Annotated in this window: 52 protein-coding genes and 1 riboswitch (2 of these 53 cut by a window edge); of the genes, 25 read left to right on the top strand and 27 right to left on the bottom strand. The window is 66.6% G+C overall.

Going from position 1 to position 56173, the window contains the following annotated elements:
- On the bottom strand, positions 1–443 hold the 5' portion of the coding sequence (locus BBH56_RS05020) for a YqiA/YcfP family alpha/beta fold hydrolase (RefSeq protein WP_157809097.1). The gene continues 151 nt to the left of window position 1, outside the view; 443 of the gene's 594 nt are visible here — the first part of the coding sequence; the start codon lies at positions 441–443; its stop codon lies off the left edge, out of view.
- A gap of 50 nt (positions 444–493) precedes the next feature.
- Positions 494–584: riboswitch (glycine riboswitch) on the top strand.
- Between the two features lie 154 nt (positions 585–738).
- On the opposite strand from BBH56_RS05020, the gene BBH56_RS05015 reads away from it, so the two are divergent.
- A complete protein-coding gene (locus tag BBH56_RS05015) occupies positions 739–1995 on the top strand; it encodes a D-amino acid dehydrogenase (RefSeq protein ID WP_144348417.1) in 1257 nt (418 codons plus the stop codon).
- Here BBH56_RS05015 and BBH56_RS05010 read toward each other — a convergent pair.
- Positions 1967–2680, bottom strand: coding sequence for a glycosyltransferase (locus BBH56_RS05010; protein ID WP_144348416.1), 714 nt, complete (start codon positions 2678–2680; stop codon positions 1967–1969). The genes BBH56_RS05015 and BBH56_RS05010 overlap by 29 nt on opposite strands.
- Positions 2673–3578, bottom strand: a complete 906-nt coding sequence (locus BBH56_RS05005; RefSeq protein ID WP_144348415.1) for a LysR substrate-binding domain-containing protein — start codon at positions 3576–3578, stop codon at positions 2673–2675. Before BBH56_RS05005 ends, BBH56_RS05010 begins: the two co-directional genes overlap by 8 nt.
- Positions 3579–3706: 128 nt before the next feature.
- Here BBH56_RS05005 and BBH56_RS05000 point away from each other — a divergent pair, with 128 nt between their 5' ends.
- From BBH56_RS05000 to BBH56_RS04990, 3 genes are read left to right on the top strand one after another with little or no spacing between them, the layout of a single operon-like run.
- On the top strand, positions 3707–5200 hold the full coding sequence (locus BBH56_RS05000; RefSeq protein ID WP_144348414.1) for an aldehyde dehydrogenase family protein: 1494 nt from the start codon (positions 3707–3709) through the stop codon (positions 5198–5200).
- A complete protein-coding gene (locus tag BBH56_RS04995) occupies positions 5197–6348 on the top strand; it encodes an iron-containing alcohol dehydrogenase (RefSeq protein WP_144348413.1) in 1152 nt (383 codons plus the stop codon). The genes BBH56_RS05000 and BBH56_RS04995 overlap by 4 nt, the downstream gene beginning before the upstream one ends.
- Complete coding sequence (locus BBH56_RS04990) at positions 6345–7457, top strand: mandelate racemase/muconate lactonizing enzyme family protein (RefSeq protein ID WP_144348412.1); 1113 nt, start codon at positions 6345–6347, stop codon at positions 7455–7457. The genes BBH56_RS04995 and BBH56_RS04990 overlap by 4 nt, the downstream gene beginning before the upstream one ends.
- Here BBH56_RS04990 and BBH56_RS04985 read toward each other — a convergent pair.
- The 6 genes from BBH56_RS04985 to BBH56_RS04960 form a co-directional block, all read right to left on the bottom strand.
- Positions 7454–7810 (bottom strand): thiol-disulfide oxidoreductase DCC family protein, encoded by a 357-nt coding sequence (locus tag BBH56_RS04985; protein WP_144348411.1) that lies wholly within the window; start codon positions 7808–7810, stop codon positions 7454–7456. The genes BBH56_RS04990 and BBH56_RS04985 overlap by 4 nt on opposite strands.
- A 4-nt stretch (positions 7811–7814) precedes the next feature.
- Positions 7815–9722 carry an exodeoxyribonuclease V subunit alpha gene (recD, locus tag BBH56_RS04980; RefSeq protein ID WP_157809096.1) on the bottom strand — a complete coding sequence of 636 codons (1908 nt, stop codon included), beginning with the start codon at positions 9720–9722 and terminating at the stop codon, positions 7815–7817.
- Positions 9715–13425: an exodeoxyribonuclease V subunit beta gene (gene recB, locus BBH56_RS04975; protein ID WP_157809095.1), complete on the bottom strand. Its 3711-nt coding sequence runs from the start codon at positions 13423–13425 to the stop codon at positions 9715–9717. Before recB ends, recD begins: the two co-directional genes overlap by 8 nt.
- Positions 13422–16889, bottom strand: a complete 3468-nt coding sequence (recC, locus tag BBH56_RS04970) for an exodeoxyribonuclease V subunit gamma (protein ID WP_148122132.1) — start codon at positions 16887–16889, stop codon at positions 13422–13424. Before recC ends, recB begins: the two co-directional genes overlap by 4 nt.
- A gap of 153 nt (positions 16890–17042) precedes the next feature.
- Positions 17043–17591 (bottom strand): porin family protein, encoded by a 549-nt coding sequence (locus BBH56_RS04965; RefSeq protein ID WP_110882607.1) that lies wholly within the window; start codon positions 17589–17591, stop codon positions 17043–17045.
- 96 nt (positions 17592–17687) lie between these two features.
- Positions 17688–18680 carry an asparaginase gene (locus BBH56_RS04960; RefSeq protein ID WP_148122131.1) on the bottom strand — a complete coding sequence of 331 codons (993 nt, stop codon included), beginning with the start codon at positions 18678–18680 and terminating at the stop codon, positions 17688–17690.
- A gap of 179 nt (positions 18681–18859) precedes the next feature.
- Here BBH56_RS04960 and BBH56_RS04955 point away from each other — a divergent pair, with 179 nt between their 5' ends.
- The 14 genes from BBH56_RS04955 to BBH56_RS04890 all read left to right on the top strand — a co-directional run bounded on the left by BBH56_RS04955 (position 18860) and on the right by BBH56_RS04890 (position 31006).
- Positions 18860–19165, top strand: coding sequence for a hypothetical protein (locus BBH56_RS04955; RefSeq protein ID WP_144348404.1), 306 nt, complete (start codon positions 18860–18862; stop codon positions 19163–19165).
- Positions 19166–20005 carry an urease accessory protein UreD gene (locus tag BBH56_RS04950; protein ID WP_148122130.1) on the top strand — a complete coding sequence of 280 codons (840 nt, stop codon included), beginning with the start codon at positions 19166–19168 and terminating at the stop codon, positions 20003–20005.
- Between the two features lie 9 nt (positions 20006–20014).
- Positions 20015–20350, top strand: coding sequence for an urease subunit gamma (locus BBH56_RS04945; RefSeq protein WP_144348402.1), 336 nt, complete (start codon positions 20015–20017; stop codon positions 20348–20350).
- Complete coding sequence (locus BBH56_RS04940) at positions 20347–20655, top strand: urease subunit beta (RefSeq protein ID WP_144348401.1); 309 nt, start codon at positions 20347–20349, stop codon at positions 20653–20655. The genes BBH56_RS04945 and BBH56_RS04940 overlap by 4 nt, the downstream gene beginning before the upstream one ends.
- On the top strand, positions 20652–22355 hold the full coding sequence (ureC, locus tag BBH56_RS04935; protein ID WP_148122129.1) for an urease subunit alpha: 1704 nt from the start codon (positions 20652–20654) through the stop codon (positions 22353–22355). Before BBH56_RS04940 ends, ureC begins: the two co-directional genes overlap by 4 nt.
- Before the next feature lie 9 nt (positions 22356–22364).
- Positions 22365–22817 (top strand): urease accessory protein UreE, encoded by a 453-nt coding sequence (gene ureE / locus BBH56_RS04930; RefSeq protein ID WP_148122128.1) that lies wholly within the window; start codon positions 22365–22367, stop codon positions 22815–22817.
- Entirely contained in the window at positions 22753–23490 is a 738-nt protein-coding gene (locus tag BBH56_RS04925) for an urease accessory protein UreF (protein WP_404828026.1), read from the top strand. The genes ureE and BBH56_RS04925 overlap by 65 nt, the downstream gene beginning before the upstream one ends.
- A 29-nt stretch (positions 23491–23519) precedes the next feature.
- Positions 23520–24146 carry an urease accessory protein UreG gene (gene ureG / locus BBH56_RS04920; protein ID WP_016353337.1) on the top strand — a complete coding sequence of 209 codons (627 nt, stop codon included), beginning with the start codon at positions 23520–23522 and terminating at the stop codon, positions 24144–24146.
- A 163-nt stretch (positions 24147–24309) separates the two neighbouring features.
- On the top strand, positions 24310–25626 hold the full coding sequence (gene urtA / locus BBH56_RS04915) for an urea ABC transporter substrate-binding protein (RefSeq protein ID WP_186295119.1): 1317 nt from the start codon (positions 24310–24312) through the stop codon (positions 25624–25626).
- 52 nt (positions 25627–25678) lie between these two features.
- Positions 25679–27295 (top strand): urea ABC transporter permease subunit UrtB, encoded by a 1617-nt coding sequence (gene urtB / locus BBH56_RS04910; RefSeq protein ID WP_148122127.1) that lies wholly within the window; start codon positions 25679–25681, stop codon positions 27293–27295.
- 3 nt (positions 27296–27298) lie between these two features.
- Positions 27299–28429 carry an urea ABC transporter permease subunit UrtC gene (urtC, locus tag BBH56_RS04905; RefSeq protein ID WP_148122126.1) on the top strand — a complete coding sequence of 377 codons (1131 nt, stop codon included), beginning with the start codon at positions 27299–27301 and terminating at the stop codon, positions 28427–28429.
- Positions 28426–29262 carry an urea ABC transporter ATP-binding protein UrtD gene (gene urtD, locus BBH56_RS04900; RefSeq protein ID WP_110882618.1) on the top strand — a complete coding sequence of 279 codons (837 nt, stop codon included), beginning with the start codon at positions 28426–28428 and terminating at the stop codon, positions 29260–29262. Before urtC ends, urtD begins: the two co-directional genes overlap by 4 nt.
- Positions 29263–29265: 3 nt before the next feature.
- Positions 29266–29955, top strand: a complete 690-nt coding sequence (gene urtE, locus BBH56_RS04895; protein ID WP_148122125.1) for an urea ABC transporter ATP-binding subunit UrtE — start codon at positions 29266–29268, stop codon at positions 29953–29955.
- A gap of 52 nt (positions 29956–30007) precedes the next feature.
- Positions 30008–31006 (top strand): helix-turn-helix transcriptional regulator, encoded by a 999-nt coding sequence (locus BBH56_RS04890; RefSeq protein ID WP_144348395.1) that lies wholly within the window; start codon positions 30008–30010, stop codon positions 31004–31006.
- Here the strand turns inward: BBH56_RS04890 and BBH56_RS04885 are convergent.
- Genes BBH56_RS04885 through BBH56_RS04865 form a run of 5 tightly spaced genes read right to left on the bottom strand, consistent with a single transcriptional unit; the run spans position 30987 to position 38598 of the window.
- Complete coding sequence (locus tag BBH56_RS04885; RefSeq protein WP_148122124.1) at positions 30987–32768, bottom strand: ATP-binding protein; 1782 nt, start codon at positions 32766–32768, stop codon at positions 30987–30989. The two genes, BBH56_RS04890 and BBH56_RS04885, sit on opposite strands and share 20 nt — an antisense overlap.
- Positions 32769–32788: 20 nt before the next feature.
- A complete protein-coding gene (locus tag BBH56_RS04880; RefSeq protein WP_198515186.1) occupies positions 32789–33301 on the bottom strand; it encodes an oxidoreductase in 513 nt (170 codons plus the stop codon).
- Positions 33288–35414 carry a response regulator gene (locus tag BBH56_RS04875; protein WP_148122123.1) on the bottom strand — a complete coding sequence of 709 codons (2127 nt, stop codon included), beginning with the start codon at positions 35412–35414 and terminating at the stop codon, positions 33288–33290. Before BBH56_RS04875 ends, BBH56_RS04880 begins: the two co-directional genes overlap by 14 nt.
- Complete coding sequence (locus BBH56_RS04870) at positions 35411–36535, bottom strand: FIST signal transduction protein (RefSeq protein ID WP_148122122.1); 1125 nt, start codon at positions 36533–36535, stop codon at positions 35411–35413. Before BBH56_RS04870 ends, BBH56_RS04875 begins: the two co-directional genes overlap by 4 nt.
- On the bottom strand, positions 36535–38598 hold the full coding sequence (locus tag BBH56_RS04865; protein WP_148122121.1) for a putative bifunctional diguanylate cyclase/phosphodiesterase: 2064 nt from the start codon (positions 38596–38598) through the stop codon (positions 36535–36537). The genes BBH56_RS04870 and BBH56_RS04865 overlap by 1 nt, the downstream gene beginning before the upstream one ends.
- 95 nt (positions 38599–38693) lie before the next feature.
- Between BBH56_RS04865 and BBH56_RS04860 the strand changes: the two genes are divergently transcribed.
- Positions 38694–39032 carry an Hpt domain-containing protein gene (locus BBH56_RS04860; RefSeq protein WP_148122120.1) on the top strand — a complete coding sequence of 113 codons (339 nt, stop codon included), beginning with the start codon at positions 38694–38696 and terminating at the stop codon, positions 39030–39032.
- Here BBH56_RS04860 and BBH56_RS04855 read toward each other — a convergent pair.
- The gene (locus tag BBH56_RS04855) at positions 39007–39885 is read right to left on the bottom strand and encodes a YihY/virulence factor BrkB family protein (protein ID WP_144348389.1); all 879 of its coding nucleotides are present in this window, start codon (positions 39883–39885) and stop codon (positions 39007–39009) included. The two genes, BBH56_RS04860 and BBH56_RS04855, sit on opposite strands and share 26 nt — an antisense overlap.
- 44 nt (positions 39886–39929) lie before the next feature.
- Here BBH56_RS04855 and BBH56_RS04850 point away from each other — a divergent pair, with 44 nt between their 5' ends.
- Positions 39930–40382, top strand: a complete 453-nt coding sequence (locus BBH56_RS04850) for a DUF423 domain-containing protein (protein WP_144348388.1) — start codon at positions 39930–39932, stop codon at positions 40380–40382.
- A 50-nt stretch (positions 40383–40432) separates the two neighbouring features.
- Positions 40433–41317 carry a hypothetical protein gene (locus tag BBH56_RS04845; protein ID WP_157809094.1) on the top strand — a complete coding sequence of 295 codons (885 nt, stop codon included), beginning with the start codon at positions 40433–40435 and terminating at the stop codon, positions 41315–41317.
- A gap of 29 nt (positions 41318–41346) precedes the next feature.
- Here the strand turns inward: BBH56_RS04845 and BBH56_RS04840 are convergent, their stop codons facing one another.
- Together BBH56_RS04840 and ade are read right to left on the bottom strand one after the other, a co-directional pair.
- Positions 41347–41817, bottom strand: coding sequence for a hypothetical protein (locus BBH56_RS04840; protein WP_110882635.1), 471 nt, complete (start codon positions 41815–41817; stop codon positions 41347–41349).
- Positions 41818–41880: 63 nt separating this feature from the next.
- Positions 41881–43557, bottom strand: a complete 1677-nt coding sequence (ade, locus tag BBH56_RS04835; RefSeq protein ID WP_148122119.1) for an adenine deaminase — start codon at positions 43555–43557, stop codon at positions 41881–41883.
- 110 nt (positions 43558–43667) lie between these two features.
- On the opposite strand from ade, the gene fabI reads away from it, so the two are divergent.
- Together fabI and BBH56_RS04825 are read left to right on the top strand one after the other, a co-directional pair.
- Positions 43668–44456, top strand: coding sequence for an enoyl-ACP reductase FabI (gene fabI / locus BBH56_RS04830; RefSeq protein ID WP_148122118.1), 789 nt, complete (start codon positions 43668–43670; stop codon positions 44454–44456).
- The gene (locus BBH56_RS04825) at positions 44443–45870 is read left to right on the top strand and encodes a bifunctional enoyl-CoA hydratase/phosphate acetyltransferase (RefSeq protein WP_148122117.1); all 1428 of its coding nucleotides are present in this window, start codon (positions 44443–44445) and stop codon (positions 45868–45870) included. Before fabI ends, BBH56_RS04825 begins: the two co-directional genes overlap by 14 nt.
- Here the strand turns inward: BBH56_RS04825 and panD are convergent.
- Entirely contained in the window at positions 45867–46226 is a 360-nt protein-coding gene (gene panD / locus BBH56_RS04820) for an aspartate 1-decarboxylase (RefSeq protein WP_144348383.1), read from the bottom strand. The genes BBH56_RS04825 and panD overlap by 4 nt on opposite strands.
- A gap of 93 nt (positions 46227–46319) precedes the next feature.
- Between panD and BBH56_RS04815 the strand changes: the two genes are divergently transcribed.
- Positions 46320–48065, top strand: a complete 1746-nt coding sequence (locus BBH56_RS04815) for an ABC transporter transmembrane domain-containing protein (RefSeq protein WP_148122116.1) — start codon at positions 46320–46322, stop codon at positions 48063–48065.
- On the opposite strand, the gene BBH56_RS04810 is transcribed toward BBH56_RS04815, so the two are convergent.
- From BBH56_RS04810 to BBH56_RS04770, 9 genes are all read right to left on the bottom strand, one after another.
- Positions 48050–49186 carry a lycopene cyclase family protein gene (locus BBH56_RS04810; RefSeq protein WP_144348381.1) on the bottom strand — a complete coding sequence of 379 codons (1137 nt, stop codon included), beginning with the start codon at positions 49184–49186 and terminating at the stop codon, positions 48050–48052. The two genes, BBH56_RS04815 and BBH56_RS04810, sit on opposite strands and share 16 nt — an antisense overlap.
- Positions 49183–50016, bottom strand: coding sequence for a phytoene/squalene synthase family protein (locus BBH56_RS04805; RefSeq protein WP_144348380.1), 834 nt, complete (start codon positions 50014–50016; stop codon positions 49183–49185). The genes BBH56_RS04810 and BBH56_RS04805 overlap by 4 nt, the downstream gene beginning before the upstream one ends.
- Positions 50013–51485 (bottom strand): phytoene desaturase family protein, encoded by a 1473-nt coding sequence (gene crtI, locus BBH56_RS04800; RefSeq protein ID WP_144348379.1) that lies wholly within the window; start codon positions 51483–51485, stop codon positions 50013–50015. Before crtI ends, BBH56_RS04805 begins: the two co-directional genes overlap by 4 nt.
- Positions 51486–51491: 6 nt before the next feature.
- Positions 51492–52469 carry a polyprenyl synthetase family protein gene (locus BBH56_RS04795; protein ID WP_144348378.1) on the bottom strand — a complete coding sequence of 326 codons (978 nt, stop codon included), beginning with the start codon at positions 52467–52469 and terminating at the stop codon, positions 51492–51494.
- A 100-nt stretch (positions 52470–52569) separates the two neighbouring features.
- The gene (locus BBH56_RS04790) at positions 52570–53331 is read right to left on the bottom strand and encodes a bacteriorhodopsin-like (RefSeq protein ID WP_148122114.1); all 762 of its coding nucleotides are present in this window, start codon (positions 53329–53331) and stop codon (positions 52570–52572) included.
- Positions 53332–53484: 153 nt separating this feature from the next.
- Positions 53485–54216, bottom strand: coding sequence for an energy transducer TonB family protein (locus BBH56_RS04785; RefSeq protein ID WP_144348377.1), 732 nt, complete (start codon positions 54214–54216; stop codon positions 53485–53487).
- Positions 54213–54629 carry an ExbD/TolR family protein gene (locus tag BBH56_RS04780; RefSeq protein WP_144348376.1) on the bottom strand — a complete coding sequence of 139 codons (417 nt, stop codon included), beginning with the start codon at positions 54627–54629 and terminating at the stop codon, positions 54213–54215. Before BBH56_RS04780 ends, BBH56_RS04785 begins: the two co-directional genes overlap by 4 nt.
- Complete coding sequence (locus BBH56_RS04775) at positions 54626–55039, bottom strand: ExbD/TolR family protein (protein WP_144348375.1); 414 nt, start codon at positions 55037–55039, stop codon at positions 54626–54628. The genes BBH56_RS04780 and BBH56_RS04775 overlap by 4 nt, the downstream gene beginning before the upstream one ends.
- The gene (locus BBH56_RS04770; RefSeq protein WP_144348374.1) at positions 55039–55689 is read right to left on the bottom strand and encodes a MotA/TolQ/ExbB proton channel family protein; all 651 of its coding nucleotides are present in this window, start codon (positions 55687–55689) and stop codon (positions 55039–55041) included. The genes BBH56_RS04775 and BBH56_RS04770 overlap by 1 nt, the downstream gene beginning before the upstream one ends.
- A 76-nt stretch (positions 55690–55765) precedes the next feature.
- On the opposite strand from BBH56_RS04770, the gene BBH56_RS04765 reads away from it, so the two are divergent.
- Positions 55766–56173 carry the beginning of an ATP-binding cassette domain-containing protein gene (locus tag BBH56_RS04765; protein ID WP_148122113.1) on the top strand. Its footprint extends 1485 nt past the window's final position, so only the first 408 of its 1893 coding nucleotides appear in the window; its start codon is at positions 55766–55768; its stop codon lies off the right edge, out of view.

The following is a 56173-nucleotide window of genomic DNA, read 5'->3' as shown; positions in this document are numbered from 1 at the left end:
TCATCGCCGGTATCCAGCACGAGTAGGGGCGGAACCGGGTAATCCGCCGGGTCAGTGGACAGGGCGGTGTCCCGGTAGGAGTCGACGACCGCCGAGGTCAGCGTCTGCGGTGGCTGATCGGGCAGTTTGTAATTCTCAAGGGTCATGCCGCGGTAATGCGCCAGCGCCCAGTGCGGGTCGCAGCTTGGGTTGACCAGGATCGCGGGGCACGCCAGACGCTGACCCATGACGGCCGCAAAGTAGCCGCCCAGCGAGGTGCCGATGAACGCGGTGGTGTCGCCTTCGACGGACTGCGCGGCAATCGACTCGATGATGCTGGCGCGGGGGGCGAAACTGTCGTAGTTGATGCGATGAACGCCGAAGCGGGTGGCGAGTTCGCCGACTTTGGTATCGGTCTCGAGGGCTGCGGAGTTGAAGCCGTGCAGGTAGTTGAGCGTGATCATTGAGTCTCTCGGTGATTGCATTCGGGATTCAAAGACGGGAGACTTTGATTCTAGCGCAGGTGGGAGAGCCCGGCATTCGATGCCGGCGCCGAAGGAGCAACCGCCCCGGAATCTCTCAGGCAACCGGACCGTCTGCGTGCTGATCATTCCGAAAAGCAGTCGGCCGTAGGGTTCGACTCGCCGAAGGAGCAAGCGAAGCGCCGGGTCGCTTCGTCAATCTCTCAGGCACCAGGACGGAAGGGGCACGGATCGCCACAAGGCGATGGGTGCACACAACCTGACTGGGAGTACGACGATGAACCACATTGCAGTCATCGGCGGCGGAATCACCGGCATCACCACGGCCTATGCGCTCACCAACCGCGGCTTCGACGTCACGGTGTTTGAGCGTAACCGCTACGCGGGCATGGAAACCTCCTTCGCCAATGGCGGGCAGCTCTCGGCGTCCAATGCCGAGGTCTGGAATCACTGGCCGACCATCGTCAAGGGCCTGCGCTGGATGCTGCGCTCGGACGCGCCTCTGCTGGTCAACCCCAAACCCTCCTGGCACAAACTCAGCTGGTTCGCCGAGTTTGTCGCCGCGACCCGGCGCTACGCCCACAACACCACGGAAACCGCCCGGCTCGCCATCGAGGCGCGGGACTATCTGTTCGACTGGGGTCGCCGCGAGGGCATTGATTTTGATCTTGAGCGCCGCGGCATCCTGCATATCTACCGCCAGCAGGCCGACTTTGACCACGCCGCGCAGGTCACCCGCCTCCTCGCCGCCGGCGGGCTCGAGCGACGCGCCGTATCACCTGAGGAAATGCGCCAGCTTGAACCCAACCTCGCCGGCGACTATTACGCCGGCTTCTATACCGAAAGCGATTCCACCGGCGACATCCACAAGTTTACCCACGGACTGGCCCAGGTGCTCGAGGCCCGCGGGGTGTCGATGCGGTATGAGTGTGCCATCGAGGATCTCGGCACGGCCGGCTCCGGGGCCTGGGTGCAGACTGACGGCGGGCGCGAATCCTTCGACGGCGTGGTGGTCTGTGCGGGTGTCGCCAGTCGCCGGCTCGCGACCCGCCTGGGTGATCGCGTCAACGTCTACCCGGTCAAGGGCTATTCGATCACGGTCAATCTGGAGGATGCCGCGTCGCGGGAAGCGGCGCCGTGGATGAGCCTGCTCGACGACGAGACCAAGCTCGTCTCAAGCCGGCTGGGTGCCGACCGCTTCCGCGTTGCCGGCACGGCCGAGTTCAATGGTTATAACCGCAACATCCGCCAGGACCGGATCGAGCCGCTGCTGAAGTGGGTTGAGACCTGTTTTCCGGGGGTGAGTACCCGCCAGGCGGTGCCCTGGGCCGGCCTGCGGCCAATGATGCCGGACATGATGCCGCGGGTGGGAGCGGGCCGGCGCCCTGGTGTGTTCTACAACACCGGCCATGGCCATCTGGGCTGGACGTTATCCGCCATCACCGCCGAGCAGGTCGCCGAGACCGTCGAGGCGGCCGCGGCGCCGTCGGTCCCGGTATCCGGGGTCAGGGCCGCCGGTACCAGAACCAGCTGAGCCGCTTGAACCGTCCCGCCCATGGGAACAGGACAAAGGTGGCAAGCACCAGCGCATGCTGCCACGGCCGGAACCAGTCCATCTTGCGGGCCGAGCTGATCACGGGCGGGCAGTCGAGGATCATGAAACGCCGGCCGCGCGGGCGGCCGAGGCGGTCGAGCCGGCGCGAATAACCAATCTCGTCGCCGGCGTAGAGCTGCTCGCTGAATCCGCCGATGGCGGCGTGTGCCGCTGCGCGGGCAAAGACGAAGCAGCCGGCCGCGAGACGCAGGCGTCGCGACAGCCCGTTCCAGGCGGCCAGACCCAGCCGCTGGGGGGCGGACTCCAGGCGATCAAAGCCGATCGGCGCGCCGCCGCCCACGCAGCCCTCATCCATGGCCGCCCGCATTGCCTGCAGCGCCGCCGGCGTGACGCGTGTGTCGGCATCCACGAACAGTAACCAGTCGCTGGCGGCGGCCTCGGCACCGGCGTTCCGCACCCGGGCGATCCGGTGTTCGGGTTCATGCACCACCCGGGCACCCGCCCCGGCGGCGATCGCGGCCGTCGCGTCGGTGGAGGCATTGTCCACCACGATGATGTCCGCCTCGAGCCGGCACGCGCACAGGGAGTCCTGCAGGGTCTGCAGGGTGTCGGGCAGGTAGGCGGCCTCATTCCAGGCCGGGATGATGACCGACAGCTCAGGCATGGTGGGTCTCCAGCGTTGCGCGAAGCCAGCGCTCGAATGTCTCGAGCGCGCCGGTGGGGGAGGCCTCGGGCGGGCGTACCCACCAGTATGACCGGGTACCGGGCACGCGGGTTTCAAACAGCTGCACGAGACGCCCGGCGGCGAGGTCATCGGCCACCATGTGCCAGTCGGCGATGGCCGCCCCCAGGCCTGCGATGGCCGCCTCGATGGCGAGGTCGAGGGTATCGAACTCGAACCCCTTGCCGGCATCCACGCCGTCGATGCCGGCGGCATCCAGCCAGTGCTGCCAGGACAGGTACCGTCCCTCGCGCTTGAGGACATGCAGTAACGTCGCTTCGCCAAGCACGACCGTGCCGTCACGTCGGGTCAGCGCCTGCTGGACCCCCGGCGCTGCCACCGCCACATGCTCCTCCGAGAACAGGTGGCTGCTGTGCAGGTTGGGCCAGTCGCCGGTGCCAAAGCGGATGGCGGCATCCAGCTCATCGCGCTGGGACAGTCGATCCTTGGTCTCGGTGCGGATCGACAGGACCAGCGCGGGGTCCTGCGCCCGCAGGCGATGCAGCCGGGGCATCACCCAGCGGCTGGCGAGGGTGCTGGGGATGTTGAGCGCAAGCCGTCGGCGGTGACGGCCCGCCCGCAGATCGCTCACGGTCTGGCGCATCTGCTCGAGCGACGCCGCCACGGTTTCCATCAACCGCTCGCCGCTGGGTGTCAGGCCTGTCTGCCGCGGCCCGCGAATCACCAGTGTCTCGCCGAGTTCACGCTCGAGCTGCTTGAGCTGGCGCGATACGGCACCGGGCGTGACATGCAGCACGGCGGCCGCCCGGGTGATCGAGCGGCAGCGGGCCACCACCTCGAACGCCTTCAATGCATTCAGTGACGGCAGGTCAGTCGGCATGGATGGCCTTGTCGGATCGGACTTGAGTAAAACGCAATTTGAACCTGCAATTTTATCGATTGAGTCGGCATCAGACGCGCTGATACTACTGGCCGCGTTTACTTCAGCGCAAAGGATGGGCCGATATCATGACCGCTCCTGAAACCCCGACCGACTGGCGGGCCGCCGCCGCGGCCGTTGAGCTCCCCACCCAGGCGTTTGTGGACGGCCGCTACCGGGCGTCGCGTCACGGTGCGACGTTCAATGCCGAGAACCCCGCCACCGGTCAGGTCCTGACGCCGGTGGACGAGTGGACGGCGGCGGATGTCGATGATGCCGTGGATATTGCGGCCGCGCGCTTTGAGGCCGGCGTCTGGGCGGATCGCGATCCGGCCGAGCGCAAGGCGGTCATGCTGCGGTTTGCCGAGGGCATCCGCGCCAATGCCGAGCGCCTGGCGTTGCTCGAGACCCTCGAGACCGGCAAACCCATCAGCCAGACGCAGGCCGTCGATGTGCCGGCCTGCGCCGGGACCATCCAGTGGTACGGCGAGTGCCTCGACAAGCTGTATGACGAAATGGCGCCCGGCGGTAACGACGCGGTCATCGCCATCCGGCGTGAGCCCGTGGGCACAGTGGCCGCCATCGTGCCGTGGAACTATCCGCTGATCATCGCCAGCTGGAAGATCGGGCCAGCGCTCGCCGCGGGCAACAGCGTCATCCTCAAACCGGCCGAGGAGTCCACCCTGGCCAGTCTGCTGCTGGGCGAGATCGCGGCCGAGGCCGGGATTCCGGCAGGGGTGTTCCAGGTCCTGCCGGGCCGGGGACATGTCACCGGCGACGCGCTGGCCGGACACAACCAGGTCCAGGCCATCGCGTTTACCGGGTCGACCGAGATCGGCAAGCGGCTGCTGGTCCGCAGCGGCGAGTCGAACATGAAAAAGGTCGGGCTCGAGTGTGGTGGCAAGTCGGCGCAGATCGTCACCCGCGAGTGCGAGCAGCTGGATGCGGCCGCCGAGGCCATTGCCTGGAGCATCTGGTACAACCAGGGCGAAACCTGCCATGCCGGTTCGCGACTGATTGTTGACCGGCGGGTGGCCGATGCGTTGCTCGAGCGGGTTGAGGCCTTGATGGGGCAGTTTGAACCGGGCGATCCGCTGGATGATGCCACCGTCATGGGGGCGATGATTTCGACCGATCATCTGCACCGGGTACAGGGCTATCTCGACGCCGTGCGCCGTGGGGGAGGTCGTGTGATCGGCGGCGAGGTCATCGAGCGGATCGAGGGGGGTGCGTTCATGCGCCCGGCCATCCTCCGTGACATCGATCGGACCGGGCAGGCGGCGCGCGAGGAGATCTTCGGCCCGGTACTGGCCGTGATGGAGTGCGACGGTCTGGACGAGGCGGTGCGTATCGCCAACGATTCGGAGTATGGCCTGGCGGCGGCGGTCTGGACCGACCGCCTGAGCGATGCCCACCGGGCCGCCCGGCGGCTGCAGGCGGGCACCGTGTGGGTCAACTGCTATGACATGGCGTCGGTGGCGACACCGTTCGGCGGTTACAAGCAGTCGGGGATCGGTCGGGACCGTTCGCTGCATGCCTTCGATAAGTACACCGAGCTCAAGACCACCTGGGTGGCGGTATGAGTGGCCTCGAACTGCACGTGGATCGTCCGGCCACGCCGCGGATCGTTGCCGGGGCTGATGCCCTGCAGCGCCTGGGTGAGGTCCTGCCGGCGACCCCCGCGCCGATCCTGCTGATCGTTGATGCAGGGCTGGTCGCGGCGGGAATGGCGGAACGCCTCGAAGTCGCGCTGCCGCCGGGACGTCCGGTGACCCGGTGGATCTGCCCGGCGGGCGAGCCGACGCTTGCCAGCGTCAACGACGCCGTGGCCAGTGCCCGCCGCCTTGATCATGCGGTGATCGTGGGCCTGGGTGGGGGTAGCGCCCTTGATAGCGCCAAGCTGGTGGCAAGCCTCGCGGCCAGTGCATTGCCGGCGGAGGATTTTGTGCTGGGCCGTAACGTCCCGCCCGCGCGATGGCCTGCGGTGATGATTCCGACAACCTCCGGGACCGGCTCCGAGGTGACGCACACGGCGATCGTGAGTGATCAGGCCGGCCAGAAGCTCTGGGCATGGGCGCCGGATATGGCGCCCGATAGCGTGATCCTCGATCCGACGCTGACCACCAGTGTGCCCCCGGATATGATCGTTGGCACCGGGCTTGATGCGTTTGTGCACGCCCTTGAGGCCATGACCGGGCAGAGCCGGCAGGCCTTCACCGAGGCGTATGGTCTGGAGGCAACACGCCGGGCGCGCGGCGCGCTCGCCAGTTATCGGCACGATCCCCATGACCTGCACGCCGCCGCCGACATGCAGCTGGCTGCGACGCTGGCGGGGCTGGCCATTGATGGCGGCGGCACCGGCATGGCGCATGCCATCGGTCATGCCCTGGGCAGCCTCTACCACGTCCCCCACGGCATTGCCGTCACGCTGGGTCTGCGGGCCAGCCTTGCCTGGAGCATTGAGGCCGATCCCGGTCGCTACCAGCCCGCCGCAGCGGCATTCGGTCTACCCGGCGGGACGGCGGCCGATCTGGCCGAGGCCTTCGATGGCTGGCTCTCGGAACTGGCGTTCGACGCGGTGGCGGCGCGCTCACTGCCCGCGTCGATGAGCGCCGGGGCATTGCATGCCGAACTGGCCGCCGAGCCCAACCGGCCCATGATCCAGAATAACGCGCGGCCTGCCGCGGATGCGGACCTCGCCTGGCTGGCCCGACAGGTGGTGGCGGCATGAGTATCCGGGATATCCGCATCAGTCACCATGTGCTGCCGCTGGATCCGCCGTTCCCCGCCGCCTGGGATACCCGCCCGCGCCGTCGGTTCGGCGCTACCATCGTGCGCGTCGAGGACGACCAGGGCCGCGTCGGCATCGGATCAGGCGATCCGATGCACGGCCTGTCGGAGATGCTGGATCTGTTCATCGGCCAGGATCCATGCGCGCTCGAGCGGCATGCCGAGGTGCTGAGCAATATCGGTTTTCATGCCGGGCGGCCCTGGCCGCTGGATGTCGCGCTGTGGGATCTGGTCGGCCAGATCGAGGGCCGGTCCGCCTGGCGCATGGCCGGTGGTCGGGGTGGGACGATCGCCTGTTATGCCTCAAGCGGCGTGCATCGCACGCCCGACGCCATGGCCGACCAGGCGCGCCGGATGCTTGCCGAGGGTTTCCCGGCAATGAAAATCCGCTTTGGCCGATCCACGCTGGAGGCGGATTTCGCGGTGCTCGAAGCCGTACATCGCGCGGTGGGCGACGGGCTCACCTTGATGGTGGACTGCAACCAGGGCTGGCGTATGCCTTGGGACACCCAGCCGCCGTGGACGTATGCCCAGGCCCTGGAGGTGGCTCGGGAGCTGGAGCGCTACGGCGTGCACTGGATGGAAGAGCCGCTGCATCGCGGCGATTACGCCGGCATGACCCGCCTGCGCCGGGAGACGCGGCTGCTGATCGCCGGCGGCGAAATGACCCGCGAGTGGCACGAGTTCCAGACCCTGCTCGAGCGCGATTGTCTGGACGTCTATCAGCCCGATGCCGTGTGCTCGCTGGGGATGACGCATCTGCGCGCATTGGCCGAACAGGTCGCGGCCGCCGGATGCGTGTTCACCCCCCACACCTGGGGGAATGGGATCGGGCTGCTCGCCAATGCGCATCTGACGGCCGGCAGTGTTGGCACGGCGTTTATCGAGCTGCCCTACGACCCGCCCGAGTGGACACCCGAGCGCCGTGATTTTCCCCTGCTGACCCCGGTGCGGCCGGATGAGCAGGGCAGGCTCGATCTGGGTGACGCTCCGGGCCTGGGGATCACGCTGGACGAGGAGCGGCTGGCGCAGACACGGGTGGCGCCCTAGCGCGGTGGCTCGCAGCGCAGGCGGCGCAGGCGCCATGCCGCCCAGCGGTTATAGGCCCAATCGCCGCACTGGAAAAGCCCCGGCAGGGTGAGCACCCGAGCCAGCCAGCGGAAGCCCCCGCCGGCCACGCGCCAGTAGCCCAGCGAGGCGCGCAGGCCCACCTGCATGCGTCGGCCGTCATGAAAGTGCAGCTGAGCCATCATGTCCGCAAGTTGATAGCCGGCGGGTGGCTGGAATCCGCTCTGACTGATATCCACCAGGTCGATCCGGTGCCTCAGCCGCGGTCGCAGATGGTCGATCTCGCGGCGGCACATGCCGCAGCTGCCGTCGAAGTAGAGCGTGGGCCGTGTCATCCGCCTAGTGTGCCTGCGGATGGGCAATAACGGCACCCTTGCGGGCGCGGGTGACGGCTGTGTAGAGCAGTTCCGGGCGCGTTCGCCCGGGCCCACCCTCGGGCAGCACCACCAGCACCTGGTCAAATTCCGAGCCCTGGGATTTGTGCACCGTCATCGCGAATACGCTCTCGATGGCGTCAAGCCGGCTGGGCAGGACCAGCCGGATGGGGCCGTCGGGCCATTCAAAGACCACACGCAGCCGTGGGGTCTGTTCGCCGGGCAGACGGGTCATCAGGCAGATGCCGATATCGCCGTTCATCAGGCCCAGTTCGTAATCGTTGCGGGTGATCATCACCGGGCGGCCTTCAAACCAGCCGCTGGCCCGATCGATCAGTCCGTTCTGTTGCAGTGTCGCGGCAATGCGGGCATTGAGGCCCGTGACCCCGAGGGGGCCATGGCGGACCGTGGTCAGCACCTGGAAACGGCTGAAAGCCGCCAGCACCGTGCGGGCCCACTCCTCGGTGGCCTCGCGGTCATCACGGACGGGGCGCGTGGCCTGCAGCTCGGTGAGATAGGCCTGGTAGCCCTGGCAGGCCGCTGTCGCAATGCCCGCATCATCGCCACCGGTCAGCTTCAGACGCTGAATGTCGGCGGCATCGCTGTCGAGCAGGGCCTCTGCGTGGGCTGAATCGCCGCGTCGAACGGCCTCGGCCAGCGCCCCTATCCCGCTATCCACCCCGAATCGGTGGCTGTCGCGCAGGCGGACGATCTGCTGTTGCAGCGCGCTGCCCCCGGCCTGCCAGGTGGCGATATCGTCGCCACTGTTGGCCTTCACCCAGGCCACGGTCCCGGCGGTGTAGTGGGGCTGCTCGATGCCGGCGCAGAGCTCGCCGAGCACCGCGCCGGCCTCCACGGATGCCAGTTGGTCCTTGTCGCCGAGCAGTACCAGCCGCGTTTCGGGGCGCAGGGCATCAAGCAGTCGGGCGGTCAGTTCCTGGTCGATCATCGACGCCTCGTCCACCACCACCAGGTCGGCATGCAGGGGATTGTCGCGGTCATGCCGGAAGCGTCGGCTGCCAGGGCGCGGACCGAGGAGTCGATGCAGCGTGCTGACCGATCGCGGGATGGCGTCGCGCACGGCGGCTGGAAGCGGCAGGGCATCAACCTCGCCACTGATCGATTCGCCAAGCCGTGCGGCCGCCTTGCCGGTGGGCGCCGCCAGCCGGATGCGCAGCGGAGCTTCCGGGTGGGTGTCCATGCGCTCGGCCTGCAAAAGCCCCAGAAGCCGCAGCACCGTCCGGGTCTTGCCGGTGCCGGGGCCGCCGGTGATCAGGGTAAAGCGCGAACGCGTGGCGAGGGCGCAGGCAATGCGTTGCCAGTCCGGCTCGCGCCCGGTGCGCGGGAAAAGCCCGTCAAGGCGGTCCGTGAGTCCCGAAGGCGCCGGCAGTGATTCTGCAAGCCGGCTCGCAAGGGCGGTTTGGATGAGACGTTCGTTGGCCCAGTAACGGCGCAGGTACAGGGTGTTGCCCTGCAGTACCAGCGGCGTGGTGCCGTTCCGGGCGACGGCTGCATCGTCGGCGGTGACCGACTCGACGCTTCGCGCGTCGGTTAGATGCGCGCGCAGGGTATCGAGTGCCAGTCCTCCGAGCCATTCGACGGGTGTCGGTGTATGGCCGTCGGTCGCGGGGGGTTCGGGCCAGAGCATTGCCGGTGTCTGCATGAGCGTGTCGAGGGGCAGGCGGATATGCCCCGCACCCACCGTGTAACTGACCAGCGTGGCCAGTCCCAGGACGACCTCGTCGGTCTCCCCGCCGTTCTCGGCAAGCAGGGCGGCCAGCGCCAGATCGGTGGAACGGATCCAGCCACCATCGAGCCACTGATGGAGCTGCGCCGGCAGCTGCGGCGCTCGGAGGGTCGCGATCTCAGACATGCTCCGGGGCCTCGTTGAAAAGCGCATCCAGGGATTCCACAAGCGCCCGGTCAGGGCGTTCGGCATGTATCCCGCGGCTGCTCTGGTTGATGCCGCGCAGGAAAAAACATATCGCTCCGCCGACGTGGGTGTCGTAGTCGTAGCTGGAGCCGAGCCGCGCCCGCAGCAACCGATGGAGCGCCAGCAGGTAGAGCGCGTACTGCGCGTCGTAGCGTTTCTCGCGAACGATCTGCTCGAGCGCCCGGGAAGGCTGGGCGTCGCTGTTCGCCGGCAGGCGGTTGGACTTGTAGTCCATGACCCAGTACCGCCCCTCGTGGCAGAAGACCAGATCGATATAGCCCTTGATCATGCCGTTCAGTTCATTTTCGCCCAGGGCGGGGCGGCCGACGCCGGCCAGGGTATGACGGCGGATGATCGCGTCGATCTGACTCGCCCGGGCCCGTCCCACCGCCATCAGGAACTCGAGCTCGGCCACCAGCGCCCCGGCATCGAGAGTGCTGAGGCGGACCGGTGCCGCGCCCGGCAGGGGCAGGTCGGTGTCGGTCACGGCGGCCAGCCAGTCCCGAATGGCCGGTGCCCAGGGCTGCCAGCGCTGTCCGCGCAGACCACGCTCGACAATGGTACTGAAGGCGGGATCATCCGCGCCGGGAAACCGCCGACTGGCGAGTGCCTCGAGCTGCGCGTGGATGAGGGTGCCCGTGGCCGGTCCGGCCGGGATCATCGCGACGGAATCGGCCGCCGTCTGCGTCGGTGCGGCGGGCGTCGGCGCTGCATCGCGGCTTTCCTCGGCCAGGATGTCCGCCTGCGCTGTGCCGGGGATGGCGGCGCGCGGCCCGTCCTCGACCAGCGCGCTGTAGCTGGCGATCCACCATCGCGCCCGGCCCGGCGCCGGGCCGGTGTAGTGGCGCGCCACCGCCATGGCCGGCGCCGGGGCCAGCGCGGTGGTCGCCACCGGTGCGCCTGGCTGCGTCGGCTGGATACGCTCGCGGGTCAATGCCGGGCTCTGGCCGGCCAGTGCCTCGAGGCAGGGGCCCAGATCCATCGGGCGCATGTCATCGGAACAGCCAAGCAGGCGGCCGATGGCCGAGCGCTGCAGATGCACCGTCGCCGATCCCGTCTGGGCACTCCCGCGCACGGGGGCCATTCCCAGCCAGCAGGCGTGGATGGCTCGGGTGACAGCGACGTAGAGCAGGCGCATGTCTTCCGCCTGCTGGCGATCCCGGGCGGCATCCGTGTCGTCGCGCCCTGCGTCAAAGGCGATTTCGGGACCCTTCTCGGTGGTCCGCACCAAGGGCGGCTCGGCCCGGGCGCTGCGGTAGCTGCAGATGAATGGCAGGAACACCAGTGGGTATTCGAGGCCCTTGGATTTATGGATGGTCACCACTTTGATCAGGGCCGCGTCGCTTTCCAGACGCAGGATGCGGTCGTCGGCGGGCGTTTCGCCGCGATGCTGCATGGCTTCATCAAGCCAGCGGATCAGACCGCCCGCGCCATCGAGCGTGGCGGCGGCTTCCTGGAGTAGCTCGCTGATCTGCAACAGGTTGGTCAATGTCCGCTCGCCACCGCTCCGCGTCGCCAGGCGCGACGCCAGTGCGTGGTCGTGGATGAGCTGGCGCAGCGCGGGCAGGACGCCCTGACGCTGCCAGCGCTCGGCATAGTCCTGGAATTGCTCCAGCGCAGCCTCCCAGCGCGCGTCGTCGCTGAACAGTCCTTCCAGCGTTGCCCAGTCATAACCCATGCTGGCGGTCCCCAGGGCGGTGCGTACCCGGCGCTCGGATTCCGGCGTGGCCATTGCCTGCAGCCAGCGCAGCACATCTCCCGCCTCGGGGGTCTTGAGGACATTGTCACGATCCGACAGATAGACCGATGCCAGCCCCCGACGCCGCAGGGCCTCGCGGATCAAACCGGCCTCCTGGCCGCTGCGGACCAGAATGGCGATATCCGCCGGCCGGACGGCGCGGGATGTTTCCGCGTTTTCGAACCGGGCCTCGCCGGACGCGGCCCGGTCGAGGAGCTGGCGGATCTGCTCGGCACCGGCTTCAGCCATCTGCTGGCGGTAGACCGGCAGGGGGATGCTCTCGTCAGGCGCGTCCTGCGGCTCGAGCTGCCAGAGCGTCATGGCGGTCGCGGGCTGCTCGCCGATCCACAGCGCCTCGTTGCGGCCATTGGCCTCGACCCGGGCAAAATCGATGGCATCCGGATGGAAGGGCCCGGGCTGCATCGGAGACTGGCCGAACAGGGTATTGACCGCCTCCACCATGCCGGTGCTTGAGCGATAGTTGCGATCCAGGGTGTAGCGCTGGCCAGCGGGGATCCGTGCGGCTGCGCTCAGGTAGGTCGCCAGGTCCGCGCCGCGGAAGCCGTAGATGGCCTGCTTGGGGTCGCCGATCAGGATCAGGCTGGCGGATTCGTCCGCCGGGTAGATGGCCTGCAGGATCCGGTACTGCACCGGGTCGGTGTCCTGGAATTCGTCCACCAGCGCGACCGGAAACTGCCGGCGGATGGTTGCCGCCAGGCGCGTATCGGCGCCGGGTTGATCAAGCGCATCGCGCAGGCGCGTCAGCATGTCATTGAACCCGATGACGCCGCGTTGGTGCTGTGTGGCCTCGACCCGTCGGGCCACCCATCCCACGGCATGGGCGTAGAACGGCGCCGCCGCGCCGGCGAGCGCCGTCCGGGCGGACTGCAGGGCGTAGGCGGCGATTGCGATCGGGTGCTCGGCGAGCGCTTCCGGCAGCGTGCAGTCCTTGGCGGTGCCGGCATTCAGGGTGCTCAGACTGATCTGATCGAGCTCGATGCCCGGGTGTGGCTGAGCGGGGTTGGCCGCCCACTCCGCCAGGGCCGGTTTGAGGGTGTTCGCCCAGGTCCCGGCAGTGGGCCTGCGGTTGCCGCGCAGGCGGCGGCTGGCGCGGGCGTCGGCGAGGGCCTGCTCAAAGCCCTCGAGATCGCTCTTCACCGCCTGCCGAAGCGCGTCCGTCGCCTCCGCAGCGCGCCGGGCACTGGCCGCGATCGCCGCCATCGGGTCATCGCCGGACGGCTCCGGCAGGGAATCGCGCCGCTTCAGCAGCGCTTTGAGGTTGGTCGCGAAGCGCTCCACTGAGGGTCGCGGGTCGTTCGATTGACCGCTGAGCACAAAGCCCAGAGCGCCCAGCTGGACCTCATCGAGGGGGTAGACCGTTTCGCGCCAGTAGTCCTCGATGGCCTCGCGCGTGATCAGGTCGGTGTCCTCACTCAACTCCAGGGCAAAAGCAGTCCCGGCTTCGAAGGCATGCTGCTGGAGCATTCGATGGCAGAAACTGTGGATGGTGTAGATGGCTGCCTCGTCCATCCAGTCAGCCGCCGCGCGCAGGTGATCGGCATGCCGCTGACGGGCATCGGGGTCGGGGTAGGCGGTGAGCAGCGCGGCGAGAATCGTGTCGTCGGGCTGCGGATCGGCGGCACCGGCAAAGCATCGGGCGGCGGTGGCCAGCCGCGCGCGGATCCGGTCGCGCAGCTCCTTGGTCGCGTCGCGGGTGAAGGTCATCACCAGTATCTCGGGCGGCAGCATGGGCCGGCGCTGCGGGTTGGCCGGATCGTGTCCCAGCACCAGACGCAGATAGATCGCCGTCAGGGTGAACGTCTTGCCGGTGCCCGCGCTTGCCTCGATCAGGTGCTGCCCGTCGAGGGGCGCGGTGAGGACGTCGAGTGTCTGTGCTTCGGTCACGACCCATCCTCCCGGATCAGTGCATCGATAAGGGGTTGGTAGAGCCGGGTGGCCCAGGCAACCAAAAGGGGGCTGGCGTCGGTGGACGGCTCGAACAGCGCGTCGGCATCGGGAAAACACCGGCGCAATGCGCCGTTGCCCGCGAATGTCATCTCGCCGGGGTGACGAGTCGTGCCTTCGTAATGCGGCCGTGCCGTCCCGGCATTGATGGGCTTGTCGGGGGCCTGTCCAAGCAGGGCAAAGACGGTGCGTACCGGCAGCGGCAGGGGGCGTTCAAGCCCGGCTCGCCAGCCGCGCAGGATGTCATCGAGAGGCCCTGCGGCCGATCCGCAGGGCATTGCCGGCAGGGAATGGGTGGCATCGTGGGCGATGATGACGCTGCGGGCGTTGAATCCGGCGGCATTGAGCGCCAGGTGCTGCACCCAGTCGCTGAGCAGGCGCGGGTAGTGCGGGTGGCCAGCCTTGAGGGTGTCGCCGGCCTTGAGCACCAGACGCAGCCGCTCACCGTCGGCGAGTCGATACAGATCGGCGCTCCAGTCCTCGATGACAAAGGGCTGATCGTCGACATCGCGGCTCAGTCGCAGCTCCTGAGGCGGCTCCGGCGCTGGCCCCCTGGCTCGCCAGACCTGCCAGCGCCGGGCGGCCCGCAGCGCCTGGGCGATGGACTGATCAAGCGCGATCCGGCCCATGCCGGCCACCGGCAATTCACCGCTGCGCTGCAGCCGTGCCCCGGCGGCGGCGATGGCCGGGTCGGGGTCATCGGGCGGGTCTTGCCGCCGCAGGGGGGCCAGCAGGGCATCCTGAACGCTGTAACGGGCGAGACCGGCCAGCTCGAAAGGCTCGCTATCAGGCGTGGCATCGCGGGTCTCGTCAAAGCGCAGCTTGAGCCGCTCTCCGGCAAAATGCCCGGCGCTGTCGCTGAGGAACGTCGCCAGATCACGTAAGCCGAGGGCCTGCGGTGACGCCAGTAACGGCGGGCCGAGTGCCGGCGATTCGTCCATCGGCCGGGCGTCGTGCCGCCATTCGCTGGCGTAGGTGAAATATTCGCCCTGGCCGTCATAACGGGGGCTGAACGGCTGCAGGGGATGGTCGACGGTGAGATGCGGCGTCACCGCCGTGCTGTCGGTGTCAGGCTCATCGAGCCGCCACCCGCGGTCCAGGTGGTCACGCAGCTGGCTGACCAGTACCGAGGGGGGGAGCTCGCTGTCGTCGCGCGGATTGCGTCCGATCCAGCTGACATGCAGGTGGTCACGGGCGGCCAGCAGCGCCTCCAGAAACAAGTAGCGATCATCATCGCGTCCCGATCGATCGCCGGGTCGGTACTGACCACCGGCGGCCATCAGGTCAAAGTCTACGGGCGGCCGGGTGCGCGGGTATTCACCGTCATTCATGCCCAGCAGGCAGACCAGCCGGAACGGAATGCTGCGCATCGGCATCATGGTGCAGATATTGACGCGGCCGGCGAGAAACCGCTGGCTGGGGCCTTCGTCCTCGAGCACGGCAAGCCATGCATCGCGGGCGACCGTGAGGGGGATGGGATCATTGAAGGCCGCCTCGTCACAGGCATTCAGCCACTCGGTCATGGCATCAGCGAGCCGCGACTCCAGTGCCAGTTCTTCGCTGCCCTGCAGGCTCAGGCAGTCGTCGATCAGCGCGCTCAACCGGTCCGCCCAGTCGCGGGGACGGCCGGGTTCACGGAACGCCGCCGCGTGATGCTCAAGGGTGTCGAGCAGCGCGCGCAGAGGTCCCAGCAGTGCAGCATCCAGGCTGCCCACTTCCGGGTAGGGCTCGATGTCCTGCCAGGCGTCGCCGGCTCCCACGGCATATCCGAGCAGCATGCGCCGAAGCCCGAATCGCCAGCTGTTCTGCTCGAAACCCCGGGCGATGTCGAGGGACTCGCGGCGCTCGGCATCCAGTCCCCAGCGCACGCCGGCGTCGCGGCACCATTCGCGCAGGATGATCAGATCCTCCTCGCCGAGCCCGAAGCGCTGGCGGAACGCCGGTACCTCGAGCAGATCGAGAACCTCGCCAAGGGTGAGCCGCGCATTGGGCAGATCGGTGAGCCGTTCGATGGCCGTGGCCACGGGCGCTTCGCTGCGCGCGCGACGATCGCCGATGGTATAGGGGATATAGCGGTGGTCGTGGCGGTCGAGCCGTCCGAACACCGCCTCGACGGCCGGGGCGTAGGTGTCGATGTCGGGCACCATGACGATGATGTCCCGCGGCCGCAGCGGTCGTTCCGTCCGCGCGGCCTGCTCGAAGGCGTCGAGCAGCCGGTCATGGAGGACCTCCACCTCGCGCTGCCGGCTGTGGGCACGATGAAAGCGGATGGACGCGTCCCGGACGAGGGGGCGCTCCTCCCCGGGTGAGGGCAGGGGCGTCAGGTCGAAGATATCCTGCTGGATCTGCTCGAGCAGCGGATAGTCGGTGATCGACGCCGTCGCGGGGATCGGTGGCTCGAACGCGTCAATGGTCTGGAACCAGTCACGGTATCGCTCCGGCTGGTCGATTTCATTGAGCAGCGCGATGAAGTCGCGGCCCTGCTTGCCCCATGCCGCCAGCAGCGGCTGTCCCGGCGTACCGAAGTGGCGTTGATGGCGGCGCTGGTCCAGCTTGAGCAGGTCGCGGTCCTCGACCAGGTCGGCCCAGAAGTAGCCCGAGGGGTTCTGGACCAGCTGCAGGATCTGGCAATGCCGCGACAGGGCATGCAGGGCATCCAGGACCGGCCGCGGCATCGAGGTGACGCCGAATACGGTCAGGCGCCGTGGCAGCGCGGGCCATTCGCCCGGTTCGGCCGCGTCCAGCGCGGCGATCAGCTGCGCCTGGATGGCGGGCCGCGAGAGGGCTTCGGCGCCGGCGCCGATATCGGCATGGAGGGCCCGCCAGAGCTGCGCCTGCCATTGCAGGCTGGCATCCAGGGGTGTGGTCTGGCCGTGCCCGTCGCGCAGGATGTCGTCGCCGGCCAGCCAGTCGGCCAGCCAGTCCGGGCGATAGACCTGGTACTGGTCGTACAGATCGGCGAGGCGCCGGGCGAGCTGATGGCGCTTGCGCGGGTCGGGGTCATCGCCCAGGTAGTGATCCAGGGCGGCGAACGTCTGCGGGTGGGCCTCGAGCTGTTCGGGGATGAGCCGATAGATCCGCCACTGCAGGCGGGTCTTGTCAAACGGCGATGTCTCCGGGATCCGGCTGGCGCCGAGGACCAGGCGGCAGGCCTGCCAGAGGAACGACTGCGGCAGCACGAACCGCTGGGCCGCGGCGATGCCCGCGCCGCCCCCGGCACCGTCATTGGATGCCGCGAAGGCGTGACGCAGCCACTGCGCCATGCCATTGGACTGCACCAGAAAGGTCTCCGACTCGAGGGGTGCGGGCGGATGGGCCTGCAGGTGGCTGACGATCAGGTCGCGCAGCGTTTCGAGTCGGTTGGCATGAATGGCCGCCAACCCCGGCGTGAATGTCTCTGTCATGCAAACGCGTTCCCGACCGACTCGATGAAGGCCTCCAGTCTGCCGCCGGGCGGCGACATTGAGTGACGCAGGTATCGATCCATGGCGTGGCCGCTCCTTCCAGTCCCACCTCCCAGAGTGCCACGCCTGGACCGTCATGCTCACCTGGCGGTGCTAGAAACCATAGGTGGCGCCGGCGGTGATCGCGGTGGCCGTGTAGGCATCCTGATCGAGGTAGCTCGCCCACTCGACATACCCCGAAATCCGGTCGGTCAGGGCCGCCTCGCTGCCGATGCCCCAGGACAGCCCGGTGTCATTGGCCGTGTCACTGAAACCCCCCGCGCTGCCGGTGAACTCGGCCCGGCCATAGGTGAAGCCGGCCAGACCGTAGACCGATACTCCCCGGGTGATCGGCAGATGACCAACGGCATAGGCGCCAGCGAGCTGTTTGAGCGCGATTTCGACGTTGCCGCCGCTGTCGATAGCGGTGTCGTCGCTCGAGAGGCCCACACCCAGGCGAGCCTCAATGGCGATGTGATCGGTGACATGGTAGCCCAGCCGGCCGACGATGGCGGTGGGGTTGAGAGTCACGTCGGCATTTGTGTCATAGCTGACCCGGCCAAGGCCACCGCCGGCATAGGTGTCGCCGGCGTCGGCACCGAGCGCGGGTGTGGCGGATGCGGCGAGAAGCAGGGCGAGGGGAAGGGTTTTTGCGTGGGGCATGGGTCTTACTCCGCTGTTGTCGAGTCGCGGAGAGCCTAGCGACGCGGCGGACGCCGTATCGCGCAATGGTCCGCACAACGAAGAAGTCGGCGACGATTAGACGGTCGACCAGCCCGCCGCGGTCGCAAAGCGGGCGCGCCAGTCGGCGGCGCCCTCGGGCGTGGACAGCACCAGCATCAGCAAAAGGCGCGCCTGCCGGGCGCTGAGGGTGTCGGCGCCGACCGCACCGGCGGCGATGACCCGCTCCAGGCTGCCGGGATATTCGTAGACTTCGGCCACCGGCCCGGATCCGGTGCTCGAAGTGATCGCCACCGGGCAGCCCGCCGCATGGGCGCGCGCGATGGCCGGGACCCAGTCGGGCGGCACCTGGCCGCGGCCGAGGGCGTCGATGATCAATCCCTGCGCGCCATCACCCCGCAGTGCATCAATGGGACAGGCACTGCCGGCGGCGGCCGGCACGATATCCACCCGCGGCAGCGTCGGCCCGCGTGGGATCGGCGTCGGGATCCGGGCATTCAGGGGATACCGGAGGATCGTGCCGTCGATGTGACCGACCGGGCCATAACCCGGCGAACCGAATCCGGTCAGGCGATAGCTGCTGATCTTTCGCACCAGCGACGCGCTATGGATCGCCTCGTCGAATACCACCAGCACGCCCTGGCCCCGCGAACCCGTCGCCGCGGCGACACGCAGGGCGTCGACGAGATTGCGCGGTGCGTCCGAGCCGCGCTCATGCAGGGCGCGCTGCGAGCCAGTCACCACCACCGGTCGCGGGCAGTCCCCCAGCACCTGCTGAAGGAACCACGCGGTGTCCTCGAGCGTATCGGTGCCGTGGGTGATGACAATGCCGTCGGTGGAGGGATCCGCGAGCCGTGTCTCGCAACGCTCGGCGATCCGGCACAGGTCCTCGCCATTGATGGCGTTGCTGGGCTTTTGCAGCAGCGACTCGGTGTGCACGGCGGGGCCGGCATCAAGGCCGGCATCGATGGCGTCAAGCAGCGCCTCGGCGGGCAGCGCGCCGGCGACGTTACGGCCACTGGTGCCGGGCGTGCTGGCGATGGTGCCGCCGGTGGTCAACAGATGGATCATGGGGCAGGCCGCTCCTTGAGTCAGTCGATTTGCATCAATTTGGTGCCAAATGAGCCGGTTTGGTGCAAAAAACTGCACCGGTGGTGATTCCTGTGCGAGTTTCTGCCCCGATCTGATGCTTGGCAAGCGAATTGCATAGTGCGAGGCGTTACTCAATCACCACGATCAGGGAGCCAAGCATGCATCGGAATCCACTCGTCGTCTGCCTTGCCGGGCTGCTCGCCAGCCCGGCGACGTGGGCGCACAGCGCTGAGCAGACCGGCCACGGCCTGATGTTCTTCCACTGGCACATCGCCGACACCGGCCACGTGCTGGGCATGTCCCCGGCCATGCTCGGAGTGGGCGCGTTGCTGCTGGCCATCGTCGCAGTGGTGGGCAGTGTCCGGTTCCGGCACGCCCGTCGTGCGCCGGCGGCGTTGTCGCTGGCCGGTACCGCGGCCGCGTTCGCCTTGATTGGCACCGGGCTGATCGCAGGCGCCGTTTAAATGGCGGCGGTGGCACCGGCAGCCCCCGATCCAGGATGGCGGGCGCGGCTCGATCTCGCCTTCGTGCCCACCCCCGCACGCACCGTGCTGGCGCGGCGGCGTCATGAAGGGCCGTTGCGGGTGCAGCGAAGCTTTCACCCCGAGGGCGCCCCCTGCCATAGCTATGTCCTGCATCCCCCCGGTGGTGTGGTGGGGGGTGATCGGATCAGCCTCGACGCCGATGTCCGGGAGGGGGCATGGGCCCTGTTGACGACGCCCGGTGCCACCAAGTTCTACCGCAGTCTGGGCCGCACGGCGACGTTGCGCCAGAACCTGCGCGTCGCCCCCGGGGCGACACTGGAGTGGCTGCCCCAGGAGCAGATCGTGTTCTCGGGGGCGATCGTCGAGGCATTGACCCGTATTGATCTGGGTGCTGACAGCCGCTGCTTTGCCTGGGAGCTGAACTGCCTGGGCCGTCCGGCTGGCGGGCTGCCGTTCGAGTCGGGATCGCTCCGCCAGCGTCTCGAGGTCTGGCGCGAGGGACGGCCGGTGTTGCTGGAACATACCCGTATCGAGGGCGGTAGCCGCGCGGTGGAAGCGCCCTGGGGCCTCAACGGCCAGCCGGCCTTCGCCACCCTGGTGGCCGGCCCGACGGATGCCGATGCGCTGACGGCGGCGCGCGGGGTGTTGGCCGCAATGCCGGGCGAGGCCTCGGCGACCCGACTGGAGGATCTGCTGGTCGTGCGCTGGCGGGGGGCGGGCGCGCTTGAGGGATATGCCCTGCGCGAGCGCCTCTGGGCGGCGTTGCGCCCCTTGTTGATGGGGCGGCCGATGTGTCGGCCCCGAATCTGGAATACCTGAGGAGGACGCATGCAACTCACGCCGAGAGAAAAGGACAAGCTGATGCTCGCCACCGCCGCGATGGTCGCCGAGCGGCGCCTGCATCGGGGGGTTCGACTGAACTACCCGGAATCGATGGCCTACATCGCCAACGCCATCGTCGAGGGCGCGCGCGATGGCCGCAGCGTGGCGGAACTGATGAGCGAGGGGACGCAGCTGCTGAGCCGCGAGCAGGTCATGCCCGGCATCCCGGAAATGCTCAGCGAGGTCCAGGTCGAGGCGACTTTCCCCGACGGGACCAAGCTGGTGACGATTCACGACCCCATTGCTGAAGCGGCCGATGACGGCCAGGCGGTGTCATCATGATTCCCGGCGAGGTGATCACGGCGGCCGGCGAGATCGCGCTCAACGCGGGGCGGGAGACCCTGACCGTCCGAGTGGCGAACGCCGGTGACCGGCCGATTCAGGTCGGATCCCACTACCATTTCCACGAAGTCAATCCCGCGCTGGAGTTTGATCGCGACGCCGCGCTCGGCTACCGGCTCAACATCCCGGCCGGCACCGCCGTGCGGTTTGAGCCGGGGCAGTCCCGCGAGGTCGAGCTGGTGGCCTACGCCGGTGATCGCGCGATCTATGGCTTTCGCGCCGCAGTCATGGGGGAGTTGGAATGACCTCGATTGAGCGATCGGCCTATGCCGAGATGTATGGCCCGACCACCGGCGATCGCGTCCGGCTGGGGGATACCGAGCTGTTCGTCGAAGTCGAGCGGGATCTGACCTGCTACGGCGATGAAGTGAAGTTCGGGGGCGGCAAGGTCATCCGCGACGGCATGGGCCAGAGTCAGCGTGATAATGAAACCGCCGTCGATCTGATCATCACCAACGCCCTGATCATTGACTACACCGGTGTCTATAAGACTGACATCGGGGTCCGTGACGGCCGGATCGCAGGCATCGGCAAGGCCGGCAATCCCGATACCCAGCCCCACGTCGATATCGTGATCGGCCCCGGCACTGAGGTGCTCGCCGCCGAGGGCAGCATCGTGACGGCCGGGGGCATTGATGCGCATATCCACTTCGTCTGCCCACAGCAGATTGAAGAGGCGCTGATGTCAGGCGTGACCACCATGCTGGGCGGCGGCACCGGTCCGGCGACCGGTACCAACGCCACCACCTGTACGCCGGGCGCGTGGAATATCCACCGGATGCTGCAGGCCGCCGAGGCCTTCCCGATGAATCTCGGTTTCATGGGCAAGGGCAACGCGAGCCTGCCCGACTCGTTGCATGAGCAGATGCAGGCCGGGGCGATGGGGCTCAAGCTGCATGAGGACTGGGGGACGACGCCGGCGGCGATCGATAACGCGCTCGACATCGCTGAGCAGTACGACGTCCAGGTGGCCATTCATACCGATACCCTGAACGAGTCCGGGTTCGTCGAGGACACCCTCGCCGCGTTCAGGGGACGGACCATTCACACCTATCACACCGAAGGCGCGGGCGGCGGCCACGCCCCCGACATCATCCGCGCCTGCGGGCAGTCCAACGTTCTGCCGTCGTCCACCAATCCGACGCGCCCGTACACCCGCAACACCATCGATGAGCATCTGGACATGCTCATGGTCTGCCACCATCTCGACCCGGCCATCCCCGAGGATGTCGCTTTTGCGGAATCGCGGATCCGGCGCGAGACCATCGCCGCCGAGGACATCTTCCACGACCGCGGTGCGTTCTCGATGATCGCGTCCGACTCGCAGGCCATGGGTCGGGTCGGCGAGGTGATCACCCGCACCTGGCAGACCGCCCACAAGATGAAGGTGCAGTTCGGGCCACTCGCCGAGGACAACGATCGGCATGACAACCTGCGGGCCCGGCGCTACGTCGCCAAATACACCATCAACCCGGCGATCGCACACGGGATCGCCCACGAGGTGGGATCGCTGGAGGTGGGCAAGCTGGCCGATCTGGTGCTCTGGAAGCCAGCTTTCTTCGGCGCCAAGCCGGGCACGATCGTCAAGGGCGGCATGATCGCCGCCGCGCCGATGGGTGATCCCAACGGGTCGATCCCCACGCCGCAGCCGGTGCATTACCGGGGCATGTTCGGCGCCCATGGTGGGGCGGTGGCCGAGACCGCGGTGACTTTCTGTTCCCAGGCCGCGATCGAAGCGGGCATCGGCGGGCGGCTGGACCTGGACAAGCGCCTGGTGGCGGTCAAGGACTGCCGCGACGTGGGGAAGGCCGATATGAAGCTCAATGACTGGCAGCCCGAGGTCAGTGTCGACCCGCAGACCTACGAGGTCCGCGCCGATGGCGAGCTGTTGACCTGCGAAGCGGCGGTTGAGCTGCCGCTTGCACAGCGCTATTTCCTTTTCTGAGGGGCTGCCATGGAGACACTGACACAACGGCTCGGGGCCCTCGCGGCGGATCAGGAGGTGGTCGGCACGCTGGTCCTGACCATCGAGCAACGTGAGCGCTCGCGGTTTCGGGCCATGCTGGATAACGGCGAGGTCATCGGCGTGATCCTCGAGCGCGGGGGGGCGGCCCTGCGCGCGGGTGATGGACTGGCTGACGACACCGGCCGGATCTACCGCGTCGAGGCCGCGCCCGAGCCGGTCAGCACGGTGCGCTCGGACGATCCGCTGGTGCTGCTGCGGGCCGCCTATCATCTGGGCAATCGGCATACGCCATTGGAAGTGGCCAAGGGCTACCTGCGCTACCGCCATGACCATGTGCTCGATGAGATGGTGCGCGGGCTGGGCGCTGAGCCCACGCATGAAACCGCCCCTTTCCAACCCGAGTCCGGGGCCTACGCCGGCGGTGGTCATCATCATGGTTGATGGCACCGATGCCCGAACGCTGCGGCTGTGGCAGCTGCTGAGCCCGACACTGCCGGTGGGCGCCTACGCCTACTCGGCCGGTCTGGAGACCGCCATTGAGCAGGGCTGGGTGGGCGACGAGCCGTCTCTGGTCGATTGGGTTGGCGGTCAGTTGCCGAGCGGGATCGGGGCGCTTGATCTGCCGGTACTGGCGCGTCTGCAGGCCGCCTGGCAGCGCGATGACCGCCCGGCGGTCGAGGTCTGGACCAGTCGTCTGCTCGCGGCCCGGGAAACCGCTGAGCTGCGCGCCGAGGATATTCACATCGGCCGGGCACTGATGCGGCTGCTCGGTGAGTTCGGCATCAGCGAGGCGCTCACTTTCGACCGCGACCGCGATGTCACCTGGGCCACCGCCTTCGCCCTGGCCACCGCGCGCTGGGCCATCGGCATGGATCAGGCCGCCCTCGGCTATGCCTGGGCCTGGTCCGAGAATCAGGTGGCCGCGGCGGTCAAGCTCGTTCCCCTGGGGCAGAGCGCCGGTCAGCGTGCGCTGCTTCGTATCGCGGACGCCATCCCCGGGGCCGTCGACAACGCCGCTGCCCTCGATGATGAATCCATTGGTGCCACCACCCCGGGCGTCAGCCTGGCCAGCGGCTGGCACGAGGTCCAGTACTCACGGCTGTTTCGCAGCTGAACGATCACAATTCCGGAGGATGCCCCGTCATGACAGATAACCCCACTCCGCTGCGCGTCGGTATCGGTGGACCGGTCGGATCCGGCAAGACCGCCCTCACGCTGGCGCTGTGCCGGGCGCTTCGCGAGCGCCTGTCGCTTGCCGTGGTGACCAATGATATCTACACCCGCGAGGATGCCGAGTTTCTCTCGCGCCACGAGGCACTGCCCAGCGGGCGCATCGTCGGCGTTGAAACGGGTGGGTGTCCGCATACCGCCATCCGCGAGGATGCCTCGATGAATCTCACCGCGGTCGCCGATCTGCAGGCGCGCTTCGGTGATCTCGATGTGGTGTTCATTGAAAGTGGTGGCGACAACCTCTCGGCCACATTCTCGCCGGAACTCTCCGATCTGACCCTGTACGTCATCGATGTCTCGGCCGGCGACAAGATCCCGCGCAAGGGCGGCCCCGGCATCACACGCTCTGACCTGCTGGTCATCAACAAGACCGACCTCGCGCCGCAGGTGGGGGCGTCGCTCGACGTGATGGCCCGTGACAGCCGCATGATGCGCGGCGAGGCCCCGTTCCAGCTTGCGAGCATCGCCGCCGGAGAAGGCGTTGAGGGCATCATTGAATTCATCCTGCGGGAGGGCATGCTGGCGCGCTCGGTGGCCTAGCGTGCACTACGAGCGTGAATCGCCGGTCGCGCCCGCACCAGTGTGGCGCATGCGACACCGGTTGACGCCTGCCGGGCGGTAGCCCGAACAGCTGGCACGTTAATTGCTATCCAGTGAACAGGCCGATGGTCGGCCTGGTGATTCACTTCAAAGGAGTTCACGCATGTACGCAAAGAAGCGACTGCATAACGGCATGGCAAGTACGCTTGCCGCTGGCGTTCTGGCGCTTGGCCTGGGAGGCAACAGCGCACTGGCCCAGGAGGAGGATCCGATCAAGGTCGGCATCCTGCATTCACTGTCCGGCACGATGGCGATCAGTGAGACGGCCCTCAAGGAAACCGTCGAGATGCTCATCGAGCAGCAGAACGAGAACGGCGGCCTGCTTGGCCGCGAAATCGAACCGGTGGTCGTGGACCCGGCCTCGGACTGGCCGCGATTCGCCGAGCAGGCAAGGCAGCTGCTGGCGGACGACGAGGTTGACGTGGTGTTCGGCACCTGGACATCGGTCTCGCGAAAGTCCGTCCTGCCGGTGTTCGAAGAGCTCAACGGGCTGCTCTTCTACCCGGTGCAGTATGAGGGCGAGGAATCCTCCGAGAATGTGTTCTATCTGGGGGCCTCACCCAACCAGCAGGCCATTCCGGCGGTTGATTACCTGATGGATGAACTGGACGTGGAGCGCTTCGCGCTGCTGGGGACCGACTATGTCTATCCCCGCACGACCAACAAGATCCTCGAGCAGTACCTCATGGATAACGGGGTGGCCGAGGAAGACATCATGATCAACTACACGCCGTTCGGGCATTCCGACTGGCAGAGCATCGTCTCGGATGTGCGCGACTTCGGGGGCCAGGGTGAGAAGACCGCCATCGTCTCGACCATCAACGGTGACGCCAACGTCCCGTTCTACACCGAGCTGGCCAACCAGGGCGTTTCCGCCTCGGATATTCCGGTGGTGGCCTTTTCGGTGGGTGAGCAGGAGCTTGCCGGGATCGACACCGAACCGCTGGTCGGTCACATGTCCGCCTGGAACTACTTCATGAGCGCGCCGACCACGGAGAACGTCGAGTTCATCCAGGCGTGGCACGAGTTCAAGGATGATACCTCGGCGGTCACCAACGATCCGATGGAGGCCCATTACATCGGCTTCAACATGTGGGTCGAGGCCGTGCGCCGGGCCGGTACAACCGACGTTGAAGCGGTGCAGGACGCGATCATCGGCGTGACCGTCCCCAATCTCACCGGCGGCTACGCCACCATGATGCCCAACCACCACATCACCAAGCCGGTGATGATCGGTGAGATCCAGCCTGATGGGCAGTTCTCGGTGGTATGGGAAACCAACGGCGAAGTGGCCGGTGATGCCTGGTCGGACTATCTCCCCGAGAGCAGCGACATCATCGCCAGCTGGCGGGCACCGTTGGTCTGCGGCAATTACAACGTCGAGACCGGCGTGTGTTCAGGTCAGGACTACGGCGACTGACCATGGCGACGCTGCCCCGCCGCCGGTGGGGCAGCGCCTTGAGGGATCATTCATGAAACGCTTTGCCCGATGCATGCTGGTCAGTCTGCTCATGGCCCTGGGTCTGACGGCGTCGCCCGCCGGAGCGGCGGATGACGAGGCGCTGGTCTCGAGTCTGCGCCAGCTCAATGAGGGAAGTTTTGATGACAAGGCAGCGGCGGTCCGCACGATTGCCGAGAGTGGCCACCCGCGGGCAGTGCCCGTGCTGCAGGCCCTTCTCGACAGCCGGCTGTACTTTCGGATCGGGGGTGGCGAGATCGTCATCGCCGACAGCCTTGATTCGGGATTCGCGGTGACCGATCCGCTCAGTGGCGAGCGGGTCGGCGAAGCCTCGCAGTACGAAATCCGCCGGGTGAGCATCAACAACGCAGTTCGCACCGAAGCGCGCAAGATGCTGGCGCTGGCGGGACTCTCCAGCCCCGATCGCCAGGCGCGTAGCGAGGCGGTCGAGCGCCTGCTGGAATCCCCCGACCCGGCGATTGCCAAGCGCATGGAGGGCCTCGTGGCGGAAGAGCCCGTCGATGCGATTCGCCGGGATATGTCGTTGGCCATCGGCCTGGCGCGCCTTGATGCCCCCGAGGCGGCGATCCGGCTGGAAGCGCTGGAAACACTGGATGGCTCGCTGCGCAATCGGGTGCGCAATGAGGTGCGGCGGCTGGCACAAAACGACCCCGATTCGGCCGTCCAGGCCCGTGCCGCTGAGATCCTGACCGGCATCGAGGAGCGGCGGGATCTCTGGGGACTGGGCGAGCAGATCTTCTTTGGTCTGTCGGCGGGATCGGTCCTCATGCTCGCCGCTTTCGGGCTGGCCATCACCTTCGGGGTGATGGGCGTCATCAACATGGCCCATGGCGAGCTGATCATGCTCGGCGCTTACACCACCTATGTGGTCCAGCTGTTGATGCCCAATGCAATCGATTATTCGCTGTTCGTCGCGATTCCGGCGGCCTTCCTGGTCACCGGGGCGTTTGGCGTGGCCATCGAACGCGGAGTCATACGGTTTCTGTACGGGCGGCCGCTCGAAACGCTGCTCGCCACCTTCGGTATCAGCCTGATCCTCCAGCAGCTGGTGCGGACGGTGTTCTCGCCACTCAACCGCCAGGTGAGTACGCCGGATTGGATGAGCGGCGCCATCGAGGTCAATGCGGCCCTCAGCCTGACGCTCAACCGGCTCTATGTGATTGCGTTCTCGTTTCTGGTGTTCGGGTTGCTGCTGTTGCTGTTCAAGCGCACCACGCTGGGCCTCAAGGTGCGGGCGGTGTCACAGAACCGCGCCATGGCCCGGGCCGTGGGGGTCAGTTCATCGCGCATTGATGCACTGACCTTTGGCCTGGGGGCGGGTGTCGCCGGCCTTGCCGGTGTCGCGCTGTCGCAGATCACCAATGTCGGCCCCAATATGGGTCAGGCCTACATCATCGACTCATTCCTGGTCGTGGTGTTCGGGGGCGCCGGTAGTCTCTGGGGCACACTGGTCGGCGGGCTGTCGCTGGGCGTGCTCAATAAATTCCTCGAGCCCGAAACCGGCGCCGTTCTCGCCAAGGTGCTGGTCCTGGTGTTCGTGATCCTGTTCATCCAACGCCGCCCGCAGGGACTGTTCCCCCAGCGTGGTCGCGCGGCATCGGAGGGCTGAGGCATGGCGACCCCGCAATCCTCGGCCACCCGGCTGATTCCCGAGCGCCCCTGGCGGCGGCTGCTGCATGGCGACATGGGTGGCCGGATACTGCTGGGTGCGCTCGCGGTACTGATTGTCGTGATACCGATCCTCAACCAGGGGGTATCGCCGTCGTCGTCGTTTCATGTGAGCGACTACACCGTCAATCTGCTCGGCCGCTATCTGTGCTTCGCCCTGCTGGCGCTGGCCCTCGATCTGGTGTGGGGCTATGCGGGCATTCTCAGCCTGGGGCATGGTGCGTTTTTTGCCCTGGGTGGATATGCCATGGGCATGTACCTGATGCGCCAGATCGGCGACCGCGGGGTCTATGGCGATCCGGTGCTGCCGGATTTCATGGTCTTTCTGGGCTGGGAGCAGTTGCCGTGGTTCTGGTACGGCTTTGATCAGTTCTGGTTTGCCGCGTTGATGGTCCTGCTGGTGCCCGGCGTGTTCGGCTTCATCTTTGGCTGGCTCGCGTTCCGTTCGCGGGTCACCGGGGTGTATCTGTCCATCATCAGCCAGGCGATGACCTATGCCCTCATGCTGGCGTTTTTCCGTAATGAGATGGGATTCGGCGGCAACAACGGCCTGACCGACTTCAAGGATATCCTGGGGTTCAGCCTTTCCGATCCCCAGACACGCCTGGCGCTGTTCGTGGCCTCAGCGCTCGCGCTTGGGCTGGCCTATCTGCTCTGTCGCATGGTGGTCCGCTCGCGGGCCGGCCGTGTCGTCCGGGCCGTGCGCGATGCCGAGCCACGCACACGCTCGCTGGGCTATCGCACCGATCACTACAAACTCTGGATCTGGACGCTCTCGGCGATGCTGGCCGGACTGGCCGGGGCGCTTTATGTCCCCCAGGTGGGGATCATCAATCCGAGCGAATTCTCACCGCTCAACTCGATTGAGATCGTGGTCTGGGTGGCGGTGGGCGGCCGCGGCACGCTGTACGGCGCGGCACTGGGGGGCGCGCTGGTCAATTATGCCCAGACGCTGTTGACGGCGATGATCGCCGAGCTCTGGCTGTTCGCCCTGGGCGGGCTGTTCGTCGCGGTCACCCTGTTTTTCCCGCGTGGACTGGTGGGCCTTTTCAGGCGCCGGGAGGACCGCTCATGAGCCTGTTGGACAGACCGCGCGAGGTCATGCGCCGGGATCGGGTGTTCGACTTCATGATGCCGGACCCCCTCGAGGCGGGGCGCGTCGATACCCGTCATGGCCCGATCCTCTACCTCGAGGACGTCACCGTCAGCTTCGACGGGTTCAGGGCGCTGGATGCCCTGACCCTGTACATCGATGTCGGCGAGCTGCGCTGCATCATCGGGCCCAATGGCGCCGGCAAGAGCACCATGATGGACGTCATCACCGGCCGCATCCGGCCCGATCAGGGGCAGGCGTGGCTGGGCCAGCGCCTGGATCTGCTGCGCATGCAGGAGACCGACATCAGTCGTGCCGGGATCGGCCGGAAATTCCAGAAACCGACGGTATTCCCCGAGCATCGGGTGGTCGAGAACCTGGAACTGGCCATGGCCGGCCCGCGCGGTGTCTGGTCCACACTGCGCCAGCATCTCGACGGCGAGTCGCGGGATCGTATCGATTCAGTGCTCACCGAGATCGGGCTGCAGTCGGCCGGGCATTCGCGTGCCGGGCAGCTCTCCCACGGCCAGAAGCAATGGCTGGAGATCGGCATGCTGCTCATGCAGAACCCCCAGGTGCTGCTGGTCGATGAGCCGGTCGCCGGGATGACGCATCAGGAAATGGACCGCACCGGCGAGCTGCTGCAGCGTCTTGCGGGTCGCCACTCGGTGGTGGTGGTCGAGCATGATATGGACTTTGTGCGCTCCATCGCCCGCACGGTTACCGTTCTGCACCAGGGCTCAGTCCTTGCCGAGGGGTCCATGGATGCCGTCCAGGCCGACCCCCGCGTGGTCGAGGTGTATCTCGGAGAGTAGGGCATGCTGTCGATACGCAAGCTGAATCAGTACTACGGCGAGAGCCATACCCTCTGGGATGTGGACTGCGAGGTCCCGGACCAGGGCTGTACCTGCCTGATGGGCCGGAACGGCGTCGGCAAGACCACGGTGCTCAAAACGGTGATGGGCCTGCTGCCGGCAGCATCCGGAGAGATCGAGTTCGATGGTCGCCGCATCGAGTCGCGACCCGCCGAGCAGCGCGCCCGTGGGGGCATCGGTTATGTCCCCCAGGGCCGCGAGATCTTCCCCCTGCTTAGCGTGGAAGAGAACCTGCGGGTCGCCCGGACCTCGGTGGGCCGCCGTGACATCCCGACGCTCGTCCACGAGCTGTTTCCGGTGCTCCATGATATGCGCCACCGCCGGGGTGGTGATCTTTCCGGCGGGCAACAGCAGCAGCTGGCGATTGGGCGGGCATTGTGTCTGGAGCCTCGGCTGCTGATCCTCGATGAGCCCACTGAGGGCATTCAGCCCAATATCGTCCGCGAGATCGGTGACGTGATTCAGCGGTTGAACCGCGATCAGGCGATGACCGTGCTGTTGGTCGAGCAGAAGCTGCCCTTCGCCCGTCGCACCGCGGATCACTTCGTCATCCTCGATCGCGGTCGTTCGGTGGCGGACGGCCGTATGGACGAGCTGGGGGACGATCTTGTCCAGCGCTACCTGACGGTGTAGCCGATTGGCGTTAGGCTAGGTAGGCAGAGACCGATTCACGGATGGAATCGCGATGACCGACACCCTGTTACGTCAATGGCTCATGCTTCGGCACATACCGCGCTATCCGCGCAAGATTACCGCGCAGGCGCTGCGTGATCGCCTGGCCGATCAGGGCTACCCCACCACCGAGCGCACCGTGCAGCGGGATCTGCTGCGACTCTCCGGCGAGCTGTTCGGCCTGTCGCTGGACGACCGCTCGCGGCCCCATGGCTGGTCCTGGGATCGCGACGCCATCCAGCTCGACATCCCCGGTATGGAGCCGCAGACGGCGCTCGCCTTCAAACTCGCCGAGCATTTCTCGGGTCAGCTCATGGCGCCGGCGACCCTGAATGCGCTCGAGCCCTATCTGCAGCGTGCCGCCGATGTCCTGGCCGATACCGCCAGCCCGGTGCGCACCTGGCCGGACAAGATTCATGTGGTGCCGCGGGGGCAGACCCTGATTGCGCCGAACATCGATCCAGACATTCTCGAGACGGTGTACGCCGCCCTGTTCAATGACCGGCAACTGGACGCCCGCTACCAGCGCCGCTACGACGGGGCGGTCCGCGATTATCGTCTGCATCCGCTGGGGATCGTTTTTCGGGATGGCGTGGTGTATCTGATCTGCACGCGCACCGGCCGCGATGGGGTGGTGCAGATGGCGCTGCACCGCATGCAATCGGCAAGTGCCTGCGCGGAGGCGGTCGAGCGACCGGCGGATTTTGATCTGATGGCGTATGTGCGCGCCGGTGCCCTGGATTTTCAGCTGAGCGCCGAGCCCCTGGCCCTGGAACTGTTGCTGGAGCCTGCCACGGCGGTCCATCTGGAAGAGACACCGCTCAGCGAGACCCAGCAGCTGGAGGACACCGATGACGGGCGCATCCGCCTGACCGCTCGAGTTGCTGATACCGCCCAGCTGCGCTGGTGGTTACTGGGGTTGGGGGATCAGGTCGAAGTCAACGGCCCGCCGGCGCTTCGCGGTGACATCGCCGACCGGCTTGCCCGCGCGCTCAGCCGCTATCCGGGCTGACCGGCAGATGGCGCTGGAGCGTGGCGCTCAGTTCGCCGGCATTGACCGGCTTTTTGACCACCGCCTGCATGCCCGCATCCAGACAGCGCTGCTCGTCCTCACCCAGGGCATTCGCGGTCATGGCGATGATCGGCAGTGTCGCACCCTGCGCCCGCAGCCGGCGTGTGGCCTCAAGCCCATCCATGACCGGCATCTGCATGTCCATGATCATCAGATCAAAGGTCTCGGCTGCGAATTGATCGAGCGCCTCGCGACCATTTTCAACCACGACGACGGAATGCCCCAGGTTCGAGAGCATCTCGCGCGCCACCAGCTGATTGACCGGGTTGTCCTCCACCACCAGGATCCGGCCGGTTCGGGTCGCTTCCGCACCGGGGACGAGCGGGTCAGCCGGCGAGGCCTGCGGTGTCGATGAAACGACGATCGGCAGTCGCAGGTGCACCGCAAAGTGGCTGCCCTGGTTCAGCTCACTGTCAATGTGGATCGCACCGCCCATCTGCTCGATCAGCTCGCGACTGATCACCAGTCCCAGCCCTGAGCCCTCATGGGCCCGGGTCAGCGATGTGTCGACCTGGGAGAAGGGCTGAAAAAGCGTTGCCTGATCCTCGGGACGGATCCCGCAGCCGGTGTCGGTCACATGAAAGCGCAGATCAACGTGATCGGTGGCTGGCTCGGCCTCGACGGTCAGCGCGACATGACCGCGTTCGGTGAACTTGAACGCGTTGTTGAGCAGGTTCATCAGTACCTGGCGCAGCCGATCGGGATCGCCGCGGACGTCACCCAGCGCTTCGGGATAATCGCAGCGGAAAGCCACTGGAGCGCTCTGGGCCTGGATCCGGTAGCCCCGGCAGAGGGTCTCGAGGAAGTCATCCAGACAGAATGGCCGGGGCGTCAGGGCGAGTTTGCCCGCGCGAATGCGCGAGTAATCGAGGATGTCGTTGACCACCGTGAAAACGGCATCCGCACTGGCCCGCAGCGTCTGCAGATAGCGATAGGCGCGGGACTGCGGAGTGAGCTCCTGCTGGATCATGTCGGTCAGGCCGAAAATGCCGTTCAGCGGCGTGCGCACCTCATGACTGATAACCGCCAGGAACTCCGTCTTGGCCTGGCTCGCCTGCTCGGCCTCGGCCCGAGCCGCCTCCAGCTCGCGGTTGGAGGCCTCCAGCGAGGTGCGCTGACGGCGCAGCTGTCGGACCAGAAGCAGACCGGCCAGCATTGCCAATGCGGCAAGAACCAGCACCGTCTGAATCATCCGGATCTGCCCTTCACGGCTTTTCTGGCGCTCGCCGGCAAAATGCCGATTGGTTGAGAGGATGAGATCCCGCGTACCGGTCTGGATCTGCCGCAGCGTTGCCAGAATCGGTTCCCGGCGCTCGCTGAGATTCTCTGCGCTCAACGCACTGATCCGCCCGTCAAGTGACTTGATGCGCTCGAGCAGGGCGTTGATATTGCTCTCGCGAACCTCGACCGACTGAATCAGGTCGGCCACCTGACCGCGCTCGAGGACATTGATGCGGCTGTAGAGGATGTCGTAGTCGAGCTTGACGTCAGCAATCGTCGCGGGCGTCGCACTCAGCAGCGAAATCCGCAGACTCTTCAGTTCGCGGTCGAGCTGGAACGTGGCCCAGACCGCATCCTCGAGGAGCACGTCGTCGAGCGCCCGCTGTTTCTGCAGCATCATCACCCCGACCGCCATCAGGGCAAAGAACAGCACACCCAGCGCGATCAGGGTCGAGAAGCGTTTATGGAACGTCAGGCCCACATGAGCACCCTGCCCGGCGTCTATTCGACGCGAAGCCGGTTGACCTGCCAGACAGAACGTCCGTAGATCGTCTCCCGGTGGAGTTCCGGGTGGCGATCGAACGGGTAGATGACAAAGATCGGCCCGCGCTCGCGCACACTCATGCGCTCGCCGTCCTTGTGGGTGGCGAGGATGACGTCATAATCGCGGAAGTTGCTGACCGGGATTTCGGCGCTATAGTCGTTAAGGGCGATTGCGGTGACCTGTTCACCGCCAGCGTCCACCGCCTCCAGCACCGCCCGGGCGAGCGGGCCGCTGAAGGTTCTGACGCCCTCATGCCAGGGCGTTTCCGTTTCCAGTGTCCGACCTTCGAGTTCGGCGAGCATCGCGGCGTCGAATACCGCCTGATCGCCCTGGTTGGTGGTGCCGATATCCCCACTGACCGTGAGGATGGCCCGGCCTTCCGGCGCCTCCAGGGCGCTGGCGGGGGCGCTCCAGAGGCCCAGCAGCGCCAGGATGCCGATCAGTGCGGCGGGGGATCTAGATCGGGTCACTGGAAGTCTCCTCCTCGGTTGGGCGACCGGCTGCTGCCTGACAGACCCGGTCGATTTCGGCTTTGAGCCGGTCGGCATTGAGCGGCTTGGTGACATAGCCCTCCATCCCCGCCGCTGCGTAATGCGCCTGATCGCCCTGCATGGCATTGGCGGTCACGGCCACGATGGGGGTGTGCGGGCGTTGCGCCTGCCGCTCCAGGTCCCGGATATGACGCGCTGCCTCAACGCCATCCATGCCGGGCATCATGATGTCCATGAGAATGACGTCAAACCGCGCTTCCTGAAAGCGCGCCACGGTCTCCTCACCATTGGTGGCGGTCTCGAACGACAGGGCATTTTTCTCGAGCAGCTTCTCGGCCAACAACCGGTTGACCGAGTTGTCTTCGGCCAGCAGGACATGCAGGCCGGCGAGGCGCTGATCGCGACTTTCAGCTGACCCGGGGGATTGCGCCGGGTCCGGGGCGGATGTCTGCAGTAGCGTCAGGAGCGTCTGCAGTGACAGCGGCTTGGTCAGCGGTTGTGGCACCCCCAACCAGTCCGCCTGTCGGGCCGCCTCCGCATCCAGCGTGCCGGTGACCAGCCGTAGGGGCGTGCCGGCGGTCTGCAGGGCGCGGATCGGTCCGAGGGCGTTGTCGGCATCGGCCATCGCACTCAGCCGGGCATCCATGAGGATCATATCGAATGCTGAGCGGGCGGCAGCCGCCGCCCCGCCGATGTCGCGGGCTTCCACCGCCTCGACCCCAAGGGTTTCGAGCAGGGTCCGCGCCAGAGCGCGGTCTCGGGGGTCATCATCGATGATCAGAACGCGCCGTCCCTTCGGCTCGCTGGCGCCGCCGGCCTCTTCCTGTGGTGCATCCGCCGGGCGGAGGGGCAGGTCGACGCGCATGACCGTCCCTCGACCTTCCTCACTGGTCATCGTGATCTGGCCGCCCATCAACTGAGTCAGTTGCCGGGTAATGGCGAGCCCCAGTCCGGTGCCTTCGAACGGGCGGTCATTGGCATTGCTGGCCTGTTCAAACGCATCGAACACATGGCGCTGGCGATGGGGCGAAATGCCGACTCCGGTATCCGAGACCGTTAACGCGACCGGCAGCACGCCATCCGTACGCGGGCTGCACGCCGTCGCCATCCCGACGCTCAGTTCGACATGGCCCTCATCGGTGAACTTCAACGCATTACTGAGCAGGTTGTCGACGATCTGCTGCAGACGTACCGGGTCCAGCATCAGCCATCGGGGCAGTTGCGGGTCGAGGGTGCAGTACAGGCGAACCCCACGGGTCAGGGCCCGAGGGGTATGCGCCTGAACGATCTGACCGATCAGGGTAGGGAGATCGCAGTTCTGCGGGCGGAGTTCGAGCTTGTCGGCTTCGACTTTCGACAGATCAAGGACCAGGTTGACGATTTCAAGCAGATGATCGGCGCTGTTGCGGGCCAGATCGATGTACTGGCGCTGGTCGGTCTGAAGTGGCGTCTCCGCCAGCAGATCGAGCATCCCGAGCACGCCATTCATGGGAGTCCGGATTTCGTGGCTCATATTGGCCAGGAATTGGCTCTTCGCGCGGCTCGCCGCCTGCGCCTGGTCGATCTGGTACTGCAGCTCGCTTTCGTACAGGCAGGCCCGGGCGGCATTGGCGAGTTTTTCCATCAGCCCTGCCAGTGACATCAGCAGGCTGTGCGTAAAACCGCTGCCGCGCCGCCGCAGCAGCAGGATCCCGAAATTCGGCAGATCCAGGACATAGTCCTCGCCGTCGCCGGCGCGATTGGGGAGACGGGCGGGTAGACGATCAGTCAGGCGGGGCAGCGCAGTGTCCCGATCGGGGAGTTCCAGCCAGTCGATGAGCTGCTGGAAATCGGACTGTCGGGTCAGCGTGCGCGGCAATGCCAGTGAATAGCGCCACTCCAGCATGGATGAACCAGGATCGCCCGCGGCGGCTGGCGGCGTGTACTGCAGCACGCAGCCGCTCACGCAGTTGAGGATGCGCAGCATCTTCCGCAGGCTCTCGGTGAGCATCTCCTCGAGCTTGAGACTCTGACCGATGGAGATCGAGATCTCGTAGAGCAGATCCGATTCGGGGATGCCGTGGGTGTGGGATGAGCGCATCCGGTCGTTCATTGATCGAGGATCGCGTAGACGATGCTTTTATTGAGGAAGTCAAGATAGTCGCGCCCGCTGTTGGCGATTTCGCCCAGGGTGAACGCGCCGTGGACCGGCGCACCGCCCCCCACGGCATCCAGTTCGCGATCCAGGTCGGCATCCAGAAACAGCACCCGTGAGATGCAGTCAAAGAGCAGGGCGGTGTCGATGGAGTGCTGCGGGTGCGCCGTGATGGCCTCGCTCCGTGCATGACCGGCCGCGGTGAGCAGGGTATCCATGTCGCCATTGAGCAGCCGGATGCGACAGCCGGCGGGCACTTCACCCACACAGACGATTTCTCCCGCGTCATTCATCATCAGCGGGTCGCGGACCACCACCTCCGCGCCGTAGCGCGCGATGCCCAGCGGATAGGATTTGGCGATCGAGAAGAAGTTATCCGCGTCAATCCGCTCGCCCCCGTGGGCGAAGACCTCGCGGGCATAGAGTTCGGCCGCCGGCTGCCAGTCGATGGTCCTGACCCGATTGCCCTCACTTTCGGTGACGGTCATGGTCTCGCTGATGGGCTGCCAGCCATGACTGACGCCAATGGCACTGGGCAGCGCCAGCCGGGCTACCAGGGCACTGTCGGCATGCAGCCCTTCAGGGGTGATGATGCAGGGCGACTGTTGCAGGCTCAGTGAGCCGGCGCCCCCGCCGATAAAGTTGTGCTCGAGGCCAAGACTGAAGAAAAGCGCCTCGATCAGGTCGCTGGTGCGGGCGGCCAGGCCATCGACCACCACCAGATAGGTGGCGTCGCGGGGTTCGTCGGGCCAGGTGTCCGCGAAGGCTGATATGGCCGGCTCGAACGCCGTGTCGGGCGCGCTCAGGGTGTCTATGACACCGTAGTCCGGAAGGTGATCGAGGCCCACCACCAGGGTGCCCTGCTCGTGGTTTTTGCTGGCATGGGCAACGGCCGGGAAGATCCCCCCCAGCAAGGGCAGCGGCGAAGCGCTGATGGCGTCGTTCATCGCCCCGGCCGGCAGGTCGTTGCCATCCGCGGCAAACACCAGCGCGGCGCGCACGGTCGGGTCGGTGTGGAGCCGGTTGATGGCCTCGCCAAGGCCCGTCACCGTGCCGGTGGGATCAAATTCGACGTGCATCAGTCCTCCTCCTCTGACAGGGCGGCCAGTAGACCGGCACAGGCGTCTGCTTCCATGGGCCGATGGATCAGGAACCCCTGGATGGCATCGATTTCAAGGGCATGCAGGTAGTCGCGCTGGCGCTGGGTCTCGACCCCCTCGGCAACGGTCTTCAGTCCGAGCCCATCGGCCAGCAGCGTCATTGAGCGGATGACCGAGCGGTTACGCGGATCATCGGCCACCGCCTCAATAAAGCGCCGGTCGATCTTGAGCGTATCCATCGGAAACCGCAGTAGCGATTCATACGACGAGTGACCCGTGCCGAAATCATCGATGGCGAGCCGGAATCCGGCCGCGCGGAGTTTCTCGAGGGTGCGTTGACTGGCATCCGGGTCCTGCATGGCCATGCTTTCGGTGATCTCGAGCTCGAGCGTCCGTGGATCGATGTGGTGGCGACGGGCGATGCGGGTGATGCGCTCGGCGAGGTCCCCGCGCTCGAACTGCTGGGCCGAAATATTCACGCCCATCACCAGTCCTGCGTCTGATTCATGCCAGATCGCCAGCTGCCGGCAGGCCTCATCGAGCACCCACTCCCCGACCTCCGCGATCAGCCCGTTTTCCTCAAGCAGGGGGATGAAGCGGGCCGGCGGGATCACCCCATGGACCGGGTGACGCCAGCGCAGCAGCGCCTCCACCCCGTTGAAACGCCCACCGCTGAGGGGTTGCTGGAGCTGGTAGACGAGAAAGAACTGGGCCTGGCCCAGGGCTTTGCGGATATCGCTTTCAAGGCTCAGCACGCCGGTTTCATCCACCGCGCCAATGTCCCGATAGAACATCACGCGGGGTTGGCCGCGACGGCTGCGACTGAACTGCTGGGCCTGCTGCGCGTGACTGATGAGTGTGTCAGCGTCGCTGGCATCATCCGGATGGAGGCTGGTGCCGGCGGAGAAGTCCACAAACACCTCTTCGCCGGCCACGGACAGCGAACGGGCCAGCGGCGCCAGCCATTGTTCATGGGTGTCAGCCGGCCCATCAACGGCGGCGACCGGCGCGGCGACCACGAAGGTGTCGATCTCCAGCCGTCCCACCAGCGCATTGCGGGGCAGGATCTCCTTGAGACGCTGGGCGAAGGTGGCAACGACCTGATCCCCCGCATTAATGCCCAGCAGCGTGTTGACCCGACTCAGTCCGGTGAGGCCGATGGCAGTGATCGACCAGTGTTGCAGGCCGTGTTGGCGGATGCGGTCGCCGAGCAGTCGGTTGAACAGCCGTCGCCGTGGCAGATCGGTGAGTTCGTCGTATTCGGCGAGATAACGCGCTCGATCCTCGAAAGCGCGCAGCGCGGTCACATCCTGAAAGGCGCCAATCAGCCAGGACGGGCCGGCGCCGGCCTCACTCTGCAGTCGCAGGATGGTCGGCTGGTCGTCGCGCAGCCACAGGGTGAACTCGACGTCGACGCCGCGGCCGCCAGCGACGGCCGAGTCAAGGGCCGCCTCCAGCCGGTAACGGTCGTTGTCGGCCGTCTGTTCAATCAGCGCCTCGCGGCTGGCCGGCAATCCCTCGCATTCGAGCAGATCGGCCGCCTCGGCCGACCACTGCAGATGCCCCGTCGCCGGGTCGTAGCGCCAGAAGCCGAGCCGTGCCATCCGGCAGGCGGTGGCCTGCTCGATCTGGGCGTCGGCCAGCGCCTGGGCCCGTTCCGCGGCCGCAAGGGCGTATTTGACCCGTTCGATGAGCAGCGCCAGGTTGACCGGTTTGGTGATGAAATCGGTCGCGCCGACGGTGAATGCCCGGTGTATGGACGGCGTGTCATCCAGGGCGGTCAGGATCAGGATCGGCACATCGCGGTTGGCCGGGCCGGCCTGCCCGAGGCGGACCGTTTCGATGAACGCGAACCCGTCGCGACCCGGCAGGTTGACGCTCGCCAACACCAGATCCGGCGCATCCGTCTGCATCGAGGCGAGCGCCTGATCGGCATTGTCGGCCTGCTGGATGATATAGCCATTCTTGCTCAGACCGGCTGAGGTCATGAGCTGGATGGTGGGGTCATCATCCACGATCAGGATTGTCTGTGGGCGCAGCATCAAATTTTCCCGTCGGGCGCTAGTGATCTCGGGTAGTGTAAACTCGGCAAAGGGCGTTGTAATACGCCGTGGACGCAGAAGGGTACGCCAAGCATATGTTTTCCGAAGATTTCGATCGCGAAGCGGGGCTGGCCTGTGTGGATGGCGACGCGGCGCTGTATGAATCGGTGCTGGCCGTATTCCATCAACAGCTCAGGGAGGACTTTGCGGCGTTGCCGGATCACCTGCGCGGTGAGCCCGATGAGGCGGTCGCCCGGCAGGTGCACTCACTGAAGGGATCAGCGGGATCGGTGGGCGCGAAACGTCTCGAAGCCAGTGCGACGGCGGTGGACCGGCGCCTTAAATCGGGCGACGGCGAGCTCGATGAGGCGCTCATCGAGGAATTGGCCGCAGCGCTGCAATCCGCGATCAATTCGCTCGAGTCGCCGCGCTGAGGGGCGTCCACAGCTGCATGGCCCGCGTCAGCGTCGCACCAAACAGCAGGATCAGGGCCGAGCCATAGATCCACAACAGCAGAACCACCAGCGAGCCGGCGGCGCCATAGGCTGACCCCGGCGCCGTCAGTGTCAGATAGGTGGCCATCAGCTGCCGACCCGGCATGAACAGCACGGCGGTGATCAGCGCGCCGGGCAGGACGTCGCGCCACGCCATCCGGGTGTCGGGCAGAAACCGGAACATGGCGGCAAACAACAGCGTCATCAGCAATACCGTGAACGCCGCCTCCAGCGGGGCGATCAGGCTGATGTCAAACGCCAGCCAGTCGGACGCGAAATGCGCGATGGCCTTCAGCGCCACCGACGAGGCCAGCGAGATCAGGAAGCTCAGCCCGAACAGGGCCACGATGACCAGTGACACCAGCCGGTGACGGACCAGCACCAGCAGCTGCCGGCGGCGCGTGGCCTGCGGCGGCACTTCCCAGATGGCGTTCAGCGAGCGCTGCAGCTGGGCGAACACCGCGGTCGCGCCCGCCGCCATCGCCGCCAGCCCCGCCAGGGTGGGCAGCCAGCCGCCGCGCTGGATGCGCACCTGCGCCACCATTTCGCGGGCCGCCTGAGCGGCTTCGGGACCGATCAGCGCCTGCACCTGCGCGACGATACGCGTCTGCGCCGCCTCGGGTCCCAGCACCATACCGGCTCCGGCGATCATCAGGATCAGAATGGGGGCGAGCGAGAAGAGCGTGTAGAACGCGAGTGCACCGGCACTGCCGAGGGCGTTGTGCGACTGCCAGAGTCGGCCGGCCTCGAGGATGACCCGCAGGGCGTTCTTGCTGACGGTTTTAAGGGGCATGGTCGCGGATTCCGCCATCGATTGCCGGCTTCGGGAATTTTCGCATGGACGTCGGTATCATACCCGGCACGGACGACAAACCCACCATCCCGTTCAGGCGTCGAGGGGAATACTCAGTGCGTGTCTTTCTTTTACTGGCTGGTCTAATCGGGCTTGTGTCGGTGGCTTTCGGGGCCATCGCCGAACATACCATCCGCCCGGCGGTGGACGCGGAATACTTCCGTTATCTGATGACCGGCGTGCGCTACAACCAGGTCCATGCGGTGGCGCTGCTGGCGCTCGCCTTCGGCCTCGGCCTGCCGCTTGCCGACGCCACCCGCGGGCGTGTGCAGATTGCCGCGTGGCTGATGGTGGTGGGCACGGTGCTTTTCAGCGGCAGTATCTACCTGGCGGTCTCCCTCGACGTCATGGCCATCACGTATCTCACACCGGTGGGGGGTACGCTGCTGATGGGCGCCTGGCTTGCCCTGATCTGGGCGGGCTGGAAGGCCCGGTAAACCGGCGATGAGAACCGTCAGCCTGCCTGTCGCTCATGGTTGATTCCGGCTTGGCACTGCTTGAAGAACTAGCCGAACTGCTGGAGCGCGAGCCCGACACCCGCGTTGCGATGAACGATCGCATGCTCCAGGTCCAGCGCGAGCAGACCAGCAGTGACATCAGACTGCGGCGGGTTCACGGCGTGGGCGTGGATGCCGGCGTCCGCTATCCGGCCGTTGACGTCAGCACCACGCTCAACGGCAATATTACCGCGCCCTCCAATCCGCGTATGCGCGCCTATCGGCTCAACCCCCAGTGCGCGATCGGTGCCGTGCAGTCACGCGCGCCCGGCGGCGTTGAAGCGGTGGTTCTCGGCAGTCGCATCTGCATTGACAGTGAGGTGCCATGGTCGGCCACCGGGCGCCACCTGGTGCGCCTTGCGGTCACGGACGCCGGGGGGCACCTGTTCGTCGACTGCGTTGCCGGCGAACGCACCCTGGCGCGTGCCGGCATGGGCGTCTGGCGCAATAGCATCCAGGGCATCCGCCCCACCGAGACCGACGGCTGGCGCGTGCTACGACGCACGGCCGACAGCCTGTGGGCGCAGCCCCTGGGATGGCCTGGCGTTCGCGGGGCAAGAATCGGAATCGCCGTGCAGGGCAACAATGCCCGCGTTGGCCGCGGGCTTGAGTATCGCCTTGAAATGCCCGCCACCGATACCGATGCGGAGGCGCTGGCCGCCTACTGCGATGCGCTCAACCAACAGGAGTGGGAGACCGCCACCGGTGCCCCGCATATCGGTGCCTGGTCGGTGACCGAGGCGGGGCAGTGCTGCTACCGGGCCAGTGTTCCGGCAAGGCTCGGCCGGCGGATGCCCGATCTACCCCGCCAGCTGCTGGCCACCTCGGGGGCACGGGCCAACGCCGCGATGGCGGTGCAGGCAATGCGGGACTAGCCGCGTCCATCCACCACCGGGCGGTGGCTTCAGGCCGCTGCGGTATAGCGATCCAGCTGCCGGATATCCTCATCGCTCAGGTGCATCCAGAAGGCCGTCACCATCGCATTGCGGCGCGCCCGCCCGGCCTCGGCCTCCAGTGGGATGGGCCACTCCAGTGACTCACCCGGTTGAATGGCGGCGCGCTCGAGCAGGGCCCCGGTGAGGCGGGGGGTGAGCGTGACCGCCTGCAGGATCGTGCACTCGACGGGCCACTGGTAGTGGGCCGGCGCGCGCGTCTGGGTGGCGAGGGCCAGCGGATCCCGTTCGCCGCTTTGAAAACGCCGCCAGCCCCGGAGGACGGTTGGTTCGGTCAGGCGGCGCTTGCGTGCCGAGTGCTGGACTGCATCCAGGGCCAGCAGCAGATCGGCCTTGCGCGGATTGATCAACAATTGCCGACCGCCGGCCAGTTCCTGGTAGAGACGCTCGGATATCTCGGGGCGGATATAGTCACGGGCCATCGGGTGCGCTCCTGCCGGGGATGTTGGCCGAAGCGTGTCAGGATCCGCCGGGGGCGACTGTGATCAGCTGCTCAGGGGTGGCGTCAGCAGCGACACGAACTCAAAGCGCTCGCCGTCAAAAAGGCCCTGGTCACTCAGCTTGAGCGCCGGGATGACCAGCAGGGCCATGAATGACAGGGTCATGAAGGGTGCGCTCAGCGGGCTGCCCATGGCATGGGCCAGTGACACCATGGCGTGATGTCGCGCGGCCATGGTGTCGCCATCGGCGGTGCTCATCAGCCCCGCCACGGGCAGTGGCAATCGGTCGCGACCGGCACCGCCCACCGCCGCGATCCCGCCCTGCATGTCGATCACTTCGTTGACGGCCTCGCTGACCCACTGGATATGACTGCCGACCGCGATCACGTTGTGCGAGTCATGCGCAATCGACCCGGCGATGGCGCCATCGGTCAGCCCGAAGCCGCGGATGAACGCCACGGCCGGCGGGGCGGGGTGATAGCGGTTGACCACGGTCAGCAAAAGCAGGTCGCGATCCGGGTCGGGGACGGGGTGATCGCCCTGCCAGCTGGGAGGCAGATGGCACTCCCGGGTATCAAGTGCTCCATCGCGGCATTCGATGACCCGCAACTGCCGGGACGCGTCGTCCGGATCGCCCGTGGGCAGCGCCTCGGTCAGTGTGCGCGCCGATATCGGTGCGGCATTGAACCGATTGCTGGGTGTCGCCGGGCGATGCGCGGTGAGGCTGCGGCCTTGCTGCGCAACGCGTGTCCCCGCCACCCAGGTGGTGACCACATTGAGTTGATCCGGGTCCGTCACCGTAATCGCATCCATGCGATCGCCGACCCGCAGCTGGCCGACGTCCATTCGGTAGTGCGCCACCGGATTGCTGCAGGCGGCGCGCAGGACATCGAAGCGGTCATGACCGGCCTGGATGGCCCGTGCGGCGATGCGGTCGATGTGGCCGGTGACCAGGTCATCGGGGTGCAGATCGTCGGTGCAGAACATGATCTGACCGGGGAACCGGTCGATCAGCGGGTGGAGCGCGTCAAAGTTCTTCGCCGCGGAGCCCTCGCGGATGACCAGATGCATACCGGCGGCCAACTTGGCCTCGGCCTCTTCGCGGGTGGCGCACTCATGATCGTTGTGGATGCCGGCATCGGCGTAGTCGCGTGCCGCTGCACCGGTCAGCCCCGGTGCATGGCCATCGATGGTGCGGCCCCAACGCCGGGCGACCTCGATTTTGGCCATCAGGCCGGGCTCGCGGGCCAGCACCCCCGGAAAGTCCATGACCTCGGCGAGATGCCCGGCGCTGCCCTCGTGCAGGAGGGTCTCGATGGCCTCGGCGGACAGTTCCGCGCCGGATGTTTCGTAGCGGGTGGCCGGCACGCAGGCGGGGGCCCCGAAATGGATCGGGATCGGACTGCGGCGGGCGTCCTCGGCCATGTAACGGACACCGTCCGCGCCCAGGACATTGGCGATTTCATGGGGGTCCGTGACCGCCGCCACGGTGCCGTGACGGCTGGCAATGCGGCCGAACTCGGCCGGTGTCAGCATCGTGCTCTCGACATGCACATGGGCATCGACAAACCCGGGCAGGAGGTAATCCAGGGCCGGATCCGGGGCACCGAGGACGGCGATCGCCACAATATGCCCGTCTTCCCAGTGCACGCTGGCGGCATAGATGCGGCGATGATCAATGTCGATAAGGTTGGCGCGAATGTTCTGGGTGCGGCGTTGCATGGGGTCAGTATAGGCCGCGAGGTCGACGGCCAGATACCCCGTCCACGATTGCGGATGATCAGCACATGTTGTTAAGTGTGCACTGCAACATGAGCGTTAGGGAGTGACTGATGACTGATTCAACCGGCGCCGGGGCCTTTTTGCTGAACGGTCGTGTGGGCATCGTGACCGGCCTGGCCAATGAGAACAGCATCGCCTATGGCTGTGCTCGGGCATTGGCCGCGCAGGGCGCGGAGTGCATCGTGACCTATGCCAGTGAAAAGGCCGAGCGCTTTGTCATGCCGCTGGCCGAGGGAATGGGCAATCCCGAATACCAGCTTGTCGATGTGCAGGATGATGATTCGCTCGAGGCGCTCTTTGATCGGGCACGGGCTCGCTGGGGCCGGCTGGACTTTGTCATTCATTCGATAGCCTTCGCCCCGCTCGCGGAATTGCAGGGCCGTCTCACCGACACCTCCAGCGAGGGATTCGCGCTGGCCATGGATGTGTCCTGTCACTCCTTCGTGCGCATGGCGCGACTGGCCGAGCCCCTGATGGACCACGGCGGGAGCCTGATCTGCATGAGCTATCACGGCGCTCACCAGGCGGTGGAAAATTACAACCTGATGGGCCCGGTCAAAGCGGCGCTGGAGGCATCCACACGCTACCTGGCCACCGAGCTCGGGCCCCGCGGTATCCGCGTCAACGCCATTTCTCCCGGGCCGATCCGCACCCGTGCCGCCTCCGGGCTGAAGGACTTTGAAGCGCTGGCGGCGGACGGCGAGGCCCACGCGCCGCTGCGTCGGCTGGTCACCACCGACGAGGTGGGTCAGACGGCCGCTTACCTCATCTCCGATGCCGGGGCAGGTGTGACCGGTGGCACTCACTACGTTGATGGGGGACACCATGTCCAGTTCTGAGGCGCTGATCGAGAACCGCACCTTCGATGAGATCGAGATCGGCGAGTCGGCCAGCCTTGAAAAGCGCCTGACCATGGATGACATCAAGCTGTTCGCGGTGATGTCGGGGGACGTCAATCCCGCCCATGTCGACGAGGCGTTTGCCCGCAGCAGTCGCTTCCATGAATTGATAGCCCACGGCATGTGGGGCGGGGCGCTGATCTCGACGGTCCTGGGGACGAAACTGCCGGGGCCGGGGACGATCTATCTGGGTCAGACGCTACGCTTTCGGGCACCGGTAACGCTGGGTGACCAGATCCGCGTGCGGGTGACCGTCCGCGAGAAGGATGAGCAAAAGGGCCAGGTGGTATTCGCCTGCGAGTGCCGCAATCAGGAAGACGCCCTGGTGCTCGACGGCGAGGCACGCGTGCTGGCGCCCACCGAAAAGGTCAGCCGGCCCCGGGCCGTGATGCCCTCGATCCGCCTGGCGGAACAGGGCAAGCTTGCGGAAACGCTCGCTGAGACCGGCGATGCGACGCCCGTCACCGCGGCGGTGGTGCATCCGGTGGATATCGAGAGCATGCAGGCGCTGGATGCAGCCGTCCGTCAGGGGCTGATCCGGCCGGTGCTGGTGGGGCCAGGCGGGCGCATGCAGGCCGCCGCCGATGACGCCGGTGTCGATATCAGCGGTTATGAGCAGATCGCCACCCGGCACAGCCACGGTGCGGCGCAGACGGCGGTGGGCATGGCGGCCGCCGGCGATGTGGCGACGCTCATCAAGGGCGGGCTCGCCACCGAGGAGCTGCTGGGCAAGCTGATTGATCCGGCTGGCGGCCTGCGCACCGAGCGGACACCCAGCCAGGTCATGGCCTATGACGTGCCGACCTATCCGCGCCCGCTGTTGATCGCCGATCCGTTGGTCAACATCCACCCCGGTCTTTTCGAGAAGCGCGATATCGTCCGCAATGCCACCGGGCTCGCCCATGCGCTCGGCATTCATGAACCCCGCGTGGCCATGCTTTCATCGTCCGAGGCCATCGACCCCAAGCTGAGCTCGACGCTGGATGCGGCGGCCATCTGCAAGATGGCGGATCGCGGCCAGGTGCAGCACGCGATCATTGACGGCCCCATGGCCTTTGACGCGGCCATTTCCGCGGCCACGGCCCGGGCACGGGGGCTGGAGTCGCCGGTTGCCGGGCGCGCCGATGTGCTGATCGCGCCCGATCTGGAGGCCGCCAGCATGCTTGTCAAGCAGCTGAGCCACCTCGCCGACGCCCGCGGTGCCGGGCTTTTACTGGGTCTGAGACTGCCGGTGGTGATGAGCGCCCGGGACGATGATGTCGCCAGCCGGATTGCTGGCATCGCCCTGATGCATCGCTACCTCGACCATCGGGCCCGTTCCGGGCAGAGCGCCATGGCGGCGGCGATGAGCTAATCGCCCAGCGCTTTGGGTCGGTTGTCGTCGTCGACGAAAACCCGCGTCGGTACCCAGCTTGGGGCGGCGTCGGCATCGATCTGGGCGTAGGCGGCGATGATCACCCGGTCTCCGTGACCGGCCAGGTGGGCGGCGGCGCCATTGATGGTGATGGCGCCACTGTCGCGCTCGCCCTGGATGATGTAAGTCTCGAATCGATGACCATTGGTGATGTTGTAGACATGCACCTGCTGATGGGCAAGCAACCCTGAGGCCTCGAGCAGGGTCGAATCGATGGTGATGCTGCCCTCGTACTCGAGGTTGGCATCCGTCACCGTCGCCGCGTGGATTTTGGCTTGTAGGACCGAAATCATCATTGCTTTACTCGTGGCCTTGTCGTCTCTCATTACAGGATCAATGGTAATGCACAGTTTGTTCGCTGACGAGATCATCCCACGCGGAGCGCCCGGATGAGGCGCTTTGGTGGACTGCTGCGGTTGTCCGGGTATCTGCGCCCGTACTGGCGCCAGGCCCTGGTGGCCGGCACAGCGCTGATCGTGGCCGCCGCGAGTGTACTGGCCATCGGCCAGGGCCTGCGACTGGTGATTGACCAGGGGTTTGCCAATGGCACGGGCGCTGCCCTTGATCGCGCCCTGATGATCACCGCCGGCGTGGTGCTGGTGCTGGCGGTGGCGTCGGCCATGCGCTTTTACTGGGTGATGTGGATTGGCGAGCGGGTCGCGGCGGATCTGCGCCGGGACGTCTTCGAGCGCCTGCTGGATCTTGACCCCGGTTTCTATCTGCGTAACGGCGTCGGCGAAATCCAGTCGCGCATGACCACCGACACCGCGCTGTTGCAGAGCGTACTCGGCTCAACGTTTTCCATGGCACTGCGCAATGCGCTGCTGCTGATCGGCACGCTGATCATGCTGGTGGTCACCCAGCCCACGCTGAGTGCCATGGTCATCATCGGGATCCCGGTGGTGGTGGCGCCGATGCTCATCTATGGCAGGCGCGTGCGCCGCCTCTCGCGCCTCAGCCAGGACCGGATCGCCGAGGTGGGGAGCTACGCCGGCGAGACGCTGGGTGGCATCGAGACGGTTCAGGCCTTCGTCCATGAGGCCGAAGACCGACGGGTCTTTCGTGACCGGGTGGAGGATGCCTTTAGCATTGCGATCCAGCGCATCCGCCAGCGCGCCGGGTTGAACGCAGTGGCGCTGCTGTTGGCGTTTGCGGGCGTCGCTTTTGTGCTGTGGCGCGGCGGCAATGCCGTGATCGCCGGCACGATGAGCGCCGGCGAGCTCTCCGCATTCGTTTTCTACGCGGTGCTGGCCGCGGGGGCCGTCGGGGTGCTCTCGGAGGTGGCGGGCGAGCTTTTCCGGGCCTCCGGCGCCGCGGAACGGCTGTTTGAACTGCTTGACGCGGTGCCCGCCATCCGACCGCCGGCCGATCCGGTGGCATTGCCGGTGCCCGGCCGGGGTGAGGTGGTCATCGAGGCGGTGGAGTACCGCTATCCCACACGGCCCGACCCGCCGGCGCTTGCCGGCGTCAACCTTGAGATCCGCGCGGGGGAGACCGTGGCACTGGTCGGGCCTTCGGGGGCGGGTAAGAGCACGCTGATCAGCCTTCTGCTGCGTTTTCACGATCCCTCCGCGGGACGCGTGCGACTCGATGGCGTGGATCTGCGCGACGCCGATCCGGCGGCGCTACGCCGGCGTATGGCGCTGGTGGCGCAGGAGCCGGTGCTGTTCACCGGCACGATTGCCGGGAATATCCGCTTCGGCGATCCCGCCGCGGCGCGCGAGAAAATCGTCGAGGCGGGCAGGGCGGCGAACTGCGAGGGCTTTGTCGAGGCGCTTCCTGACGGTTACGACACGCACATTGGACCCGGCGGCGTGCAGCTCTCGGGCGGGCAGCGACAGCGCATCGCCATTGCCCGGGCCATCCTCCGCGATCCGGCGTTGCTGCTGCTCGATGAGGCCACCAGCAGCCTCGACGCCGAGAGCGAGCGCCAGGTGCAGACCGCGCTCACGCGCCTGATGGCCAAGCGCACCAGCGTGGTCATCGCCCATCGGCTGGCGACCGTGCGTAACGCCGATCGCATTGCGGTGCTCGAGGCGGGGCAGGTGCGCGCGGTGGGCACCCACGATCAGTTGCTTGCGGGCGACGGCCTTTACGCGCATCTGGCGGCGTTGCAGTTTCAGTCCATCGCCTGACGGGAATGGGCGAGTGCCGCCCGCAGCATCGGAGCGGGCGGCAGGGCCCTCAGAATCTTATAAATATCCGCAAGTTGTGGCCGACTCATTAGAAAGCGGACCATTGATTCAGCGGGTGTGCGCTCGAATAACTGGACGAAAGGCGTACCCGCCGTGCCGGCCGGGCGATGCCGCCAGAGCGACTCAAGGAACACGCCATCCAGCCAGTCCATGCCCCGGCGTCGTGCCGGGGCGACCGGTGATCGGCCGGCCATGAGGGCATCGGCGCAATCATCCGCCCAGCGCTGGATGCCGTGAAAGGCGTAACCGGTGGCCGGCCGCATACTGCCACCGGCGGTACCGACGCGCATCCAGCCGTCTTGATTGTAGGGCGGCACGGGCGTCATCGGCAGATGACTCGACTCCTCACGGGCGATGGTGTGATCAGCCAGGCCCCGATCGGCAAGGAGGCCGTCCAGTCGTGCGCCAAGGGCGGACAGCGACGGGCGCTGCGGGGCAAATCGCGTCAGTTCAATCAGCCGTCGGCCCGGTGCGATGGGCAGCTCGTAGACAAACGTCAGTAACGGCGTCGGGTCATCCAGAAAGTCCATGAGCCGCACGGGACTGTCATCGGGAAGATCGGGGCCCACCAGTTCGCGACCGACGAAACTCTGCCACACCCAGGGTCGCGTGAGTGTCAGTGCCGGTGGGCGCGAGTCCAGCACCCGATCGGCGATGATCGAGCCGCCATCATCCAGCTGCAGCATCCACCGCGTGTCATCCATGTCGGCCGATATCAGGGATCGCCCGGCATACAGGGCCCAGTCGGGTCGCGTCGCGATGGCATCCAGCGCCTGGCGCTGGACCGTTGACGCCCGCAGCATCTCGTAGGGTGTCCGGGTGCTGCCCCTGATCACGGACTGTCCGCCATCACTGACCGCCCATGTCGACCAGGTGCGAGTGGCGTGGGCGCTGAAAGGATGCTCTGCGAGCCGCCAGCCACACCAGGTCCGGTCATCACAGGGTTGCTCACGCGGCTCAATGATGGCGATCGATCCCGGGTAGCCCCGCAGCACGAGGCGGACGGCCAGACTCATGGTCGCCGCCCCCAGGCCGATCAGGGCAATGTCGAAGCGTTTCATGGCGCGATGCAGGGGCGGTCGGTGGCGGGCCGTACCAGGGCCTTCAGCGCCAGCCGCCGGCGGGCGGCGTGGGTGAGCGAAATACGGCCCTCCCAATAGCGACAGCCATTCGCCCGCACCTGCAACCCGATGGCGCGATAGAGCCGTGCGGCCACCCGGATCGCCAGGCGATTACGCCATGGGATCAGGCTGAAACCGGTCTCGGCGTGGGCGTATTCACGTTCGGCACGCTCGATCACCCGACCAATCGCGGCCTGGATCGGCGCCCGGTCAGCCCCGGCGGCGTTGGCAATGACCGCGGGGCTGCGCTCGCCCACCCAGGCCGCCGGCAGATAGCGCCGCCCGCGCTGGGCGTCCTCAAGCACATCCCGGGCGATGTTGGTCAGTTGCATGCCGATACCAAGGGCCACCGCGGCATCCCGGCCGCGCACCGGATCGGCGCCCAGCAGGGGGCACATGAGTTCGCCCACGGTGCCGGCGACCCCATAACAATAATCAATCAGCTCGGTTTCGGTCTCGATCAACCGGCCGTCGCGTGCCTCCTGCGCGGCGGTGCGCGCCAGGACCACCAACGGCGCGAGCGCCATCTGCCGGCGACGGACAAGGGCCGCGAACCCATCAACGGGGACGGCCTCAGGCCGGTCGTCGGTGAGCGCCTCGACGAATTGATCAATTTGCCCCGCGCCATTGGCGGACTCATCGGCGATATCGTCGATCAGCCGACAGACGGCATACAGCGTGGCGACATCATCGGCGTCCTGCCGGCGCAGGAGCCGGCTCGCCATGTGGAAGCTGCTGCCGTGGCGGGCGAGGACCTCACGCGGCTTCACGCCGCCTCCACGCCCTCAGGGAACAGTCGCTCGAGGACCTTGGCGCTCGACAGCACGCCGGGCATGCCGGCGCCCGGGTGGGTGCCAGCGCCCACAAGATAAAGATTATCCAGCCCCTCGGCCTGGTTGTGGAACCGGAACCAGGCCGACTGGCGGAACAGCGGGGAGAGGGTGAATCCGCTGCCGTGGACGCTCTGGTAGTTCTCGCGGAAGTCATCAGGCGTCATGTAGAACGCGGCGCGCAGATGCGTGCTCAGGCCGGGCATCAGCGTGGCCTCGAGCGCCTCGACAATGCGGGCCTGCAGGCGCGGGCCTTCGCTGGCCCAGTCGATATCGCCCAGCTGATTGGGCACCGGGGCCAGCACATAGAAGCTGTCATGGCCGGGCGGCGCAAAGCTGGGGTCGGTGGCAGTCGGCCGGTGCAGGTACAGCGAGAAGTCCTCGGAGAGGATCTTGCGGTCGAAGATGTCCCGCAGCAGTTCACGGTAGCGGTCACCCAGCCAGATCGTGTGATGGGCTACGTCGGGATAGGTGCAGTCGGTACCGAAGTACAGGACGAACAGGCCCATCGATGTCTGTGCCAGCCGGTGCTTGACCCGGGCGGCCAGTGGCGCCGGATCCATCAGTTCCCCGTACAGATGCATGGGGTCGAGATTGGAGACGAAGTGATCGGCCTTCAGCGTGCGGCCGTCATCGACACTGGCGCCCGTGATGCGGCGGCCTTCGCGGTGCACGGCGGTGATGCTGCGGCCGTTTTCGACGCGCACGCCCTGGCGCTCGAGCAGACCGGCGAGCTCACCGACCAGCGCCCCGGTGCCACCCATGGCGAAATGCACGCCCCATTCCCGCTCGAGATAGTGGATCAGCCCGTAGATGCAGGTGGTATCAAACGGGTTGCCGCCGACCAGCAACGGTTGCAGCGATAGTGCCCGCCGCAGGTAGGGATGCTTGATGTGGCGGGCCACCATCGTCCAGACACTGCGGTCAAATCGCAGCCGCAACAGCCGCGGGATCTGGCGGGCCATGAACGAAAGCCGATGGAAGGGCTGATAGCCCAGCTCGCGGAAACCGATCTCGAACAGTTCACGGGATTCCGCGAGCAGCCCGTGATAGCCGGCGACATCGGCCGGATTGAAACGCGCGATCTCCGATTCCATGCGCTCGATGCCCGGTCCATAGTCGAACGACGAATCGTCCGGGAAGCGAAATCGATACCAGGGATCGAGTGGGCGCAGCTCAAGGTGATCGTGCAGTGACTCACCAAACAGTTCGAACAGCTCGGCGAACAGAAAAGGCGCCGTGATCACGGTGGGACCGGCATCGTGGCGGTATCCGTGGCGCTCGAACACCTGGGCGCGTCCGCCCAGTCGGGGGCAGCGATCAATCAGCGTCACTTCGTGACCACGGGCGCGGAGACGCAGAGCGGCCGCGATGCCGCCGAATCCGCCGCCCATCACCAGGGAATGCATAGGGCTCTACCCCTTGTGTTGTGTCAGTGCGCGCCGGGAGACGACCCGGGACTGGTCGGCGAGTCGCTGCAGCAGTTCTCGGACATCGTGGGCGAGTGGGGCCGGCAGATGCCCGGTCAGTCGTTCCGCGCGGTCAAGGGCGGCACGGACATGCCGGAGACAGCGCGCCAGCGTTGACTCGCGGGTGTCGCCACTCTGCCTGCGGGGCGGCTGATGATGGCGCCAGGCATGTAGCGGGTGGAGTCGATCCGGGTTGTCGGTCGTCTGCAGATCGTCGAGATCATCGAGGATCTGATAAGCCAGACCGATCGCTGCGGCCAGCTGACGCCCGCGCTCGAGCGGCGCGGTGGCGCCCGCATCGGTCTGGACCCCGACATTCAGTGCCAGCTCGATGAGCGGCGCGGTCTTCTCGCGTGTCGCGGCCAGATAGTCGCGGCGGCTCACCGGCCGGCGCCTTTCGCGCCCGGCCAGTTCAACGCTCTGCCCGCCGATCACGCGCGCGGTGCAGTCGGCCATGGCGGCCATGAGCCGCCGCGACGTGTCGGCGTCGCGCATACCGGCTGCAATCTGATAAGCGGTGGTTAACAACAGGTCGCCCGCACACAGGGCAACGTCGTCACCATAGAGGGACCGGACGGACGCCTGTCCGCGCCGGTAGAGATCGTGATCACTGATGTCGTCATGAATCAGTGATGCGTTGTGAAGCAGTTCACAGGCGGCGGCAGCCGCTGTGCTGTCGTGCGTGTCCAGTCGGCCGGCACTGCTGGCGAGCGCCAGTCTTGCCCGCATCCGATGGCCACCGGTGTTGAGGTGATAGATCGCCGCATCCCGGGCCGGCGTCGGCCGCAGATGAGCGAGGGCATCGATCATGCACTGATCGACGGTGGACAGGGGCGCAGGAGTGGGCGCGTGCGTCAGACCGTTCGACAGGGCGGATGCCTCTGCGTCGGTGCTTTGCTGTTGGCTGACGTCGACTGCGGCCACGGAGTTGATCCTCACGCTTTGTCCGGGGAAGTGGATGCCGGACAGCGTCCGGCATCCACAGGCTCAGCATTGGCAATGCCGGCCGATCGGGTGATCCCGATCAGGCGCTGGCTTTGCCCTCGGCTTCCGACTTGCGCATGGCAATCATCAGAATGAGGATGCCGAACACGGCCTTGGCCACGATATCCGCAACCGTGTAGCCCACTTCCACGGCCGTGATGGCGGCGCCACCGGTCAGGCCGATCAGCGGGAACAGGAACACGATCGGGTAGAACAGCCAGGACACGACCACCAGTGTGGCAGCGCCGTTGATCAGCCCGCGGACGTTTTCCGGCTGCTTGCTGATCGAGCCCTTCAGGCCAACCACCAGCTGGTAGACGATGTAGATGAACGGAATCATCGACAGGACCCAGAACAGGAAGCGCGTTGCGCCACCTTCGGCCACTTCGCCCGGATACCCGAGGATGATCATCAGAGCGGCGGCACCACCCAGCGTCACGCTCTTGGACACCGTCTCGCTCCGCGACAGGCGCATGACGAGAATCAGCTCGACAAGCAGCAGCGGCACGGTCAGCAGCCAGTCGACGTAGCGATACGCCTGGTTGAAGGCATAGCCCGTGGTTTCGATGGTGCCGTTGGTCACGGAGAAGGCCGCATCCCACGACAGCATGATCTGCAGATAGTGATAGCCGGCGATGGCGGTCACGAGACCGGAGATCGTCACGGCCATCTTGTACGCGGGAGCTACCTGACTGCGGGAGAACCACAGGAAAAGGGTCGCGGCCGCCATCACTGCAAAGCCAAACGAGAAGGCATTTGCAATGAAGTCGTACTGACCCACGCTGAGAGTTGAAAGATCCATGGTTGATTTCCTCCTTTTGGAATCAAGACGAAACATACGCCCGGCTGTGATGCAGGTCAATCGGGCATTTGCACTGTTTTGGTGCGGCGATTCACCCCATCAGCCCAGTGACAATAAAACCGCCTGTGTGTTCTGAATCAAGCTTGATCTGGATCAAAAATCGCCGCCGTCATCGCGCAGTGAAAAACGGACCGGAACGTCGATGGTCCGGCCGGCGACATCGGCGTCATCGGGTGGGGCGGGAAGCGGTTGTGCACGCCTGAGCATCGCGGCCAGTGCTTCGTCCAGGGACCGGTGCCCGGTAGCCTCCGCAACGTTGGCGCTCGCGAGGGTGGCGTCGCCGTCGAAACGCAGGCGAACAACCGCGTCGCCTTCGAGCCCCCGCAGGCGCGCCCGCCGCGGATAGCGCTGATGCTTCGACAGCCAGGTCCGCAATGTCTGCAGGTAATCACGCCGCGCCGCCGCACTGCCCTTGCCAGGGACCGGCTCGCCCGCGTCGGACGGAGCCGGGGGAGGCGACGGCGCAGGCGCAGACGTCTGGGTCTGGGGGCTTGTCTTAGGTTCAGGCTCAGGTTCAAGTGCCGGGGCGGGGGAGGGCTCTGCTTCAGGCTCAGGCTCAGGCTCAGGCTCAGGCTGGGGCTCTGGCTGAGGATCGGGCTGGGGCTCTGGTTTGGGCGCGGGCTCTGGCGCCTCAGCAATGGCCTTTTGCGTCTCGGCGATGGATCGAGAGGGTGCCGCGCCAAGCTCGATCCGCAGCCGATCGTCGGCAGCGCCCGGCGCCCGCGATTCCGGCGGACTGAGGGGTGGAGTAAGCCCCAGCAGCCCGGCATGGGCCAGGCCCGCCAGCAGAAAAGCCACGATCCAGATCCCGCCGCCGCGGTTCATGGCGCTCGGGTGACCAGGTCCACCGTCTCGACACCCTCATCGCGCAGCCGGCCGAGGATTGCCACAACCTGGGCGGCGTCAGCCCGCGCATCGGCGACAAGGCGGATCGTCGCGACGCCCCGGGCGCCCTGACGGTCCATGGCGGCAATGGACCGGGAGAGGGCGTCGGCATCGACCCTCTCGCCGTCGATCGCCACCGAGCCGTCCCGCGCGATGTGGATGACAGTGTCCGCCGAGGTTTCGAGGGCGGCACCGTCGTGTTCCGGGGGCGTGACGGCAAACGGTGCCGATGGGCTCAGGTGACCGGCAATCAGATAGAACGCCAGCAACAGGAACACGACATTGATCAGTGGCAGCAGACCGGCCTCGCGGTCGGCGGATCGCCGCCGAGGGGGAGTCTGCAGTCCGATCATGCGTCCTCCCCGTTTTTCAGTAGCGAGACCTCGATATCAAGGCGCTGCATTTCACCGAGCGCTTCAAGTGTGGTCTGTAACGAGACACCCGCCCGCGGCTGGAGGTGGATGCCGCGGACATCGCGCGTATTCACGGCCGCCTCAACGGCATCCATCATTCCTGCAGCGGGCACGCGCCGCCCCTCAATGATCGCGGCATCGGGCTCGAGGCTGACCCGCAGGATGTCAGAGGCGGTCGTGCCGGCCCCGGCGGGCGGGGCGATACCGACGGCTACCTGCTCGCGCGATTCGAGCGTCGAGGCGAGCATGAAAAATATCAGCAGGATAAAAATGACATCGATCAGTGGCGTCAGGCGGATCAGTGTGTGACGCGGTGGGGTATCGAGGGCAATTCGGGGGCCAGCGCCCATTACGAGGCCCGTTGATCGAGCCGCGCTGGACGCCGGGTGAAGAGCTCGGTGACCAGGCTGTCCATTTCCTCGCCCAGGTGCTGGACGCGTGCTTCCAGCCAGGTCGCGGCGGCCACCGCCGGGATCGCGACCGCCAGCCCCACGGCGGTGGTGGACAGGGCCTGCCAGATGCCGGCTGAGAGCACTGCCGGGTCGCTGCCAGTCCCGGTCTGCTCAAGCGCCTGGAACGCATCGATCATGCCGAGCACGGTGCCGAGCAGTCCCAGTAGCGGGGCGAGGCTCGCGATCAGTTCAAGTGGCCGCAGCCCGCCGCGCAGGCGTCGCAGCTGGGCCTGACCCAGTCGGGCAAGATCCTCGCGGAGTCGGGCCTCATCGGTATCGGCCTTCTGCAGTCCCTGGATGGCCCGGGCGACCAGCTGCCCGGCGGGGCTGCGCGCGGCACTGACGCAATCGGTGGCTTGATCGATGTCACCGGCGGTAAAGGCATGGACGGCGGCCCGCGCCTCGCCGAGTCGATGGCTGCGTGTGAGCACGGATTGCGCGATCTTGGCAAGCACGATGGCTAGCGCGGTGACGGACATCGCGAGCAGCAGGCCGATCACCGGTCCGCCGGTTTGGTAGAGGGCGACGAGACGATCGATTGCGGTCATGCGCCAAGCATACGTCAGCGCGGCGATGCGGCGAAATTGCCTCTGTTAGACTGGCGGCTTGTCCAGAGGAGTATCCATGAGTCTGATCCGCGTTGATGAAATCGAGTTTTCCGTCGGTGGTCCGCCGCTGCTCAAGGATGCATCGCTGACCATTGAGGATCGCGAACGCGTGTGCCTGGTCGGCCGCAATGGTGTCGGTAAATCGACGTTGCTGCGCATCATCGAGGGCGCGATCGAGCCGGATGCCGGACGGGTGCAGCGTGGTGAGGCGGCGAAGGTCTCACGCCTCGAGCAGGCCGTCCCCGATCATCTCGACGGTCGGGTGTTCGATGTGGTGACCGAAGGCCTGGGATCGCTGGGGGAGTTGCTTGCCCGCCACCATGATCTGGCCATGGCGATCGGCGCCGGTGAGGGCGACATCGACGAGCTCACCGATCTGCAGTCCCGCATCGAGGCGGCGGGCGGCTGGCAGATCGAGCAGCGC

The organism is Spiribacter roseus (assembly GCF_002813635.1).
Classification (GTDB): Bacteria; Pseudomonadota; Gammaproteobacteria; order Nitrococcales; family Nitrococcaceae; genus Spiribacter; species Spiribacter roseus.
This window is presented reverse-complemented; position numbering and strand designations above follow the sequence as displayed.

What these genes read in the sequence shown, in the direction of transcription:
- BBH56_RS05015 (WP_144348417.1), top strand. Translation starts at nt 739, where the DNA reads ATGAACCACATTGCAGTCATCGGCGGCGGAATCACCGGCATCACCACG.
- BBH56_RS05010 (WP_144348416.1), bottom strand. Translation starts at nt 2,680, where the DNA reads ATGCCTGAGCTGTCGGTCATCATCCCGGCCTGGAATGAGGCCGCCTAC.
- BBH56_RS05005 (WP_144348415.1), bottom strand. Translation starts at nt 3,578, where the DNA reads ATGCCGACTGACCTGCCGTCACTGAATGCATTGAAGGCGTTCGAGGTG.
- BBH56_RS05000 (WP_144348414.1), top strand. Translation starts at nt 3,707, where the DNA reads ATGACCGCTCCTGAAACCCCGACCGACTGGCGGGCCGCCGCCGCGGCC.
- BBH56_RS04995 (WP_144348413.1), top strand. Translation starts at nt 5,197, where the DNA reads ATGAGTGGCCTCGAACTGCACGTGGATCGTCCGGCCACGCCGCGGATC.
- BBH56_RS04990 (WP_144348412.1), top strand. Translation starts at nt 6,345, where the DNA reads ATGAGTATCCGGGATATCCGCATCAGTCACCATGTGCTGCCGCTGGAT.
- BBH56_RS04985 (WP_144348411.1), bottom strand. Translation starts at nt 7,810, where the DNA reads ATGACACGGCCCACGCTCTACTTCGACGGCAGCTGCGGCATGTGCCGC.
- recD (WP_157809096.1), bottom strand. Translation starts at nt 9,722, where the DNA reads ATGTCTGAGATCGCGACCCTCCGAGCGCCGCAGCTGCCGGCGCAGCTC.
- recC (WP_148122132.1), bottom strand. Translation starts at nt 16,889, where the DNA reads ATGACAGAGACATTCACGCCGGGGTTGGCGGCCATTCATGCCAACCGA.
- BBH56_RS04965 (WP_110882607.1), bottom strand. Translation starts at nt 17,591, where the DNA reads ATGCCCCACGCAAAAACCCTTCCCCTCGCCCTGCTTCTCGCCGCATCC.
- BBH56_RS04960 (WP_148122131.1), bottom strand. Translation starts at nt 18,680, where the DNA reads ATGATCCATCTGTTGACCACCGGCGGCACCATCGCCAGCACGCCCGGC.
- BBH56_RS04955 (WP_144348404.1), top strand. Translation starts at nt 18,860, where the DNA reads ATGCATCGGAATCCACTCGTCGTCTGCCTTGCCGGGCTGCTCGCCAGC.
- BBH56_RS04950 (WP_148122130.1), top strand. Translation starts at nt 19,166, where the DNA reads ATGGCGGCGGTGGCACCGGCAGCCCCCGATCCAGGATGGCGGGCGCGG.
- BBH56_RS04945 (WP_144348402.1), top strand. Translation starts at nt 20,015, where the DNA reads ATGCAACTCACGCCGAGAGAAAAGGACAAGCTGATGCTCGCCACCGCC.
- BBH56_RS04940 (WP_144348401.1), top strand. Translation starts at nt 20,347, where the DNA reads ATGATTCCCGGCGAGGTGATCACGGCGGCCGGCGAGATCGCGCTCAAC.
- ureC (WP_148122129.1), top strand. Translation starts at nt 20,652, where the DNA reads ATGACCTCGATTGAGCGATCGGCCTATGCCGAGATGTATGGCCCGACC.
- ureE (WP_148122128.1), top strand. Translation starts at nt 22,365, where the DNA reads ATGGAGACACTGACACAACGGCTCGGGGCCCTCGCGGCGGATCAGGAG.
- BBH56_RS04925 (WP_404828026.1), top strand. Translation starts at nt 22,753, where the DNA reads ATGAAACCGCCCCTTTCCAACCCGAGTCCGGGGCCTACGCCGGCGGTG.
- ureG (WP_016353337.1), top strand. Translation starts at nt 23,520, where the DNA reads ATGACAGATAACCCCACTCCGCTGCGCGTCGGTATCGGTGGACCGGTC.
- urtA (WP_186295119.1), top strand. Translation starts at nt 24,310, where the DNA reads ATGTACGCAAAGAAGCGACTGCATAACGGCATGGCAAGTACGCTTGCC.
- urtB (WP_148122127.1), top strand. Translation starts at nt 25,679, where the DNA reads ATGAAACGCTTTGCCCGATGCATGCTGGTCAGTCTGCTCATGGCCCTG.
- urtC (WP_148122126.1), top strand. Translation starts at nt 27,299, where the DNA reads ATGGCGACCCCGCAATCCTCGGCCACCCGGCTGATTCCCGAGCGCCCC.
- urtD (WP_110882618.1), top strand. Translation starts at nt 28,426, where the DNA reads ATGAGCCTGTTGGACAGACCGCGCGAGGTCATGCGCCGGGATCGGGTG.
- urtE (WP_148122125.1), top strand. Translation starts at nt 29,266, where the DNA reads ATGCTGTCGATACGCAAGCTGAATCAGTACTACGGCGAGAGCCATACC.
- BBH56_RS04890 (WP_144348395.1), top strand. Translation starts at nt 30,008, where the DNA reads ATGACCGACACCCTGTTACGTCAATGGCTCATGCTTCGGCACATACCG.
- BBH56_RS04875 (WP_148122123.1), bottom strand. Translation starts at nt 35,414, where the DNA reads ATGAACGACCGGATGCGCTCATCCCACACCCACGGCATCCCCGAATCG.
- BBH56_RS04870 (WP_148122122.1), bottom strand. Translation starts at nt 36,535, where the DNA reads ATGCACGTCGAATTTGATCCCACCGGCACGGTGACGGGCCTTGGCGAG.
- BBH56_RS04865 (WP_148122121.1), bottom strand. Translation starts at nt 38,598, where the DNA reads ATGCTGCGCCCACAGACAATCCTGATCGTGGATGATGACCCCACCATC.
- BBH56_RS04860 (WP_148122120.1), top strand. Translation starts at nt 38,694, where the DNA reads ATGTTTTCCGAAGATTTCGATCGCGAAGCGGGGCTGGCCTGTGTGGAT.
- BBH56_RS04855 (WP_144348389.1), bottom strand. Translation starts at nt 39,885, where the DNA reads ATGCCCCTTAAAACCGTCAGCAAGAACGCCCTGCGGGTCATCCTCGAG.
- BBH56_RS04850 (WP_144348388.1), top strand. Translation starts at nt 39,930, where the DNA reads ATGGACGTCGGTATCATACCCGGCACGGACGACAAACCCACCATCCCG.
- BBH56_RS04840 (WP_110882635.1), bottom strand. Translation starts at nt 41,817, where the DNA reads ATGGCCCGTGACTATATCCGCCCCGAGATATCCGAGCGTCTCTACCAG.
- ade (WP_148122119.1), bottom strand. Translation starts at nt 43,557, where the DNA reads ATGCAACGCCGCACCCAGAACATTCGCGCCAACCTTATCGACATTGAT.
- fabI (WP_148122118.1), top strand. Translation starts at nt 43,668, where the DNA reads ATGACTGATTCAACCGGCGCCGGGGCCTTTTTGCTGAACGGTCGTGTG.
- BBH56_RS04825 (WP_148122117.1), top strand. Translation starts at nt 44,443, where the DNA reads ATGTCCAGTTCTGAGGCGCTGATCGAGAACCGCACCTTCGATGAGATC.
- panD (WP_144348383.1), bottom strand. Translation starts at nt 46,226, where the DNA reads ATGATGATTTCGGTCCTACAAGCCAAAATCCACGCGGCGACGGTGACG.
- BBH56_RS04815 (WP_148122116.1), top strand. Translation starts at nt 46,320, where the DNA reads ATGAGGCGCTTTGGTGGACTGCTGCGGTTGTCCGGGTATCTGCGCCCG.
- BBH56_RS04810 (WP_144348381.1), bottom strand. Translation starts at nt 49,186, where the DNA reads ATGAAACGCTTCGACATTGCCCTGATCGGCCTGGGGGCGGCGACCATG.
- crtI (WP_144348379.1), bottom strand. Translation starts at nt 51,485, where the DNA reads ATGCATTCCCTGGTGATGGGCGGCGGATTCGGCGGCATCGCGGCCGCT.
- BBH56_RS04790 (WP_148122114.1), bottom strand. Translation starts at nt 53,331, where the DNA reads ATGGATCTTTCAACTCTCAGCGTGGGTCAGTACGACTTCATTGCAAAT.
- BBH56_RS04785 (WP_144348377.1), bottom strand. Translation starts at nt 54,216, where the DNA reads ATGAACCGCGGCGGCGGGATCTGGATCGTGGCTTTTCTGCTGGCGGGC.
- BBH56_RS04780 (WP_144348376.1), bottom strand. Translation starts at nt 54,629, where the DNA reads ATGATCGGACTGCAGACTCCCCCTCGGCGGCGATCCGCCGACCGCGAG.
- BBH56_RS04775 (WP_144348375.1), bottom strand. Translation starts at nt 55,039, where the DNA reads ATGGGCGCTGGCCCCCGAATTGCCCTCGATACCCCACCGCGTCACACA.
- BBH56_RS04770 (WP_144348374.1), bottom strand. Translation starts at nt 55,689, where the DNA reads ATGACCGCAATCGATCGTCTCGTCGCCCTCTACCAAACCGGCGGACCG.